Here is a 56515-nt window from a genome sequence, read left to right on the forward strand (position 1 = left end):
GTCCACGTAGAGCCAGACGATCGCCAGCAGCGACACCAGCGGCAGCGAGGCCAGCAGGCCGCCCCAGGCGGGCTGGCGCTTGGCCAGCTCCGATACGGCGACGATGATGGCGGCCGAGAGCGCCAGCTTGATCGAGTAGTACAGCATGGGGATATCCCCGCGGCCCATCCTGCCACCACTCTACCCGAAGCGGCCGGGCGGACGGCCGGAATGTGAACCGGGTCATGTAGCCGGGCGGGGCGGAGCCCTATAATGCCTGCGGGAACCGGGGATCAGCGCATGCATATCGAGAACCAGAAGTTCTTCCACATCCACAAGCACAACTCCCCCAAGTGGTTCGAGGGGGCGCGGATCTCGTTCGGGCTCGAGCCCAACAACTCCTGGCGCGCCTTCGAGGTGGCCCGCCGCGGCATCACCAACCCCAAGAGCAACGAGATCTACACCGTGGACATGGTGGCGCTCAGGGCCCTCGAGTTCTACCGCAAGCAGAAGCCCAAGGACCCGAAGCTCTCGTTCTACCATTTCGACCCGGTCGTCACCCTGGCCGAGACGCTGGACAGCCTGTTCCTGGCCACCCGCATGGTGCGCGAGATGATCTTCGAGGAGGTGCGCCGCCAGCTCTACGTGACGCTGCCCTCGCGCATGAGCTGCATCTGGCTGATCCCGGAGGACCCGCGCGCGGTGCGCTTCTGGCTCGACAACATGCGCGGTGACTTCAAGAAGGTGTACCGGGTGAACGCCACCGGCGAGCTGCACCGGGCCACCCAGCAGATCGTGATGGGCGACACCATCTCCATGAGCGAGTGGAAGCGCCGTGCCGTGGACTACTGGAACGGCGCCAAGGCCGAGTCCCACGACGACGAACTGCTGCTGAACGGCGACGTCGAGGTGCTGGAGGAAGTGCCCGCGAGCCAGTTCTGAGTCAGCGCCAGCGCTTGCCGCTGCGGCGCTCCGTGACCGCCTCGCGCTCCTGCTTCTTCGCTTCCAGCCGCCGGCGCGTCCGGCCGGCTTCCTTGTGCTCGTCGCTGTACACCGCGTGCTCCATGTTGGAGTGCCCGCGCTTGCCGCCGCTGCCGCCTTCCGTCGGGTATTTCAGGTTTCCCATAGCTCCCTCTATTCAATTCAGGAGAACTGCGAGCGGAACACATCCTTGATGTGCTTGAGGCGCGCCTCCAGACGCTGCACCTCGTCCTCGCGGCCCAGTTCACGGGCGAGCTGGATCGCCATGTAGAAGTTCTCCTTGGCCTCGCTGTAGTCGGTACTGGGGCGCCGGGAATCGTATATCCGATCGTAGGCCTCCTCGCCCCAGCGTTCCAGCTGCCCGAGCTGCTCACCTTGTGCCATCTCGCCGAACGGCTTGACCGGAGCCGCCCCGGGCGGGAGCGGTGGGGTGGGCTCCTTGGCGCGGAACATGCGCGGCAGGATGCGCAGGAACCGCCACAGCCCCGCGAGGCGCTCGCGCCCTCCCTGGCCGTACAGGGCCAGCATGACGCCCTTGAGGCCGTCGTAGACCGCCGTGTTGTAGGGATACCAGTAGACGTTGCGGCGGGCGAGCGTGAGCCAGTCCTCCACGATCACCTGGGGCTGGGTCACCTCGTCGAACGCGAACGCCCCGTGGCCGCGTCCCAGCCCGGAGTTGCGCATGCCGCCCCAGGGCGTCTCCGTGAGGCCGTGGGACATCAGGTGATCGTTGACCGTCACGGCGCCGGCAGACAGCCGCCGCGCCAGCCGCACGCCCTTGCCGAGGTCACGGGTCCAGACGGAGCCCGTCAGGCCGTAGCGCGAGTCGTTGGCGAGCCGCAAGGCTTCCTCGTCGTCCTTGACCGGCATCACGCCCAGCACCGGGCCGAAGGTCTCCTCGTGCATCACCTTCATGGTGTGGTCCACGCCGGTGAGGACCGTGGGAGCGATGAACCGGTCGTTCAGCCCCGGGGGCAGCTTCGCCTGGGCGAACACCGTGGCGCCCGCGGCGAGCGCCTCGCGGCAATGCTCCCGCACCGTCGCCGCCTGGCGCTCGGTGCAGAGCGCGCCGACGTCCTGGTACGGGCCCACCCGCAGGGCTTCCACCTTCTCCTTGAGCAGCGCCATGAACGGCGCGTACACATCCTGGTGCACGTAGATGCGCTCCACCCCCGCGCAGGATTGGCCCGCATTCGTGAGCCCGGCCCACACGGCGCCGCCCGCGGCGCGCTCCAGGGGCGCGTCGGCGCACACGATCATGGCGTCCTTGCCGCCGAGCTCCAGGGAGAGGGGCTTGAGGGTCTTGGCCGCCTTGCCCATGAGTTCCTTGCCGACCCGTACCGACCCCGTGAAGAACAGCTTGTCCACGCCGTCCTGTTCCAGGAATACGTCCCCGCACAGCGGCCCATCCGCGTTGAGGTGCTGGAACACGCCCTCCGGCAGGTCCGCATGGAGGAACAGCTGCACGATCTCCTCGCCCACCGGCAGCGTCTCCGGCGAGGTCTTGAACACCACCGTGTTGCCCGCCAGCAGCGCCGGCACGATCTCGTGCATGGGGATGCCGAAGGGGTAGTTCCAGGGCGAGATGATGCCCACCACGCCGTAGGGCAGGCGGTGCACGGTGCTGCGCTTGTTGAAGAACAGCGGCGAGCCCACGGGCAGGCGCTGCGGCTTCAGGTGCCTGCGCGCATGGCGCGCATACCAGCGGCTGCCCATGAGCGTCGGCATGATCTCGGTGGCGAGCGCATCCGTCTCCGGCTTGCCCACGCAGCGGCTGATGACCAGCGCCACGTAGTCCATGTTGCGCAGCAGTGCCTGCTGTGCCGCGAGGATATGGCGGCGCCGCCGCTCGAGCGGCAGGACAGCCCAGGCGGGCTGGGCGGCGCGGGCGCGGCGTATCGCGTCGCGCACCTCTTCGGCGGAAAGCTCCGGGAAGCGCCCCACCACCTCTCCCGTCGCCGGATTATGGACGAGGGTGTGGCCGGCTTCGGACTGGGCGCTCATGCGCTAGAACACGAATTGGGTGTTCTGGACGATCACGTCGAAGGCGACGATGCAGCGCTCGCCCTCGCCGCGGAACGGGTAGACGTAGTGGATGTAGTAGGGCGGGAATAGGACGAGGTCGCCGGCCTTGGGCATGATGCGCCGGGTCAGGCTCACGCCGTGGTGGTGCGCCACCGGGTGCGGGTTCAGGAACTCGATGCAGCCCTCGGGCTCGGGCTTCTCCGGCACCGCCGCGTAGTACACGCCGCTGATGAGGTTGCCGGTGCTGGGGTGCATGTGGGGCGCCTGCCAGTCGCCCTCGCAGAGGATGTTCGCCCAGGACACGAGGCGGGTGGGGATGGACTTGCCTTGCGCGCCGTAGACGCGCTCGAGGTAGGCCTTGACCCCCGGCAGCACCACTTGGTCGCGCAGCGCCTGCACCTCCGGCTCCGGACGGTTCAGGAACATCATCTTCTTGGAGGTCTGGTAGCCGCCGTAGGTGGTGATGGTCCCGGACAGCGCCTCGTTCTCGGCGCGGTCCTTGAGGTACTGCCCGCGCAATCCGTGCAGCAGCGCGGCCACCCCCGCGTTCATCTTCTCCACTCCCGTGTGGCGGCTCAGGAGCACCGTGAGCGGGAAATGTTCCTCGAACTGGTTCTGGGCGCCGATGCTCATCCCTTCTTGCCCGCTAGGAACAGCCAGGTCTCCACCACCGTATCCGGGTTCAGGGACACGCTCTCGATGCCCTGTTCCAGCAGCCACTTGGCGAGGTCCGGATGGTCCGAGGGGCCCTGGCCGCAGATGCCGATGTACTTGCCGTGCTTGCGGCAGGCCTGGATGGCCATGGAGAGGAGCTTCTTGACCGCGTCATTGCGTTCATCGAACAGATGGGCGATCACCCCCGAGTCCCGGTCCAGGCCCAGCGTGAGCTGGGTCAGGTCGTTGGAACCGATGGAGAAGCCGTCGAAGTGCTCCAGGAACTCATCGGCGAGCAGCGCGTTGGAGGGCAGCTCGCACATCATGATGACCTTGAGCCCGTGCTCGCCGCGCCTCAGGCCGTTGGCGGCAAGGATCTCCACCACCTTGCGCGCCTCGTCCACGGTGCGCACGAAGGGGATCATCACCTGCACGTTGGCGAGGCCCATCTCCTCGCGCACCTTCTTGAGGGCGCGGCATTCCAGCTCGAAGCAGTCCCGGAAGGAGGGGTCGATGTAGCGGGAGGCGCCGCGGAACCCCAGCATGGGGTTCTCCTCGTGGGGCTCGTACTGGCGGCCGCCCACCAGGTTCGCGTACTCGTTGGACTTGAAGTCCGAGGTGCGCACGATCACCGGCTCCGGCGCGAAGGCCGCGGCGATGGTGGCGATGCCTTCCGCCAGGCGCTCCACGTAGAAGCTCACCGGGTCCTTGTAGCCGGCCATGCGCGAGGTGATCTCGCGCTTCACGTCCGCCGGCTGCTTGTCGAAGTTGATGAGCGCCTTGGGGTGCACGCCGATCATGCGGTTGATGATGAACTCCAGGCGCGCCAGGCCCACGCCCTTGTGGGGCAGGCCGGCGAAGTCGAAGGCGCGCTCCGGCGTGCCCACGTTCATCATGATCTTGAGCGGCGCCTCCGGCATCTTGGCCAGGCTGATCTCGCGGCGCTCGAACTGCAGCTTGCCCTCGTAGATGAAGCCCGTGTCGCCCTCGGCGCAGGACACGGTGACGGCCTGGCCGTCCTTGATCTTCTTCGTGGCGTCGCCGCAGCCCACCACCGCGGGGATGCCGAGCTCGCGGGCGATGATGGCGGCATGGCAGGTGCGGCCGCCGCGGTTCGTGACGATGGCGGAGGCGCGCTTCATCACCGGCTCCCAGTCGGGATCGGTCATGTCCGTCACCAGCACGTCGCCGGGCTGGATGCGGCTCATCTCGTGCAGGTCCGCGACCACCTTGGCGGTGCCGGCGCCGATCTTCTGGCCGATGCTGCGGCCCTCCGCCAGCACCGGACCCTTCGCCTTCAGCTCGTAGCGCTCGATGTTCTGGTTGCGGCGGCTCTTCACCGTCTCAGGGCGCGCCTGCAGGATGTAGATCTTCCCGTCGTGCCCGTCCTTGGCCCACTCGATGTCCATGGGGCGCTTGTAGTGCTGCTCGATCACCAGCGCCTGCTTGGCGAGTTCCAGCACGTCCGCGTCGCTGATGCAGAACCGCGCGCGCGCCTCGGCGTGCACGTCGATGGTCTTCACGGCCTTCCCGCCGCCCTCGCCGTAGACCATCATGATGGCCTTGCTGCCGAGGTTGCGGCGCACGATCGGCGACTTGCCCTTGGCCAGCGCCGGCTTGTACACGTAGAACTCGTCCGGGTTCACCGCGCCCTGCACCACGGTCTCGCCGAGGCCGTAGGAGGCGGTGATGAACACCGCGTCGGCGAATCCGGACTCGGTGTCGAGGGTGAACATCACGCCGCTGGCGCCGAGGTCGCTGCGCGCCATGCGCTGGATGCCGGCGGAGAGCGCCACCTCGGCGTGCTCGAAGCCGTGGTGCACGCGGTAGGAGATCGCGCGGTCGTTGAACAGCGAGGCGAACACCAGCTTGACGGACTTGATCACCTCGTCCGCGCCGCGCACGTTGAGGAAGGTCTCCTGCTGGCCCGCGAAGGAGGCGTCCGGCAGGTCCTCGGCGGTGGCGGAGGAGCGCACCGCCACCGACACGTCCTTGCCGCCGGCGAGCGCCGCGTAGCCCTCGCGGATGGACTTCTCGAGGGTGGGCGGGAAGGGCGTCTCGCTCAGCCACTGGCGGATGCGCGCGCCGGTCTCGGCCAGGGCCACCACGTCGTCCACGTCCAGCTTGGCGAGCTCGCGGTTCACCCGCTCGGCCAGGCCCTCGTGGGCCAGGAACTCCCGGTAGGCGTCCGCGGTGGTGGCGAAACCGCCGGGCACCGAGACCCCGAGCTTGGAGAGATGGCTGATCATCTCCCCCAGGGAGGCGTTCTTGCCGCCCACCTTGTCCACGTCGCCCATGCCGAGTTTTTCGAAGCTGATGACGTAGCGCGGGTCCACGGTCTTCCCCAGGGTGAGATTCCATTATTATACCGGCAGCGGCGCCGGCCCCAAGTTGGCCCCGGGCCGGGCGGACCATCAGAAGGGAGATTCAAGTCCATGCAGAACCGGCGCACCGTGTTCTTCGTCTCGGACCGCACCGGCATCACCGCCGAGGCCCTGGGCCGCAGCCTCATGAGCCAGTTCGAGGGCGCCGGGGTCACCCAGGTCACCCTGCCGTTCATAGACAGCGCCGAGAAGGCCGCCGCCGCCGTGGCGCGCATCAACGCCACCGCCCGGGAGGATGGGGCGCGGCCGGTGGTGTTCAGCACCCTGGTGCAGGACGACCTGCGGGCCCAGTTCCACGCCAGCGAAGCCCTGTGCCTGGACTTCTTCGACGCCTTCATCGGCCCGCTGGAGCGGGAGTTCGGCGTGAAGTCGTCCCACGCTGCCGGCAAGGCCCACGCCAATGCCGACGACGCCGCCTACCTCACCCGCATCGAGGCGGTGAACTTCGCCCTCGCCAACGACGACGGCGTCACCACCCGCCATTATCCGGAGGCGGACGTGGTGCTGGTGGGCGTGTCCCGCTCAGGCAAGACGCCCACCTGCCTCTACCTCGCGCTGCAGTACGGCATCTCGGCGGCGAACTATCCGCTCACGGAGGAGGACATGGACCGGGGCCGCCTGCCGGAAGCGCTGATGCCGCACCGCACCAAGCTCTACGGCCTCACCATCGAGCCCCAGCGCCTGCAGCAGATCCGCCAGGAGCGCCGGCCCGACAGCCGCTACGCCTCCCAGGACCAAGTGAGCTACGAGGTGCAGAAGGCGGAGAACCTGTTCCGGAGCGCGGGGATACCTTTCATTAATACTACGCATCCCTCAATCGAGGAGATTGCCACGACTATTCTTCACCAGTCAGGGTTGAAGCGTCGCTATTGAGCCACGTACCGCTCACCGAACCGTCCCTGGTGCGATGACGGCCCCGCTCCCGGCGGGGCGTTCGCCGCATGCGGCGAACCGCTACTAGGTCGTCTGGCTGGGCTCCCTGAGTCCCGCGAGCTCTTCCAGCCGCGTGATCTTGCGTGCCGCCGCGGAGAGGGAGGCGAGGGCGGCCTTCGCGGCCGCGCCGTGCTTCGCGGCATCCGGCTCGTGCTTCTCCAGGTACACGCGCAGCGTCGCGCCGCGGGTGCCGGTGCCCGAGAGGCGGAACACCATGCGCGCGCCGTCCTGGGTGTGCACCTGGATGCCCTGGTTGCGGCTCGCGCTGCCGTCCACCGGATCCTTGTAGTTGAAACTGAGAGCCGAGGCGACCCGCAGGCCCTCCACGGAAGCGCCGGTCAGCTTGGGACAAGCCGCTTCCAGTTCCTTCATCACCTGCGCGGCCTTGCCCGCGTCCGGGATGTCGTAGTCCTCGCGGATGAAGAAGTCGCGGCCATGCTCAGCCCAGTGGGCCTTGAGGATCGCCGGCAGGGGCTCGCGCCGCGCCGCCAGCACATCCAGCCAGAACAGCACCGCCCACAGGCCGTCCTTCTCGCGGGCGTGGTTGCTGCTGGTGCCGAAGCTCTCCTCCCCGCACAGCGTGACCTTGCCCGCATCCAATAGGTTGCAGAAGAAGCGCCAGCCCGTCGGCGTCTCGTAGCAGGGGATGCCGAGCTTCGCCGCCACCCGGTCCGCGGCGCGGCTCGTGGGCATGGAGCGGGCGAGCCCCGCGAGCCCGTCGCGGTAGCCCGGCACGAGATGCGCGTTGGCGGCGAGCAGCGCCAGGCTGTCGCCCGGCGACACCACCACGCCGGGACCGAGGATCATGTTGCGGTCCCCGTCGCCGTCGGAGGCGGCGCCGAAGTCCGGCGCTGCGCCGCCTTCGAACATCTGCACGAAGTCGCGCGCATCGTGGGGATTGGGGTCGGGATGGCCGCCGCCGAAGTCCAAGAGCGGCTCGCCATGCAGCACCGTGCCCGCCGGCGCGCCAAGCTGGCGCTCCAGTATCTCCACGGCATAAGGGCCGGTGACCGCGCTCAGCGCGTCGAAGCGCATGCGGAAGCGGCCGTCGTTCAGCAGGTCGCGCATGCGCCCGAAGTCGAAGCAGCGCTGCATCGCCGCGGCGTAGTGGGCGACCGGGTCCACCACCTCCACGCGCATGCCGGCGAACTCCTGCGAGCCGGCGCGCGCGAGGTCCACGCGGCACTCCTCCGGCACGATGAAGTACCGCTCGATGGCACGGGTGCGGGCATAGACCGTCTCGGTCAGCGCCTCGGAGGCCTGGCCGCCGTTGCCCAGGTTGAACTTGATGCCGAAGTCGCCCTGCGGCCCGCCGGGGTTATGGCTCGCCGTCAGGATGAACCCGCCGGCGGCCTGCACCTCAGGGATGAGCAGCGAGGCAGCGGGCGTGGAGAGGAGGCCCAGGCGGCCCACCACGCAGCGCGTCACGCCGTTCGCCGCCGCCATGCGCAGCACCACGTCGATGGCTTCGCGGTTCCAGTAGCGGCCGTCGCCGCCGATCACCAGCGCGCCGCCCTTCAGCGTGGGGACGCAGTCGAACACCGACTGGATGAAGTTCTCGAGATAGCGCGGTTCGCGGAAGCGCGCCACGGGCTTGCGCAGGCCGGCGGTGCCGGGGCGCTGGTCGTCGAAGGGGGAGGTGGGGATCGCGGGAAAGGACATCATGCACCCTGCGCGCCGGTTTGCCAAGCTTAGGGCGCTTGACCCCTATGATATAGTCGAAGCATGTTCGTCGAAACCATCGAACAACATGTGCGCCTGGTGCGGCCCCGCAGCTTCGCGGGGCTCATGACCCTGTACGAGACCAACCACGTGCGCATGAAGCAGCTGCTCGGGAACCTGAGGCGCGTCCCTGAGCACGCCGTGTCCTCGAGCGCCACCGACCTCAGCCTGCACCTCGCCGTGCAGGAGCGCTCGCGTTACACCACCGTCATGCAGCTGACATACTGGTTCGACGGCGCCGACGGCAGCGTGGCGGACCCGGACCTGGCGGTGCGCGTGTACCACGACGCCCGCCTGGCAGAGGCGGTGAGCTGCGCCGGCAACCCGCGCCACGCCGCCCTGCAGGGCTTGTGGCGGCCTGCGCGCTCCGAGCTGGAGCACCGCTGGACCCTGAACATCCTGCTGCACAAGTGGCTGGAGTTCTGCCTCGACAACCGCCACCGCTTCCCCCACACCCTGCACCCCATCATCACCCGCTGAACGGCGCCGTCCCGCCGCGGTAAACCCGCACGGGTATCCGCCGTTATGGCAAGATTATCCTGCCCTGACGCGCCCATCCGGAGCGACCCAAGACCGTGGCCAAGCGAGACAACGAACCGGCGCCGGCCCCCGGCCACGCCGACCATTCCCTGGTGCAGATCTTCCAGGAACGCAACACCCTCAAGCGCAAGCTGGACGAGGCGGAGGCGGAGCGCGCGGTGCTGCGCACCGACGTCGTGGACCTGGGCAAGCGCGCCGAGGAGGCCACCCGCCAGCTCGCCGTCCTCGAGAAGATGCTCATGGACCCGGAGAAGGGTCAGAACGCCATCCTCTACTACCGCATGCGCGCGGTATGGGACCTGTGCCGCAACCAGATCCGCAACCTCGCGGAGGAGCTGTCCGGGCGCCAGGACCAGGTGGAGCGCAAGCGCTACATGGAGGCCTACGAGCAGCAGCGCGCCGCCCAGGTGAAGGACACCCAGCGCCTGATCGAGATCCTGGACCGCGACCGCCAGGCGATCGCCGCCGGCATCGCCCAGATGGAGCAGCAGATCAGCGGGCTCAAGCGCTTCTGGCACAAGAAGAAGCGCGAACGGTTGATGGAGGACGTCGAGACGGCCTACGCCAAGCTCGCGCCCATCGACAAGCGCCGCATGGAGCTCGTCGCCAAGCTGGACAAGATCAAGAAGGCGGCGGTGCCCAACTACCTCGGCATCGGGGTGCCGGCGCGCCGCGCCATCAACGTCGCGCTCATCGCCATGGCCCAGTACCTGTACCTGCACTTCACAGAGCACGAGATCGCCGCCATGGCGCGCAGCGCCGGCACCAAGCCCGTGATGGACGTGCACTTCGGCGGGGCCAACGAATGCCTGAAGATCGGCGCCCAGATCTGGGAAGTGGTGCAGAAGCTCAGGACCGACACCCAGAGGCCCGAGAAGCTCAAGCACCGGGCCGAGTACCTCAGGCAGAAGCTCACCTACGCCTCCGACCAGGACAGCGTGCCGGAGGTGTCCTCCCTGGACTACATGCTGCCGTTCGCGCAGAACGCCGCCACCCTGGACGATTCGCTCACCAAGACCCTCCCGGTGAACGTGCTGCGCCTTAACTACTGGGACCTGGAGACGCTGGTGCTCAAGACCCCCGGCAAGGCCGAGGAGCAGGCGCCCGCGGGGAACGACATCGGCTTCGGCAGCGGCCACGTGGACTGAAGCCCGCCGCCGCACCGATATGAAGAGGCCCGCTCGCGCGGGCCTCGTGCTTTTCAGCGCTTGGGATCCGGCCGGGGCGGCCTTGCCGGTATCGGCACCGGCGCCGGCCTCAGGCCTGCGGCAGCCGCGGGATCACGCTCCGCCATCCGCCTGAACACGCACTGCAGGCACCAGCATTCCTGGCCGTCCGCCGGCGGGTGGCGCGGCTCAGACATCGGAGGCGAGCGGCGCGCTCTTGCGCAGCTTCCATTCCCGGGCGAGCCGCAGCACCTTCGTGGACCACAGGCCCAGGTCGTCCAGCAGCACGTAGATGGTAGGCAGCACCAGCAGGCTGATCACGGTGGAGAACGCGAGGCCGCCGATGATGGCGCGGGCCATGGGGAAGTAGGGCGGGCCGTTGCCGCCGATGGTGGTGTCGCCCACCGCCAGGGGCACGAGTCCCAGGATGGTGGTGGACATGGTCATCAGGATCGGCCGCAGGCGGTGCGTGGCGCCCTGCACCACGGCGGAATAGCGCGACTGGCCGGCGCGCCTGAGCTGGTTGATGTGGTCCACCATCACGATGCCGTTGTTCACCACCACGCCCATCAGGATCAGGATGCCGATCATGGCCATGATGCCGAAGCTGGTGCCGGTGATGAGGAAGAACCAGAACACCCCGAAGATGGAGAACACGATGCCGGAGAGTATCGCGGCCGGGTGCAGCAGCGACTCGAACAGCGCCGCCATCACGATGTAGATCATGAGCGCCGCCAGCATCATGTTGGTGATCATGGTCTGGGTGTCGGCGTCGTCCTGCTGCACGCCCTGGCCGAAGGACCACTGGTAGCCCGGCGGCAGGTTGATGCTGTCCATGATCTTCTTGATGCGCGGCCGCACCTCGTCGAAGCTCACCTTGGGGCCGAGGCCGAGGGTGATGCCGAGGGAGGCGGCGCGGTTCACGTGGGCGATGCTGGTGGGGCCCTCGCTCACGCTGAAGTCCACCACCGAGTCCAGGCGCACCGGCTGTCCCTGCGCGTTGTAGAGCTGCAGGTTGCGCAGCTGCTCCAGGGTCTCGCGGTCGCTCTTCTGGTAGGCCAGGCGGATGTTGACCTCGCCGCTGGAGGCGCGGTACTGCGGCAGCTGCTCGCCGCGCAGCGCCACCATGATGGCGATGGCCACCCGCTGCACGTCCAGGCCCGCGCGCAGGGCCCGCTCGCGGTCCACGTGCACGTGCACCTCCTTGGTGCCGGCCAGGGTGTCGGCGCGCACGTCCACCACGCCGGGCACGCGCGCCAGGATGCGGGTCACCTCGTGGGCGCGCTCCTCCAGCACGGTGGTGGAGTCGCCGGTGAGCTGCATCTGCACCCCGCCGCCGGAGGACTGGTCGTCGAAGCTCGGCTTGCCGATGGGAAGGTTCGGCAGGCCCTGGCGGATCTCGTCCTCGAGCTCCTTCGCGCTCTTGCGGTCCTTGAGGTCGTCGCGCAGCAGGATGGTGGTCTGGGCCTGGCCGCTGTCGTAGTAGCTGTAGATGGAGCGGAACTGGAAGCGCTGCTGGTTCGCGAACAGGTAGGCCTCCACCTGGTTGACGCCGTTCTCCACCGTCTCCAGCGCGTAGTGCCCGCTCAGGTTGTACTGCAGGAACAGGCGCGTCGGGTTGCTGTCGCCCGAGTCCTTCTTCACCAGCGCGATCGGTATCGCGGCGGTGGCCATCACCAGGAAGATCACGCCGATCATGGTCCAGCGGCGCGTCAGTGACCAGCCGAGCAGGGTGGAGTAGCGCGCGCTCAGGCGCTCCACCAGGGTCTTCTTCTTCGCCGGCTTCGGCGCCTTTATGTGCGCCGAGAGCATCGGCATCATGGTCAGGGAGATGAACAGCGAGGCCACCAGCGACACCACGATGGCGATCGCCACGTGCTTCAGGAACGTGGTCACGTCGGTCTGCACGCCGAACACGTTGGGCAGGAACACGATGATGGTGGCGAGCGTGCCGGCGGTCACCGCCAGCGACACCTCGTGGGCGCCGCTCTTGGCCGCCTGCTCCGCCGAGTCGCCGGGGTTCATCTGGCGGTGGCGGAAGATGCTCTCGGTCACCACCACCGCGTTGTCCACCAGCATGCCGATGGCGAGCATCAGGCCCATCATCGAGAGGATGTTGAGCGAGAGCCCCATGAAGTACATGACCGCGAGCGCGATCAGGAGCGAGAACGGCACCGCCAGCGTCACCATGAAGGTGGTCGCGACCTGCCGCAGGAAGTAGTAGAGCACCACCAGGGAGAAGAGGGCGCCCAGCAGGCCCGCGTCCAGCACGCTGGTGAGCGACTGCTTCACGCCGTCCGCCTGGTTGTCCAGGAAGAACATGTTGATGCCCTGCATCTCGGGCAGCTTGCCGATCTCCTCCACCTCGGCGATCACGCGCCGGCCCACGTCCACCATGTTGGAGCCAGTCTCCTTGAACACGTCCAGGCCGATGGCGTACTTGCGGTCCAGGTGGCGGCCGTAGGTGAGCTCGGTGTTGCCGTACTGCACGTCGGCGATGTCACCGAGGCGCAGGTCGCCCTGGCCGATGCGCAGGCCGCGGATGTCGTCCAGCGACTTGTACTCGTCGTTCACCTGCACCAGCAGCCGCTCGCCGCCGTCGGAGATGGTGCCGCCGCTCAGGCTGAAGTTGCCGCGCTGCAGGGTGGCGTTCAACCGGTTCAGGTCCACGTGGTGGGCGGCGATGGCGTCCGCGTGCAGCTCGATGCGCACCTCCTGCGGCTCCAGGCCGTAGAGGTTCACGTGCGAGACGCCCGACACCCGCTGCACGCGGTCCTTGAGCACCCGGTTCAGGAGCTCGTAGGAGTGGGTGAGGTCGCGGTTGCTGGAGAGGCGCAGCTGCAGGATCGGCACGTCGGCGCCGGACTGCTTCAGCACGTTGATGTGGCGCACGTCCGCCGGCAGCTCGCCGCGGATCGCGTCCACCTTGTCCAGCACCTGCACCTCCTTGACCGCCACGTTCTCGCCCCAGTCGAACTGCAGGTCCACCTCGGCCTGGTTCGCGTCGGAGGTGGAGGTCATGCGCTTCACGCCCGAGAGCGTGCCGAGCGACTCCTCGATGGGCTTGGTGATGAGGCGCTCCACCTCCTCGGGGCTGGAGCCCTGGTAGTTCACCTGCACCGCGATGAACGGGAACTCGATGTCCGGGAAGTATTCCAGCGGCAGCAGCCGCGAGGCGATCACGCCGATGGCGGCGAAGCAGGTGAACACCACCATCACGGTGACGGGGCGCTTGAGGGCGAAGTCGGTGATGTTCACGGGCGGCTGCCCTCGTGCGCGGCGTCATCCGCGTGGACGCGGATGGGCTTGCGGTCCAGCAGCGAGTAGGCCACCGGCACCACCACCAGGGTCAGCAGGGTGGAGAACAGGATGCCGCCGATGACCGTGATCGCCATGGGGGCGCGGATCTCGGCGCCCTGTCCCAGGCCCAGCGCCATGGGCAGCAGTCCCAGGGTGGTGGTGAGCATGGTCATGACGATGGGGCGCAGCCGCGAGCGGCCGGCCTCCACCAGCGCCAGGTCGCGCTCCATGCCGCGCGCGCGCAGCTGGTTCACGAGGTCCACGAGCACGATGGCGTTGTTGACCACGATGCCCGCCAGCATGATGAGGCCGATGAACACCACCACGCTGATGGTGGTGTGGGTGATGAACAGCGCCAGCACCGCGCCCACCAGGGCCAGCGGCACGCTGAACATGATCACCAGCGGATGGATCAGCGACTCGAACTGCGCCGCCATCACCAGGTACACCAGGAAGATCGCCAGTACCAGCGCGAACTGCATGGAGCGGAACGAGCTCTGCATCTCCTCGCTCTGGCCGGTGACCCGCACGTACACGCCCGCCGGCAGCGAGATCTTCGCCACCAGGGCCGAGGCTTCCGCCGCCGCGCCGCCGAGGTCGCCCTGGGCGATGTTCGCGGACACCAGCGCCACCCGCTGCTGCGCGGTGCGGCGGATCTCGCCGGGGCCCTCGTCCAGGCTCACCTCGGCCACGGCCGCCAGCGGCACGGCCTGGGCCGCGCCCGGGTTGATGATGAGGCCGCGGATGTCGTCCAGGCTCGCGCGCTGGTCGTCGCGGTTGCGCACCAGCACGTCGATCTTGCGGTCGTGCAGCGTGTAGCGGGTGGCCACGTCGCCGCGCACCTTGGAGACCACCGTGTCCGCCACGTCGCTGGTCAGGAGCCCGAGCTGGGCGCTCTTGGCGGCGTCGATGTGGACCTGGATCTCCGGCTGGCCGGACTGCATGGTGCTCTTCACGTCGGCGAAGCGGGGCGAGGCCGAGAGCGCCTGCGCCACCTCGTTGCTGACGAGCTTCAGCGTGTCCAGGTTGTAGCCCACGATCTCCACCTCCAGCGGCGTCGCCAGGGTGAACAGCGAGGGCTCCTCGAACTTGTAGTTGACGCCGGGCATGCGCGAGAGCGTCTCGCGCAGCGCGTTCATCACGCCGGTCTCGGCGCGCTTGCCGCTGCCGGGCTTCAGCACCACGTTGAGGCTGGCGGTGTTCTCGCCGGCGTCCACCGGGTTCGCATCCAGGCGGTTGCCGGTGCCGGCCACGGAGTAGGTGGTCAGCACCTCCGGCAGCTTGGCGGCGGCCTCCTGCAGGCTCGCGATGGCCTGGTCGCTCCCCGCGAGCGGCGTGCCCGGCGGCAGCGTGAGCTTCACCTGGAACTCGCCCTGGGAGAGCTGCGGGATCAGCTCGACGCCGAGGGTGGGCAGCAAGGCCAGCGCCACCACCAGCGAGCCGGCGGCGACGCCCAGCACCTGCAGCTTGTGGCCGAGCGCCCAGCGGATGAGGCGCGGGTAGCCTTCCTCGAGCCGGCCGTAGCCGCGGGTGAAGGCGTTGAACACCGGGCGCAGCGGGCGCCCCACCGCGAACGCCAGCAGCTTCGACAGGCCGCCGAAGCCCAGCACGACCCACTTGGCGGCGAAGGTGATGCCCCTCGAGAGGCCGCGCGGGATGTGATAGAGGAACCGCGTGACGCGTCCCTGGGGCAAGGCGCGCGGGCGGTCATCGCCCGTGCCTTCGACCTTCAGCTTGCCGGCGCTGGTGACACCCAGGCACGCCAGCATGGGGATGAGCGTGAGCGCGGCGAACAGCGAGAACACCACCGAGTAGGTGACGGTCAGGGACTGGTCGCGGAACAGCTGCCCGGCGATGCCGGTCACGAACACCAGCGGGAAGAACACGCCGATGGTGGTCAGGGTGGCGGCGGTGATGGCGCCGCCCACCTCGCTGGTGCCGTGCTGCACCGCCTCGACCGTGTCCTTGCCCATGGCGCGGTGGCGGGAGATGTTCTCCAGCACCACGATGGAGCTGTCCACCAGCATGCCGATGGCGAGCGAGATGCCGCCCAGCGACATCATGTTGAGGGTGATGTGGCCGGCGTACATGGCGATGAACGTCGCGATCACCGATACCGGGATCGCGATGCTCACGATCACCGTGGACCACACGTTGCGCAGGAAGAAGAAGATCACCAGTGCCGCCAGGAAGCCGCCGATGATGGCGGCGTTGATCACGTCGCTGATGGCATCCGAGATGAACACCGCCTGGTCGTATTCCTTGGTGAGCTTGAGGCCGCCCGGCAGATGCTGGTTCAGCTCCTCGATCTTGGCGTCCACCTGCTTGGCCACCGCCACGGTGTTGGCGTCGCCGGTCTTGTAGAGCGCGAGCTCCACCGACTCGGAGCCGTTGATGCGGGTGATGGCCTGGCGTTCCTTGTAGGAGCGCTCGACCCGGGCCACGTCCCTGAGGTAGATGGGGCGGCCGTCGCGGGTGGCGACGATGGCATTGGCGATGTCGCCCACGCTCTGGAACTCGTTGACGGTGCGCACCAGGAGCTTCTGGTTGCCCTGCTGCAGCAGGCCGCCGGAGAGGTTCACGTTCTCGGCCTTGAGGCGCTCGCCCACCTCGGCGTTGCTGAGGTGCAGCTCCGCGAGCTTGCCCTGGTCGGCCAGCACGTGGATCTCGTCCTCCAGGCCGCCGCTGACCTTCACCGCGCCCACGCCGTCCACCGCCTCCAGGGCCTTGGTCAGGTCCTGGTCCGCGTAGGTGCGCAGGTAGCGCAGCTGCTGCACCGCCGCGTCGGCGCCGACGGCCTGCATGTCCTTGCGCGTGCCGGTGAGGCCGAAGCGCATCACGGGCTCGGTGGAGGGGTCGAAGCGCAGCAGTACCGGGCGCTTGGACTCGGTGGGCAGCTCCAGCGCGTCGATCTTCTCGCGCACGTCCACGCCCGAGTAGTCCATGTCAGTGCCCCAGGTGAACTCCAGGGTCACGTCCGATTCGCCGGGGCGGGAGACCGAGCGCACCTGGCGCACGTTCTTGATGACGCTCACCGCCTCCTCGATGGGCTTGGTGACGAGGTTCTCCACCTCCTCGGGGGCGGCGCCCGGCAGTTCGGTGCGCACCGTGAGGGAAGGGTAGGAGAGTTCCGGCAGCAGGTTGAGCTTGAGGCGCGCGAGCGAGACGAAGCCGAACACGATCACCGCGAGGGTGAGCATGCCGATGGTGACGCGGCGTCCGGTGGCGAGCCTGACGATACCGAGGACTTTGGGGTTCTGCACGGCTTATACCTCGTCGTCGTCGATGTTGCAGTCGTCGTCGGAATCGTCGTCCATCACCGTGTAGGGGCGGAACGCGGGCAGCTGCTCGGCGATCTCTTCCTGCAGGCGGTACTCGGCCTTCGCCACCTTGCACAGCTCGCGGCCCTGCTGCTTGAGGGGTTCCGCGCTGGCGCGGGCGCGCGCCTCGATCTCGTCGTCGTCCTCGCCGGCCAGGGCCGCGGTCACCAGGGGGCCGATGATGCCGCCCACGAGGGTGATGGCGCTCCTGCCGATCTCCAGGCCCCGGTGCTCGATGTCGTGTATGCCGGCGTTGTACTGCACCAGCAGCTTGCGCTGCGGGGCGGTGACGCCGACCTGCCGGTCGCCTATGTACAGGTCGCCGGCGGGCGTGACGCGGGCCTCGCTGCGGTCCTGGGCGCGGATCAGCACGTCGTCGCCGTCCAGGCGCACGCCGGTGCGGTGGTGCCGCCCGGAATCGAGGCGCACGTCGGCCTGGGCCGCCGGGGCGGCGAGGCAGGCGAGGGCGAGCAGCGCGGCCAGGGTCAGCGGTTGCGTCTTCATGTGGGAACCCCTGAGCTTATTTATATATAGGTGTATGTCAGACCGAGGGTGCCGGCTTCGGCGCCTGGGCCGCGACGGCCTTCTGCGGCGTGTTGTTCACGATCGCCACCTTGGTGCCGTCCTTGAGGCTGTTCTGGCCCAGCGTCACCACCATGTCGCCGTTGGCCAGGCCGCGGGTGATCTCGACCTTGTCCCCGTCGGCATAGCCCAGCGCCACCGCCACGCGGTGCGCGACGCCGTCCTTCACGGTGTACACCGCCGACTCGCCGTCCTCGGTGAGGATGGCCGTGCGCGGCACCGTGAGCGCGTTCTTGTGCACGTCGTAGGTCACGCTCACGCGGCTGAACATGCCGGGCGCCAGCGCGCGGTCGCTGCGATGGACCTCCACCGTCACCTTGAAGGTGCCGGTCTGCGGGTCCACCACCGGCGAGAGGCGCGCCACGCGGCCGGTGAAGCTCTTGCCGGCGAGCGCGTCGGCGGAGAGCGTCGCGGGCTGGCCGGGCCTCAAGCGTGCCAGCGCGTTCTCCGGCACGTACAGCACCGCCAGCAGCGGGTCGAAATCGGTGACCACGTACACCTGCTGGTTCGGGGTGAGGGTGTTGCCGACCTTGATCAGGCGGCGGGCCACCACGCCGTCGATGGGCGAGCGGATGGTGGTGCGGTCCAGGTTGAGCTTGGCGATGTCGTAACCGGCCTTCAGCACCGCGAGGTCGTACTTCACGGTGTCGAAGGCGTCGGCGCTGATGAGCTTGCGGTCGAACAGCGTCTGGCTGCGGGCGAACTCCTGCTGCTTCTTCTCGTAGTTGGCCTGGGCCTGCTCGGCGGCGTAGCGCTGCTCGGCGTCGTCGAGCTTGGCGAGCGCGTCGCCGGCGCGCACCGCGCGGCCTTCCTCGGCGTAGATCTCGGCGACGGTGCCGCCGACCTTGGCCACCACCGCGGCTTCCTGGTCCGCCTCCAGGGTGGTGGTGCCGGAGTAGGTGGCTGCCACCTCGCCGCGCTGGGCCACCGCCGCCTCCACCGGGATCGCCGGGGTGGCGTCGGCCTTGGGGGCTTCCTGGGCCTGGGCGGCGCTGCCGCCGCAGGCGGACAGGCTCAGGGAGCCGGCCAGGACGAGGAGGAGGGACAAGGGAGCGAGGGTTTGGCGGTTCATGGTGTGCCCCGGAGTCATAGGTTCGGTTGGTATGGCCAGGAGTAAGGTACTGTTATAGCCAAGTATAACAGTGATTTTGAGACATGCAAGACCGACCCCCCTGAAAGATCAGGGGGGTCCTTAGGAAATTAGGCGTCTTGGAAGGGAGTCAGAAGCCCCGGTTGGCCAGCGCCGGATCCGGCTTCTGGAACAGGCCGCGGGCATCCATGTCCGCCACGATGGCGGCGGACTCGTCCAGCAGCACGTCGGCGGTGAGGCCGCCGTCGCCATCGCCGCCCGCATCCGCCTTGTCGGCCTTGAGGGCTTCCTCGAGGGTGGCCACAGCCGGCATGCCCTTGAGCTTGCGCCAGGCGTTGAGGCTCGTGAGGCGCTTGGCGTCATCCTCGGCACGCTGCTTCTGGCGGTCCGCCAGCACCAGCGAGATGGAGGTCTGGGCGCGGGCGGTCTCGATGTCGTGCACCCCGTCCATGAACAGCTTCCAGGCCGGGTCCTTCGCGATGCGCGCCTCATGGTCGCTGGCGAGCAGGGGCAGGGCCTTGCCCAGGCCGGAGTCGAGCGGCTTGTAGTCGCTGGGCTTGATCTCGTCCCAGGGCAGGGCGCTCGGGTTCGCCGACTCGCCGAAGTCCGTGGGGTCCACCAGCGCCGGCAGCACGATGTCCGGCGTCACGCCCTTGTTCTGGGTGCTGGAGCCGCTCACCCGGTAGAACTTGTCCACCGTGAGCTTGAGCTGGCCGGCGTCGAAGTCGCCGGGCAGGAAGCGGCTCAGGTCCCGGAGCTGCTGTACCGTGCCCTTGCCGTAGGTGACCGAGCCCACCACCACGCCGCGGTGGTAGTCCTGGATCGCGGCGGCGAAGATCTCCGAGGCGGAGGCGGTGAAGCGGTTCACCAGCACCGTGAGCGGGCCGTGGTAGGCCACGCCGCTGTCGTCCTCGCTGTCGTCCACCTGGACGGCGCCGTTCTGGTGGCGGATCTGCACCACCGGGCCTTCCGGGATGAAGAGTCCCGTGAGGTCCTCGGCCTCCTGGAGCGAGCCGCCGCCGTTGTTGCGCAGGTCGATGACCACGCCGTCCACGTTCTGCGCCTTGAGCTCGCCCAGCAGGCGGCGCACGTCGCGGGTGGTGCTGGTGTAATCCTTGTCGCCGCGGTAGCGCGCCACCGAGTCCTCGTAGAAGCCGGGGATGGTGATGACGCCCACCTTGTAGCGCTTGCCGCCGCGCTCCACGTCCATGACCTTCTGGTGGGCGGCCTGGGCCTCGAGCTTAACGGTGTCGCGGACGAAGCTGATGGTCTTCTCCGGCGTGCCCGGAGCGGCGCCGGCCGGCAGGATCTGCAGCCGCACCGGCGTGCCGGGCGTGCCGCGGATCAGCGCCACCACGTCCGTGATGCGCCAGCCCACCACGTCCACCATCTCGCCGTCGCCCTGGGCGACGCCGGTGATGCGGTCGTCGGCCTTGAGCTGCTTCTGCGGGTCACGGTCGGCGGGCCCGCCGGGGAGCAGGTGGTCCACCTTGGTGTACTCGCCGTCGGTGACCAGGGAGGCGCCGATGCCCTGCAGTTTCAGGCTCATCTGGATCTGGAACTCCTCGGCCGCCACCGGCGGGAAGTAATCGCTGTGCGGGTCGAGTGAGTGGGCATAGGAGTTCATGAACACCGAGAACACGTCCTCGGCGGTCACCTGGTGCGAGCGGTAGGCGAAGTTCTGGTAGCGCTTGCGCAGCGCCTCCTGCACCTGGGGCCAGGTCTTGCCCGCCAGCAAGAGGCCGATCACGTCGTTCTTCACGCGCTTGGCCCACACGTCGTCGAGCTCGGCGCCGTCCTTCGCCCAGGGGCCCTTGCTGCGGTCGAAGACGTAGCTCTCCTTGGCCGTCAGGTCCGGCTCCTTGTCGAGGAGCTTCAAGGCGTACTGGATGCGCTGGTCCACGCGCTTCTGGAACAGGTTGTAGATGTCGAAGGCCGGCTGCACGTTGCCGGCGCGGATGTCGTCGTCGAGCTTGAGGCGCTCACCGGAGAAGGCGGCGATGTCGGCCTGCACGAAGTAGCTCTTGTTCGGGTCCAGGTCCTCGAGGTACTGGTCGAACACCAGCGCCGACTGCCTGTCGTCGAGCGGGCGTTTCTCGTAGTGCAGCTTGGTGAGGAGTCCCGCCACGATCTGGTCCACCAGCCTTTCGTTCGGCAGCGGCGCCAGGTCCTTGACCGCGACGGCGGCGGTCGTGGGCGCCGGCGGCGGCGTCACCGAGGAGAACGCGGTGGAGGCGAGGACGGCGAGGCCGCCCGCCAGGATCAGCAGCAAGGAAGGCTTGTGACGCATCGGGGACATACCTGGAGGAGACGCCGGAGGCGGGGAGTGGGCTGACCTATATATGAGCACAAGCGGCGGGCCGGCGCGAGTCCCTTGCCCGGCCTACAATAGCGGCCCATCGCGGCGTTTGTGTCGTGAGCAACCGAGGCTCCCCGATGCGTCCCCTGACCTTCATCAACGGCGTGCTGCTCGGCAGCGCCGGTGCGCTCGGCGCGGTGCTGGGCGTGATCCTGTTCTTCCGCTGGGTGCTCACGGGCGACGCGAGCCTGGACCAGACGGTGGTCCAGAGCGGCTTGCCGCTCGGCGAGATCGCCCGTGACATGTGCATATTCATCGGCCTCGCGGCCCTGGCCCTCGCCGCGTTCTGGGGCGAGCTCAAGCGGCGGCCCTGGCGGCTCGTCGCCGACTACCTGCACTTCGTCGCCCTCGGCGGGGTCCTCGTCTTCTTCTTCGCCCAGCCCGGCGCGCTGATCCGCGACTTCGCGCTTTTGGCCGCGGCGGCGCTGACGGGTGCGTTTATCTACGGTATATTTAGTAGGACGGGGTGGGCGGCGCGGTGGGCGCGCTGGCTCGGGGATTGAGGGGATGCGGTTGGCGCCGGTCCTTAAAGTTCTGAATCAGGTTTTTATAAGGTTTTTATAAGGATTTCCGCTGGTATTGCCCGGCGCGCTTGGCTAACTTTCGGAGTGTGACAGCGCGAGATCCTTGCCGCCGTCAAGGCCTGGATTGAGGCATAATTGGCGCCCCGGGGAGCCATAAAATGCCCTCGGATTATTGACTTAGGAAGCCCGATTGGAGTAAAAATCGTGGCCCACTGACGGCGTGACAGGGAGGTCCGCGGGGCCACAAGGCCTGGCGGACGACTTTTCGCGTTTTTATTAAAGAGCGACTACTACTTTCCGGTATCTCTAGGAGACATCCAACGTGACTTTCCAAGAATTACTGCACATCGCAGCGGTCTCGGGCGGCATCCTGTACGTCCTCGTCTTCATCCTGTTGGTGGGCCTCACCATCATCGTCGACCGCACCTGGTATCTCGCCAAGGTCGTGCGCCAGGGCGAGCTCATCGCCGGCACCGTGCTCGAGATGGAAGATGTGGATCGTGACGCGCTCATGGACCTCGCGGTGCGCACCGCCAAGTTCCCGCAGGGCGCGATCCTGGAAGTGGCGCTCAAGTATCCCGACGTCAAGGACCCGGTGCGTCTCGCCGAGCTGATCGAGGAGACCATCCTCCTGCAGGCGCCGCGCATCGACCGCAGCCTGTGGCTGCTCGACACCATCGTGACCCTGGGACCGCTGCTGGGCCTGCTCGGCACCATCGTCGGCATCTTCGAGGCCTTCAAGGTGCTGGGTGCCGCCGACACGGCTCCGACCAAGGTGACCGGCGGCGTGGCCGAGGCGCTCATCGCGACCGCGGCGGGCCTCTTCGTCGCGATCCTGGGCCTGGTGTTCTTCAACGGCCTGAACAACCGCGTCCGCCTGATCATGCATCAGATGGAAGCGATCAAGGTGATGCTGGTCAACCGTCTCACCTGATACAGGACTGCGGCGCGGTGCCCCGTATTCCGGGGCGCCGCCCCCGTATCTCCGGGGCGCCGTAACTCAACCTTATCGCCGCCACACGCTGGCGGCAGAGGCAGGCAAAAGTGTCTAACAAGTTTTTCGTAGAGAAGAAGGGTCGCATCGAGATCATCCCGATGATCGACATCATGTTCTTCTTGCTGGTGTTCTTCGTGATGATCACGCTGCGCATGATCCCGGCCACGGGCATCGCCTCCAAGCTGCCCCGCAGCTCCACGGCGGTGAACATCGAGCGTCCGAAGATCATCATCAGCCTGCTGGCTGACGGCGAGATCGTGGTGGACGACCAGAAGATGACGGCCGACCAGCTCACCACCTACCTCCTGGGCCAGGACCCGGCGCACGCCAACGTGACCATCGCCGGCGCCAAGGAGACCACCCTCCAGTACCTCGTGATCGTCATGGATGCCATCCGCACCGCCGGTGTGACGGAGATCGGCATCGCGGCGAAGAACACGGACTGAGGGCCATAACGTGGCAGACCAGAAGTACGTCTTTTCCGAACGCCTCTTCACGCTGCAGAAGCTGCGCTCGCTGGGCACGGCTGCGATCCTCGAGGTCCTGCTGGCCCTGGGCGTGGCGGGCATCCTGATCTGGCAGCAGCTGCATCCGGCTCCTCCGCCGCCGCCGATCCAGTCGGCCGCGCTGGAGATCCCGCCGAACCCGCCGCCGCCGCCGCCCCCGCCGCCGCGCAGCGTGCCGACTCCGCAGCCGCCGCAGCCGCAGCCGCTGTCCGAGGTGCCGCCGATCCCGACGCCGATCCCGACGCCGAACGCGGTGCCCGTGCAGCCGCCGTCGCCGCCGCCGATCCCGACGTCGCGCCCGGCCAACCCGGACACGCTGATGGCGCAGTTCCAGGCCAGCATGAAGGCGGCCATCGACGCGCAGAAGGTGTACCCGAAGGAATCCATCATGGCCGGTGAGACCGGCGTGGTGACGGTGTCCTTCGATTACGTCAACGGCGTGGTGAGCAACATCCACATCGACAAGGGCAGCGGTTCCCGCAAGCTCGACCGGTCGGCGATGGATGCGGTGCAGCGCGCGACCCTGCCGCCCAAGCCGGCGGAGCTCGCGGGCATCAACCACTTCGTGGTGCTGATCAACTACAGCCTCGGCGGCTGACGCGCCGGACTGCAGTGACAAAAAAGCCCGCCAATAGGCGGGCTTTTCTTTTTTGGGCTGGCATCCGCCGCCTATTTCCTGAAGTTTATCACGGCTATTGCCGGCTAAACCGGTGCGTTTGGGGTGGTGCTTTTCGTCGCGTGGCCTATGCTTTAGGTAAGCGCGGCATCAGCCGCGCAGGGCTGGTGAGGAGCAGCCAAGGGATCCGCTGTCACGTATGGGCAACCCAAGGGGAGGCTACCGTGGTACAGAAATCCGTCTTCGTCGAAGGGCTATTCACGCTCCGCAACCTGCGTTCCATCGGCACCGCTGCGATCCTCGAGGTCCTGATCGCGGCCGGCGTCGCCGGCATCCTGATCTGGCAGCACGTGCGCCCTGGCGACACCGCGGGACCGCGTACGCCTCCGATCGTCATCCCTGATGATCCGCCGCCGCTGCCGCGCACCATACCGACGCCGCAGCAGCCGGAGCCCGAGCAGCTGCATCCGGTGCCGGCCGTCCCGGTGCCGTTCCCGACACCGGACGCGGTGCGGCCGCTGCCGGAACTGCCGCCGCTGGTGCCGGAACACCGGGCCCACCCGCCGGCGGATCTGGCCATCGGGTTCAGTGCGGGCATGCTGGAGGCCATCAATGCCCAGAAGGTGTATCCGAGGACATCGCTGCTCAAGGCCGAGACCGGCGAGACCGTGGTCTCGTTCGATTACGTGGACGGCGTGGTGAGCAATATCCACGTGGACAGGTCAAGCGGTTCCCGTGAACTCGACCAGGCGGCGGTGGAAGCCGTGCGGAAGGCGACGCTGCCATCCAAGCCGGCGGAGCTCGCGGGCCTCAGGCACTTCGTGTTCACCCTGGTGTTCAACCTCGATTAGCGATCTCCGCGGCCGATGCGGGAAGCCGCCAGTCATGCGACTGGCGGCTTTTTTGCCGTGACGAGGGTTATACCCGACGCCGTGCAGGGACGTCCCCGATTCCGCGCGTCGGGGATGACGGCATATATTCCTTGCTTTGGCCGTGCCCCACATGCGGCACGATACGTCGAAGGAGTGACATCATGCGCAGCTTCATGGGTTCCCTGTTATTGGGTTTCGTGTTCGCCTTTCAGGCGCCCGCCCAGGCGGCGGGCGATTTCACCCTCACCAGCCAGACTTTCAAGGATGGCGAGACCGTCCCCATGTCCGTGGTGTACGACAAGATGGGCTGCAAGGGGAAGAACACGTCCCCGGAACTCTCCTGGTCAGGCGCGCCCGCGGACACCAAGAGCTTCGCGGTCACCGTCTATGACCCGGATGCCAAGACCGGCAGCGGCTTCTGGCACTGGACGGTGTTCGACATCCCGGCCGACGTCACCCACCTGGCGGCTGGCGCAGGTGGCAAAGGCTCCAGGAAGCTGCCGAAGGGCGCCAAGATGGGCCGCAACGACTTCAGCGATCCCCATTTCGACGGTCCCTGTCCGCCGCCGGCCGATGCCCCGCACGCCTACCAGTACACCGTATATGCCCTGAAGGTGGCCAAGCTGCCGGTGGACTCCAAGGCTTCCGGCGCCATGGTCGGCAACTACATCCAGAAGAACTCGCTCGGCAAGGCCACGCTCATCGGCAAGTCGGACGGCAAGCAAGACCACCAGTAGCAGGAAAGAAAAAGCCGCTGGCGTCCCGCCAGCGGCTCCTTCGTCAGCGGTCCAGGGATCAGAACTCGGCGGTCTCGCCGGGCTTCATCACCTTCAGCTTGCTGGAGACGTGGCGCGCCTTGAGCGCCGCCTCGAAGGCGTCCGGCGTGCCCGTCAGCACCGGGAAGGTGCCGAAGTGCATGGGGATCACCGTGTCCGGGTGCACCATCTGCACCGCCAGCGCCGCGCCCTGGGGGCCCATGGTGAAGTGGTCGCCGATGCAGGCCAGCATCACGTTCACGTGGTCCGCGTCGCCGATCAGCTTCATGTCGCCGAAGGCGGCGGTGTCGCCGGTGTGATAGAAGACCGGGCCGTCCTTGATGCGGATCACGAAGCCGCCGGGGTCGCCCGCGCCCTTCACCTCGGGCGCCGCGCCCTGGACCGTGTAGGTCGAACCATGCACCGCCGGCTCGAAGGTGATGCTCACCTCGCCGTCCAGCAGCGTGAGGGTGCCGCCGGCGTTGCCCTGGGTGTCCATGCCGGCCTGCTTGGCCGGGAACCCGCCCGCCGCCATCAGCGCCGAGCCCAGGTCGAAGTTGCTGACGAGCTTGGCGCCGGTGCGCTTGGCGATGTCCACCGCGTCGCCCACGTGGTCGCCGTGGCCGTGGGACACCAGGATCAGGTCCACCTTGGTGAGCGCGGCCAGGTCTTCCTTGCCCTTGGGATTGGCGGGGTTGGTGATCCAGGGGTCGATGACGAGCACGTGACCCTGGGGCGTCACGATCTTGAACGCGGCATGGCCGTACCAGGTGAGCTGGGTCTTGCCTGCGGCTGAAGCGGCGGCGCTGAACGCCAGTGCGGCGAGGGCGAGGAGGGGGATCAATGACCTGCGCAACATGCTTGTTCTCCTTGTCATGGCGGGTTCGTCGAGGGGAACCTAAGTCTAGGCCAATTTATTCCGGCGGTTGACACTCATCCGGTCCACATGTTCAGCTACGTCCGACATCCCGCCCCTGGGTGTCGGGCGATGGAGTTCGCCTTAACCGCCACCGGCAGCGCCGGGGCTGATGACTCCTACTGGATACCTCAATCGGCGTTCAGCAGGAGGAGTCCTTCCATGTGGAATTACGTCGCGGTCGCCTTCGGCGGCGCCCTGGGCTGCTGTGCCCGCCTGGGCATCAACCAGCTCGTGCACGAGCGCTACGGCCAGGCCTTCCCGTACGCCACCTTGCTCATCAACGTCTTGGGCTGCCTGGCCATGGGCTTCCTGTTCTTCTTCACCCTGGAGAAGGTCAGCCTGAACCCCACATGGCGCCTCGCCCTCATCACCGGTGGCCTCGGCGGCTTCACCACCTTCTCGGCCTTCGGTATCGAGACGCTGCTGCTGGTGGAGGACGGCAAGGCGGGCTACGCCGCGCTCTACGTGACCTCGTCGGTGGCGCTCGGCCTCGCCGCCGTGTTCACTGGCGCATGGCTGGCACGCAGCCTATAGAAGGAAACCCGATGGACACTTCGGCCCGCCAGAAGGCGCTGCGCTTCGTGGTGAGTCTGGGTATCGTGAGCCTGTTCGCGGACCTCACCTACGAGGGCGGCCGCAGCATCATCGGTCCCTACCTCGCGTCCCTCGGCGCAGGCGCGCTCTTCGCCGGCACCGTCGCGGGCTTCGGCGAGTTCCTGGGCTATGCCATCCGCCTGGGCTCGGGCCGCTTCGTTGACCGCACTCACCGCCACTGGGCGGTGATGATCGCGGGCTACACCGTCAACATGATCTCGGTGCCGGCCCTCGCGCTGGCCTCCACGCCCTGGCTCGCAGGCCTGCTGGTTTTCACCGAACGGCTCGGCAAGGGCGCGCGGGTGCCGGCGCGGGACGCGCTGCTCTCCCACGCCGGCCATGAGCTCGGCCACGGCAAGGCCTTCGGCCTGCACGAGTTCCTGGACCAGCTCGGCGCGATCCTGGGACCCCTGCTGGTGTCCGCGGCGGTGGCGTACTCGGGCTACCGGCTGGGCTTCGGCGTGCTGGCGGTGCCGGCGCTGCTCGCGCTGGTGTTCCTGTGGCGCGCCCGCGGCATCGAAGGCGGCGGGCGAGAGGACGCGCGGGATGTGCGCAGCCGCTTCGACAAGCGCTACTTCCTCTATCTCGCGTTCTCGGTGGTCTCGGTGCTGGGCTTCGCCCACTTCATCCTGGTGGGCTACCACCTGGGGATCACGCATCGCCTGTCGCCGGCGCAGATCCCCCTGGTGTTCGGCCTCGCCATGGGCGTGGACGCACTGGCGGCCCTCGCCAGCGGCTGGCTCTACGACCGCTTGGGCCTCAAGGTGCTCACGGCCTTGCCGCTGCTCACGCTGCCCGCCATCCCGCTCCTGTTCCTCGCCCGGAGCCCGTCGTACATCTGGCTCGGCGCGGCGTTCTGGGGCGCGGCGCTCGGCGTGCAGGAGAGCACCATGCGCGCCGGGGTCGCCACGCTCACGCCGCGCGCCGTGCGCGGCACTGCCTTCGGTATCTTCGATGCTTCGTTCGGCCTGGCCTGGCTCATCGGCAGCCTGCTCCTGAGCGCGCTCTACCGCGTGAGCCCCGCGGCGCTGGTCACCGGCGCGGTGATCTTCCAGGTAGCGGCGTTGCCGTTGCTATGGCTGACGGTGCGAGGCGCGAAGCACGCTGCTTAAGGACAGGGCCTGTTGGGCGCCGGCTTGCAGGGCACCGGACGCGGATGCCGCGGTTGCCTGGGCGGCGGAGGCGGGGGCGGCCGGGGCCGTGGCGGCGGTGTCGCCGGCACCGGGACCGGCACGGGGTAGGGATAAGGCACCAGCACCACGCCGGTGCCCGGATACCAGGGTCCGACGTAGGTGGGATAATACGGCTGCGGCACGATGAGCGGCGAGGGCTCGCAGGGCGGGTACTCCGGCATCTCCACCACGCAGCCGTGCATCGTCGAGGCGGGCACGCGCGGATCCGGTGGATTCGAGGCGCAGCCGGCCGCGAGGCCTAAGCCCAGCAGACAGAGCGTGGTGAGTATGAGGATGCGGCGCATCGGGAACCTCGATCCACTATAACGCGCCGCGGTCCCCGGGGCTGACCCGCTTGAAGACGACACATCGCGTCCCCACCTCGGGGGCTTGGCCATCTTTCCGGAGGCTGCATGACCCGTCCCGACCCTTCCCAGCCGCTGCGCAGCGTGGCGCGCATCGTCACCAGCATCCGCACCCGCGAGGGCGGCGGCTTCATCGTGCACCGCCCGTTCCCGACCCAGATGCTCATGGACTTCGATCCCTTCCTGCTCTTGGACGAGATGGGCCCCGTGGACTACGCGCCGGGCGAGGCGGTGGGCGCGCCGGACCACCCGCACCGCGGTTTCGAGACCGTCACCTACGTGCTGGAGGGCCGCATGCAGCACAAGGATTCCCACGGCCACGCGGGCTCGCTCGGGCCCGGCGACGTGCAGTGGATGACCGCCGGCGCCGGCGTGGTGCACTCGGAGATGCCGGAGGAGAAGTTCCGCGCCGCCGGCGGGCGCATGCACGGCTTCCAGATCTGGGTGAACCTGCCGCGCAAGGACAAGCTCATGAAGCCCCGCTACCAGGAGCTGCCGGACTCCGGCATCCCGGTAGCCACCAGCGCGGACGGCAAGGTGAAAGTGAAGATCATCGCCGGCGAGTCGCTGGGCAAGAGCGCCGCCATCGACACCCGCACGCCGATAGCCTTCCTGCACATGACCCTGCAGCCCGGCGGCGGCATCGAGCAGCCTTTACCCAAGAACTACAACGGCTTCGCGTTCCTGATCGCGGGTGATGGGGAATTCGGCGCCGGGGACGTGAAGGCCTCAGCGCACCAGATGGTCATCTTCGGCAATGACGGGTTGAACGTGAGGATCAAGAACCGGGAAGATTCGAAAGAAGCATTGGAATTGCTGCTGCTGGCGGGCGTGCCGCTGAACGAACCGGTCGTGAGGTACGGGCCGTTCGTGATGAACACGGAAGAGGAGATCCACCAGGCGGTGAGGGATTATCAGCAGGGGAGGATGGGGGAGATTACGTTCTAGAGATTTGGGAAACTAAGGCCGCGGAAGCGGCCTTAGTTTTTTGGGAATTTAGTACGGCATATGACATAAACGGAGTTTAGTGGTAAATTTCTTATGTCTCTTCTCTGGGGAGAGCCCTGCTACTTTGCTGGATCACTTGTGATCTGAGGAGGTAAAACCTCTGCCGTTATCCCCTGCACACAGTCAGTGACAACATTGACATGCGCATTGGGTAATCCGCCCCATACATGTATGGGTGCGCTTTAAATGGCAGTCTGTAAAACCATCTGTCTAGCTCCCCGCTCTGAAGGTTACACAGCAGGGGGGTGCCATCCCGGCATCCCGTAACCAAGAGAGGTAAAGCGTATGACTACGCAGAGAAGAGGCAGACGATGGGCGAGACTGAAGTCGGTGTGTGTTGAAATCGCCCTATGGACGATTAAACACCCAGAGCTTGTACTCAAGCTTTGGCACCTGATTCGCAGTAGCGACATTCTGCCGTTTTATCTTCGGTCTTCGGAGAAATCGTACAAAACGGATTCGCACTTGGGAGTTTCAGTCTATGCCTGCCAGGAAAGGAAGGTCCAGGCACCCCAAGAGCTATGCACTCAATCAGTGCGCACTATATAAGCTTAAGAACAAGCGAAAGTTCGCAAGCTTATTCGGTCTTACTCTCGCCGATTTAGACGGTCTTTTAGAAAAAGATAATTACCGTATCTTCCACATTGCTAGTAGTAAGCCGCGGCTTGTTGAGTGGCCTAAGCCTCATCTTGAACGATTGCATCGGCGAATGCTCTCGTTGCTCCAGCGGATCGAGACTCCAATATATTTGCATTCAGGTGTTAAAGGCCGTTCGTATATAACGAATGCTAGGCAGCATATTGGCTTGTTGGAGGTGGTAAAGATCGATATCAAGAAGTTCTATCCATCGACGACTTCATTGCATATCTACAAATATTTTCATGAAGAAATGCTTTGCTCTAGTGATGTAGCTGGGCTGATCACAAAATTACTTACATACGATAATCACATACCCACTGGTAGTTGCGTTAGTCAGCAGATCGCGTTCTTAGTGCATAAGGGTATGTTTGATGAAATGCAGGCTCTATCTATACATCACGGCATAACGATGACTTGCTATGTAGATGACATCACGTTCTCTGCATCAGATATTCCAGCTGCATTCTTAAATGACATTAAGAAAATTATTAGAAAGACTGGTCTTAAACATCATAAGGAACGAAGGTATACAAAGATTCGTCCAAAATTAATAACTGGTGTCATTGTTACTGATACTGGGATTAGAGTTAGAAATAAGCTTTTAATGAAAATCCATGATGGTTTTGAAAGCCTTAGAGCAGCTGTCAAAAGCGGAGAGGAAGTTAAGCTAGATAGCTTACTTGGTCGAATTAATGCGGCCAATGAGATTAGTGGTGATTTTACTGGTATGAAGAGACGGGCCAAAAGATATGAAGAATTGAAAGTGGATTAATGAGGAGGGACCATGTCTAGCGATTATGAAATTGCGAGACAGGAAACTGTAAATAATCAAAGTTCCAATGCCGAAGCTCATGATAGAGCGATTCTTACTTTGTCGAGTGCATTTTTGGCGCTGTCTGTTTCCTTTCTTCATGATGGATTCAAAGACTATGAGCCTAGGTGTTCAATTTTCCTTTACCTCTCATGGTTTCTTTTTACTGGCGCAATTGTAATTACTGTTTTTAGTTACTCTTATTCTCAACGTACTGCTGACTACAAGCTAAGTACACTTCAAACGTTTTTTAGAGAGGCTGATAAACAGGAAAAAATTAATAATGAAATCATCAGAATGGGGAAGAACGAACGGAAAATGAATGATTGGGCTAGTGCGCTCTTTATTGCTGCTGTTTTGTTCACAGTCATATTTGTAACTATTAACGCAGAGGGAGAAAGAAAGATGGGTCAACATGATATAGGCAGATCGGTGCCTTCAGTCCCTATGCCTACGCAACCAACACCAGCAACGTCTATGCCTGGAAAATCAATTCCTTCTACTCCAGTTCAACCTGCACCGCAGCCAGCACCTCAACCGGTGAAGAAATGAAGGAGGGGCTAGACCTGGAGAAGGCGTACCGATAGGGTTCGTGGATTCGGTTCGGGTTAAGGCTGTCACAAAAGAGTCATATAGGGTGGGGGGTCAAAGAGTTAAATCGGATGGAGAGGGGAGGGGCTAGACAAGCTGGGAAGGATTGGGAAGTTAGGGAGAACTTATGGTCGAGGAAGCTTCGGAATTCTTCAAAGAGATAAGGCTCGCGGTTACTGAGAGACTAACCAGTCCTCTCGTCGGTACTTATTGGATTTCGTGGCTAATTTGGAATTTTAAGTTTGTGCTCATTGTGTTCAGCGGACTGGAAATAATCCAGAAACTGCAATTGATACACGATGAGATGTTTTGGAATGGATGGGGATATTTATGGACCTACGGCGGCCCTACTGCAATGACCTTCCTTTTTATTTTTGTTTATCCCTTCCCGGCCCAAGTTGTTTATGAATTTCGCCTTAAATTTCAACGGCGACTTAGGTTAGTAAGGCAAAGAGTAGAAGACGAGACATTGTTGAGCGCAGAAGATGCAAGGGCTTTGCGCTTAAAAATGCGCGAACATGAACGAAATTTTTCAAATCAACTCGCTGCTGCTGAACAAGAGATTGAGGATTTAAGGAAGGAAAATCTTTCTATCAAGGAACTTAACAATGCTTCCGGAAAGCAATCTTCATCGGTCTATGAGGCTTTAGCAAATGAAGATATATATGGCCAAGTTGCTGTGGATCCATTGTCTGCCCTTGAAACACTGATAATTAATAAGATTGCATCTTCAAACCCTCGGACAGTTAGTGAAGCTCGAATTATTGGGGCAGTTCAGGGTATAGCTAAAAAAATTGGAAAAACTCAGACTAGACTCGAAACACTTGACGCGCTTGATTCTCTTGTTATGCAACGAAAATTTCTAAAGACGGCTGCCGGATTTGATGGAGATAAATATTATTCACTTACGCCATCTGGTGAGAAATTTGCATTGGATAATAATTTCTTTTGAATGCCGCATGAAGAGTGCGTCAGGCGCAATTTCGAAGCTCTAAACTAAGACGCCAATATATTCTGTGGAGGCGGCGCGTCGCTCACGGCCATCCCTGGCCTACCGCGACATTAGTGCATCCCTGCACGTCAATCGAACCCGCGCTTCGCGCTTGTTCGATTCCAACGTCTCAAACCGGCAGGTAATAAAAAGGCCACCCCGAAAGCGGGCGGCCTTTTTATTACCTGTTGGTGGAGGCGGCGGGAATCGAACCCGCGTCCGTAAGTGATCCGCCCTTAGACCTACATGCTTAGCACACGTCTTTGATTTAACTGCCAGCTACCCGACGGGCAGGGAAAACTGTCAGCGATTCCGGTATTTTTAACCGTCCGGCGCCGGATGCACCGTACAGCGGTCTTGTGAGCACGACCTCTGAAGCGCCACCGAAGTGACTCTGGACGCACAAGCACGGCTCCAGTCAGAGGCTAGCCGGGATTAGGCGGCTAGGGCGTAGTTGCTATCGTTCGCAGCTAAGCGTTGTTGCAAGACAGTTTTACGAGGAATCCTGCACCTCGGCATGCACTTCGGGTTTCACGACCCACGTCGAAACCAGGTCGCCCCCAATGCGCTTCTATTCTATCAGTTATGTATATGGGGCCGAATCGGCCCGGATAAAGGGCTAGTGCCGGGTTAAACGGCCTTTTTGGCGTTCCCAATCCCGTTCCTTGATGGCGGCCCGCTTGTCGTGGGCCTGCTTGCCTTTGGCGAGGCCGACTTCGAGCTTGGCGCGGCCCTTGCTCCAGTACATGGCGGTGGGCACGAGGGTGTAGCCCTTGCGTTCGACGGCGCCGATGAGGCGGGCCAGTTCTTCCCGGTGCATGAGCAGCTTGCGGGTGCGGGTCGGGTCCGGATGGATGTGGGTGGAGGCGGTCATGAGCGGGGTGATGAGGGCGCCCAGCAGGTAGGCTTCCCGGTCCTTGATGATCACGTAGCTCTCGGCGATCTGCACCTTGCCGGCCCGCAGGCTCTTCACTTCCCAGCCTTCCAGGGCGATGCCGGCCTCGAAGCGGTCCTCGATGAAGTAGTCGAAGCGCGCGCGCTTGTTGAGCGCGATGGTGGACTGCCCCTTCTTCTTGTCGTCTTCGTCTTTCTTCGCCATGGCGACATTATATAGGGGAGTGACGGGAAGCTGGTCCCGCTGCCACAATATCCGTATGCGGAAAGTCCATAAAAACGCATTGGTCCCTTACAGCGCTGCAGACATGTACGCGCTGGTGAACGACGTGCCGAGCTATCCCGAGTTCCTGCCCTGGTGCCGCGGTGCCGAGGTGCTGGAGCAGTCCCCGACGCTGATGCGCGCGCGGCTGGATCTCGCGCGGGGCCGCTTCAGCAAGAGCTTCACCACCCGCAACCTCTTGGTGCCCAGCCAGGGCATCACCATGACCCTGGAGGACGGCCCCTTCAAGCACCTGGAGGGCCGCTGGCGTTTCTCGGACCTGGGGCCGGAGGGCTCGAAGGTGGAGCTGGACATGGAGTTCCAGTTCGACAGCACGCTCCTGGACCTGGTGGCGGGACCGGTGTTCGAGGACATCTGCAACTCGCTGGTGGATGCCTTCATCCGCCGCGCCACCGAGCTGCATGGCGGCTGAAGCCTCGATCCGGGTGGAGGTCTGCTACGCCCGGGCGGACGTGCAAGCCATGGTGGCGCTGACCTTGCCCACAGGTACCACGGCAGGACAGGCTGCTGAGCGCTCCGGCCTCGCGGCGCGTTTCCCTGAGATCGACCTCGCACGGGATGCATTGGGCCTGCGCGGCAAGCGCGTGGCGCCGGATCAGGTTCTGGAAGAAGGGGACCGGCTTGAGATCCTGCGGCCGCTTACGGCGGATCCCAAGGAGACGCGGCGTCGCCTGGCGGCGCGCGGAAAGACGATGTCGAGTAAAGGCTGACTCAGTTCGAGGGCGGCGCGGGTGAATTGTAGTTATCGCTGTCCGGCAGCTGCGAGGCGTCCTTGATGGTGGGCAGCTGGAGCTGCTCTTCCTTGTTCTTGACCGGCGGCTGGTCGACGCGGGTGACCTTACCGCCATCGAAGTACACGATCACGTGCCAGTCCTGTTCCGGGCGCCCGTCGTTCGGGTTCACGTAGCGCACGTAGTCCCAGCGGTTCGGGTGGAACGGGTCCTGCACCATGGCGCGGCCCAGCACGAACTGCACCTGCGCCATGGTCATGCCCGGCTTCACCTTGGCGATGCTCTCGTCGTCGAGGAAGTTGCCCTGGCGGATCTCCGGCTTGAAGCAGCCGGCGAGGCAGAGGGCGGTGGCGGCGATCAGCAGCAGGGGGCGGGCGCGCATGCGTCTTGGGTTGCGTTGCTTGAAGAGGGGAGCATAATACCTGACCAGCCCCCTCCCAAGCCAGAAAAGCCGTGACCCAAGCCTCCGCCGAGAACCAGGAACTGCGCAACGCCGGCCTCAAGGTCACGCTGCCGCGGGTCAAGATCCTGGAGATCCTGGAGCGCAGCAATCCGCGCCACATCAGCGCGGAGGACATGTACAAGGCGCTCCTGGAGTCGGGGGAGGACATCGGCCTCGCCACCGTGTACCGGGTGCTGACCCAGTTCGAGACCGCCGGCCTCGTGACCCGCCACCATTTCGAGGGCGGCCACTCGGTGTTCGAGCTGAACCAGGGCGCGCACCACGACCACATCCTGTGCGTGAAGTGCGGCCGGGTGGACGAGTTCGTGGACCCTGAGATCGAGTCGCGTCAGAAGAAGATCGCGAGCGCCAAGGGCTACGAGATGACGGACCACTCTCTCTACATCTACGGCATTTGCTCCAACTGCCGTAAGTCCATGAAGTGACCCCCAAAGCTACTGCGCTTGCCATAGCTTCGTTGCGCTTCGGACTCGCAGTAGGTCATGCACATAAGAGTGCACTCCCTCCTGCTCGCCTCGCTCTGGCTGCGCTCGCTACGCTTTGGGGTCGGGTGTGGTTCTTAGCTAGTTTGTAACCCGAGAAATCATTTCCCTGGCGTGTTTGCGGGTCGTTTCCGTGATCTCCACGCCGCCCAGCATCCGCGCCAGTTCTTCCACCTGCGATTTCTTGTCCAAGGGCTCGATCTGGGTGACGGTGCCCTGGCCCTTGGCCTGCTTCGCCACCCGGAAATGCTGGTGGGTCTGGGAGGCCACCTGGGGCAGGTGGGTGACGCAGAGCACCTGGCGCTTGCCGGCCAGGGCCCGCAGCTGCCTCCCTACGATCTCCGCCACGCCGCCGCCGATGCCCGCGTCCACCTCGTCGAAGATCATGGACGGGATCGCCGCCGCCTGGGCCGCCATCACCTGGATGGCGAGGGAGATGCGCGAGAGCTCGCCGCCGGAGGCCACCTTGGCCAGCGGCTTCTCCGGCTGGCCCTTGTTGGCGCTCACCAGGAACTCCACCTGGTCCACGCCCTTGGCGGTGAAGCGTTCCACGTCGGCCGTCACCGCCACGCTGAACTTGCCGCCGGCCATGCCCAGTTCTTGCATGGCGGCCGTGACTTTCTTGCCGAGGTCGGCCGCGGTCTTCACGCGTTTGGCGTGGAGCTCCTCGGCAGCCTTCTTGTAGGAAGCCTCCAGGCGCTTGAGTTCCGCCTCCAGGTCCTGCAGCGCGATGTCGGAGTTCTCCAGGGTCCTGAGTTCCACCTGCAACGCATCGAAGCGTCCCAGGAGGTGCTCCGGTTCGATGCGGTGCTTGCGGGCGAGGTCGTGGATGGAGCCGAGGCGGCTCTCCAGCCACTCCAGGCGCTTGGGATCCATGTCCAGGTCCGCGAGATAGCCGCGTAGCGCGTCGGCTGCCTCGGAGATCTGCACCTCCGCATCCGCCAAGGTGCGGCGGATGGCCTCGAACCTGGGTTCCAGCTCGCTCGTGGCGTCGAGGGCGGCGAGGGCGCGGCTCACCAGCTGGTGCGCGGTGCCTTCCTCGGCTTCGTACAGTGAATCCAGCGTGGCCTGGGCCGTCTCCAGCAGCTTGCCGCCGTGGGCGAGGCGCTTGTGCTCGGCGTCGATGGCCTGCACCTCGCCGGGCTTCAGGGCCAGGGCGGAGAGCTCCGCGACCTGGTGGCGCAGCATCTCGATGCGGGAATCCCGGTCGCCGGCCGCGGCCTTGAGGGTGGCGAGCCGGTCATGGGTGATCTTCCACTCGCCATGCAGCTTGGCGACCGCCTGCAGCAGGTTGGCGTGGTCGCCGTAGCCGTCAAGCAGCGCCATCTGCGCGGCCGGGCGCATCAGGGACTGATGCTCGTGCTGGCCGTGGATGTCCAGCAAGAGCTCGCCGAGTTCCTTGAGGGAGGCGAGGGGCACGCTGCGGCCGTTGATCTGGGCGCGGGAACGGCCGTCCTTGCCCACCACCCGGCGCAGGATGCACTGGCCGTCGTCGGCGAGGTCGTTGTCCTCGAGCCAGGCGGCGGCGTCCTTCGCGTCCCTGAGGTCGAACTCGGCGCTCATCTCGGCTTTCTCGCTGCCGTGGCGCACCACGTCCGCGTCGGCCCGGTCACCCAGCACCAGGCCCAGGGCATCCACCAGGATGGACTTGCCCGCGCCGGTCTCGCCGGTGAGCACGGTCATGCCCGGTTTGAATTCCAGTTCCAGGGTGTCGATGATCGCGAAGTCGCGGATCAGGATGTGCGTCAGCATCGCTTCAGTGCTTGTCGCCGTGATGGTTGGCGCGTCCGCCCCAGTGGAGCTTGGTGCGCAGGATCGTATAGTAATCGTAACCGCGCGGATGGATGAAGGAGAGGCGCTGGCCGGCGCACTTCACCTGCACGCGCGCACCGGTGTCCATGAGTTCCGCATGCTGGCCGTCCCAGGTCACCTGGGCGCGGCCGCCGTGGGTGTCGCCGACGCGGATCTCCACCACGCTCTTGCCCGACACCACGATGGGGCGGTCGCCTAGGGTGTGGGGGCAGATGGGGACGAGCGCGATGGCGTCCATGGCGGGGTGCACGATCGGCCCGCCGCCGGAGAGCGCATAGGCGGTGGAACCGGTGGGCGTCGCCACCACGATGCCGTCCGCCCGGTAAGCGCAGACGAAGTGGCCGTCCACCCAGGTCTCGAACTCGATGAGACGGCCGCCGTCGGACTTGTGCACCACCACGTCGTTGAGCGCCGGGTGCGTGCCGCCGGGTCCGGTGCCCTCCAGCATCAGCCGGTCCTCGCGGCTGTACTCGCCCTTCAGCATGGCGGCGATGTCGTCCTGCACCTGGTCCGGGGTGATGTCCGCGAGGAAGCCGAGCCTGCCGAGGTTCACGCCCAAGAGCGGGATGGGCCGCACCGCCACCGCATGGGCGGCCTTCAGCAGCGTCCCGTCGCCGCCGACCACGATGAGCAGGTCCGCCTTGGCGGCGAGCAGGGCGATGGGCAGGAGCTGGACGCCGCTGCTGACCGGGAGCGCCAGCGCCTCATCCCCATAGACCGTGACCTGGGCTTCGGTGAGTTGCCGGGCGAGCCGGACGGTCATCTCCGTCACCTGCGGGTCGTTGACGCGGCCCATGAGGCCGATGGTGGCAAAGCGGGAAGCCATATGGGGCGGCACGTTAGCATGGGACCCCTTGCAGGCCAACGCCTGGCGGGAGCTTCTGCGGCTAAGTCCTTGACAGGAAAGGGTACAACTGGATAATCCCGCTTTAGCACTCGCCTTAAATGAGTGCCAAGCCACCCTGTAGGCGACATGATCAACGAGAGCCACGACAAGACCCTCAGCGACCGCGCCCAGTACCTGCTCAAGGTGCTGGTGGAGCGCTACATCCGCGACGGCGAACCGGTCGGCTCCCGTACCCTCTCCAAGGATTCCGGCCTCGACCTCAGCCCCGCCAGCATCCGCAACATCATGGCGGACCTGGAGGAGCTGGGGCTCATCGTCTCCCCCCATACCTCCGCCGGGCGCGTCCCCACGGTGAAGGGCTACCGGCTTTTCGTGGATACGCTGCTCAAGGTGAAGCCCCTGGACGAGCAGGAGGTGCGGCTCATGCGCAGCCACCTGGACCCGGCGGAGACCAGCCCGCAGCAGCTGCTCGCTTCCGCCTCGGGGCTCCTCTCCGCCATCACCCGCATGACCGGCGTGGTGACGCTGCCCAAGCGCGAGCAGGCTTCCTGGCGGCACATCGAGTTCATGCCGCTCGCCGACAACCGGGTGCTGGTGATCCTGGTGCTGGTGGATGGCGAGGTGCAGAACCGGGTGCTGCACCTGGAGCGCGGCTACGACGCCGCCGCCCTGCAGCAGATAAGCAACTACCTGAACAGCCACTTCGCCGGGCGCGACCTCTCGGAGCTGCGCCGCGGCCTCCTGAACGAGCTCAACCGCACCCGCGAGTCCATGAACGAGCTGATGCACGCCGCCATCACCATGGCGGACAAGGTGTTCCAGGTCCGCGGCGGCGAGCCCACCTACATGATGGCGGGCGAGACCAACCTCATGGAATTCGCCGAGCTCTCGGACGTGGAGAAGCTCAGGCGCCTGTTCGACGCGTTCAACCACAAGCGCGACATCCTCACGCTGCTGGACAAGTGCATCGCCGCCGAGGGCGTGCAGATCTTCATCGGCGAGGAATCCGGCTACAAGGTGCTGGATGAGGTGAGCGTGGTGAGCGCGCCCTACAGCATGGGCGAAGGCGTGGTGGGGGTGCTGGGCGTGATCGGCCCCACCCGCATGGCCTACGAGCGGGTCATCCCCATCGTGGACGTGACGGCGCGGCTGCTCAGTGCCGCCTTGAACCCCCGGAAATAAGCCCAAGATTCTGGACAGGGGCGGGCAGCATGAGGCTGCCCGCTGCATTTACATGAAATAGGAAGGATGATGGAGCACATGAACGACGAGCAGACCAAGCCTGCCGCAGCACCCGAAGTGGACCCCAACGCGGCCACCTTGGATCCCGTGCAGGCCCTGCAGGCGGCGCTCGCTGTCGCCGAGGCCAAGGCTGTGCAGAACTACGACAGCTACCTGCGCGCCGTGGCGGAGCAGGACAATATCCGCAAGCGCGGCCAGCGCGACCTGGAGCAGGCCCACAAGTTCGGCCAGGACCGCATCCTGGGCGACCTCCTGCCCGTGAAGGACAGCCTGGAGATGGCGTTGCAGTCCCTGGCCGGCAAGCCCGATGCGGCCCCGCTCCTGACCGGTGTGGACATGACCCTGAAGCTCCTGGCCACGGCCCTGGAGAGGCAGGGGGTGAAGGAGGTGAGCCCCGCCAAGGGCGAGGCCTTCAACCCGGAGTTCCATGAGGCCATGGCCACCCAGGAGAGCGCCGAGGTCCCGGCGGACGCGGTCGTCACTACCGTCCAGAAGGGATATGTATTGAACGGCCGGCTGCTCAGGCCGGCGCGGGTATTGGTGGCGCGGACGCCGAAAAGCGCTTGAAAACCCGCGACATACCCCCAGATAGTCAATAACAAATTTCACACCTTTCCGGAGCCAAGACATGAGCAAGATCATCGGCATCGACCTCGGGACCACCAACTCCTGCGTGGCCATCATGGAAGGCGGCAAGCCCCGCGTCATCGAGAACAGCGAGGGTGACCGCACCACGCCGTCCATCGTCGCCTTCACCAAGGAGAACGAGGTGGTGGTGGGCCAGTCGGCCAAGCGCCAGGCGGTCACCAACCCCAAGAACACCCTGTACGCGATCAAGCGCCTCATCGGCCGCAAGTTCAAGGACGACGTGGTGCAGAAGGACGTGGGCATGGTGCCCTACAAGATCGTGGGCGCCGACAACGGCGACGCCTGGGTGGACGTGAACGACAAGAAGATGGCGCCGCCGGAGATCTCCGCGCGCGTGCTCATGAAGATGAAGAAGACCGCCGAGGACTACCTGGGCGAGCCCGTCACCGAGGCGGTCGTGACCGTGCCTGCCTACTTCAACGACTCCCAGCGCCAGGCCACCAAGGACGCCGGCAAGATCGCCGGGCTGGAAGTGAAGCGCATCATCAACGAGCCGACCGCGGCCGCACTCGCCTACGGCATGGACAAGGTCAAGGGCGACCGCAAGATCGCTGTGTATGACCTGGGTGGCGGCACCTTCGACGTGTCCATCATCGAGATCGCGGAAGTGGACGGCGAGCACCAGTTCGAGGTGCTGGCCACCAACGGCGACACCTTCCTGGGCGGCGAGGACTTCGACAAGCGCATCATCGACTTCATCGCCGACGAGTTCCGCAAGGAGCAGGGCATCGACGTGCGCAGCGATCCGCTGGCCATGCAGCGTCTCAAGGAGGCTGCCGAGAAGGCCAAGATCGAGCTCAGCTCTAACCAGCAGACCGAGGTGAACCTGCCGTACATCACGGCCGACGCCTCCGGTCCCAAGCACCTCAACGTGAAGCTGACCCGCGCCAAGCTCGAGTCGCTGGTGGGCGATCTCATCAGCAAGACCGTCGAGCCCTGCCGCATCGCGCTCAAGGACGCCGGCCTTTCGGCCTCCGACCTGCAGGACGTGATCCTGGTGGGCGGCCAGACCCGCATGCCCAAGGTGCAGGAGACGGTGAAGGAGTTCTTCGGCCGCGAGCCGCGCAAGGACGTGAACCCGGACGAGGCGGTGGCCGTGGGCGCCGCGATCCAGGCCGGCGTGCTCAAGGGCGACGTCAAGGACGTGCTGCTGCTGGACGTGACCCCGCTGTCGCTGGGCATCGAGACCCTGGGCGGCGTCATGACCAAGCTGATCGAGAAGAACACCACCATCCCCACCAAGGCCTCGCAGACCTTCTCCACCGCCGAGGACAACCAGACCGCGGTGACCGTGCACGTGCTGCAGGGTGAGCGCGAGATGGCGCGCGACAACAAGTCGCTGGGCCGCTTCGACCTCGCGGACCTGCCGACCGCCCCGCGCGGCGTGCCGCAGATCGAGGTGAGCTTCGACATCGACGCGAACGGCATCCTCAACGTGTCCGCCAAGGACAAGGCCACCGGCAAGGCGCAGTCCATCGTCATCAAGGCCTCCTCGGGCCTCAGCGACGACGAGGTCAAGCGCATGATCAAGGACGCCGAGGCCCACGCCGAGGAGGACCGCAAGCAGCGCGAGATCGTGGATGCCCGCAACCAGGCGGACGCCCTGATCCATGCCGCCGAGAAAGGCATGTCAGAGTTGGGTGACAAGGTCTCCGGCGAGGAGCGCGCGGCCATCGAGTCCGCGGTGCAGGACCTCAAGGCCGTGCTCAAGAACGACGACAAGGCGGTGATCGAAGCCAAGGCCAAGGCCCTGGCGGACGCTTCCGGCAAGATGGCCGAGCGCCTCTACGCCGCCAAGAACGAGGCGGGTGCCGCACAGCCGGGTCAGCAGGGCCCTGGCGCAGGCCAGAGCGGCGGCAAGGACGACGTGGTGGACGCGGAGTTCGAAGAGGTCAAGAAGGACAAGTAAGTCCCGGCCGCGTCCGGACGAGAACTGAAACATCGCGCCGGGACCCGTCATGCACGGGCCCCGGCGCGGCACTGTTGGAGGAGCAGCAACTTGCAACCGATGGGCACAGGCAGGATGGAAGCCTTCAGCGACGGGGTGCTCGCCGTCATCATCACCATCATGGTGCTGGAGATGAAGGTGCCCGAGGGCGGCACTCTCGCCGCGCTCGAGTCGGTGCTGCCCGTGTTCCTGGTGTACGTGCTGAGTTTCATCAACATCGGCCTCTACTGGAACAACCACCATCACCTGCTGCACGCCGCGCAGCGCATCAACGGGCGCGCCATGTGGGCGAACCTGCACCTCCTGTTCTGGCTCTCGCTGGTGCCCTTCGTCACCGGCTGGATGGGCGAGAACCACTTCTCGGCGGTGCCGACGGCGCTCTACGGCGCTGTATTGCTGATGGCGGCCGTCGCCTACACGCTGTTGCAGAACTCCCTCATGGCGACCGAGGGGCAGCGCGGCGCCTTGAAGCGCGCCGTGGGTGACGACTTCAAGGGCAAGCTCTCCCTCGTCTGCTACGTGCTGGCGATCCCGCTGGCGTTCGTGCACCAGGCCATCTCCGACCTCCTGTATGTGGCGGTGGCGGTGATGTGGCTGATGCCGGACCGGCGCATCGAACGGGTGACACCGGCATGAGCAAGCGCGACTACTACGAGGTGCTGGGCGTGAAGCGCGGCGCGGACGAGGCCGAGATCAAGAAGGCCTACCGCCGCCTCGCCATGAAGCACCATCCGGACCGTAACCCCGGCGACAAGCAGTCGGAGGAGCACTTCAAGGAGGCCAAGGAGGCCTATGAGGTCCTCACCGACGCCAAGAAGAAGGCGGCCTACGACCAGTTCGGCCACGCCGGCGTGGATGCCCACGCGGCCGGCGCGCGCGGTCCCGGCGGCGCGGGTTTCGACCCCAACGACATCTTCGGTGACATCTTCGGCGAGGCCTTCGGCGACATCTTCTCCGGCGGCCGCCGCGGCGGCGGTCAGCGGGTATACCGCGGCGCCGACCTGCGCTACGGGCTGGAACTGACCCTGGAGCAAGCGGTGTCCGGCGACACCGTCACCGTGCAGGTGCCGACCCTCGCGAGCTGCGAGGTCTGCCACGGCAGCGGCGCCAAGCCCGGCAGCCAGCCCACCACCTGCAGCACCTGCGGCGGGCGTGGGCAGGTGCGCATGCAGCAGGGCTTCTTCACGGTGCAGCAGACCTGCCCGCGCTGCCGCGGCACCGGCAAGATGATCTCGGATCCCTGCGGCAACTGCCACGGCCAGGGACGCGTCGAGAAGGAGAAGACCCTGTCGGTGAAGATCCCGGCGGGCGTGGATAACGGCGACCGCATCCGCCTCTCCGGCGAGGGCGAGGCGGGGCCCAACGGCGGGCCGGCGGGCGACCTCTACGTGGAGATCAGCGTCGAGCCCCACGAGATCTTCAGCCGCGACGGCGCCGACCTCGCCTGCGAGGTGCCGGTGTCCTTCGTGACCGCGTCACTGGGCGGCGAGATCGAGGTGCCGACCCTGGGCGGCAGCGTCTCCCTCAAGATCCCGGCCGAGACCCAGACCGGCAAGGTGTTCCGCCTGCGGGGCAAGGGCGTGAAGCCCGTGCGCGGCGGCGGCACCGGCGACCTCCTGTGCCGCGTCGAGGTGGAGACGCCGGTGAACCTGAACAAGGAGCAGAAGGAACTGCTCAAGAAGTTCGACGCCGCCCTGAAGGCGGATGGCGGCAAGCATTCTCCCAAGGAGCAGGGCTGGCTGGAGAGCGTCAAAAAGTTCTTCAGGGAGAAGGCGTGAGCGCGCCGGTCCGCATCGCGCTCCTGGGTGCCGCCGGCCGCATGGGCCAGGCGGTACTGGAGGCAGGCGGAGGGCGCCCGGATATCAAGTTCACCGCCGCGCTGGTGAAAGCCGGAAGCTCCGCGCATGGCAAGACCTCCCACGGGCTGAGCTATGGCAGCGATCTGGCTGAAGCCTTATCTGATGCCGATGTGCTGCTGGATTTCTCCCTGCCCGAGTCCACCGGCGAGGCCCTGGAAGCCTGTCTCGCGGCGGGCAAGCCCCTCGTCACCGGCGTCACCGGCATGGACGAGGCGCTCAAGCTGCGGCTCAAGGCGGCGGGAGAGCGCATCCCGGTGCTGGCGGCGCCCAACATGAGCCTGGGGGTGGCGCTGCTCACCCGCATGGCGGAGCAGGCGGCGCGGGTGCTGGGCCCGGACTTCGACATCGAGGTGGCTGAAGCTCACCACAAGCATAAGAAGGATGCCCCCTCGGGCACGGCCCTGGCCTTGGCGGACGTCATGGCCCGGGCGCGGGGCACGGGTCCCGTGGACAAGCGCCTGGAACGGCAGGGCGCGCGTGCGCCGGGCAGCATCGGTTTCTCGGTGGTCCGGGCCGGGGACATCGTCGGCGAACACACGGTGCTCTTCGCCGGTGCCGGCGAAAGGCTGGAGCTCAGCCACCGGGCCCAGAGCCGCGCCACCTTCGCCCAGGGCGCCCTGCGCGCCGCCGTCTGGATCGCCGGCCGTCCCGCCGGTTCCTATACGCTCACCGACACGCTCGCCTGACAGAAAATCGCGCCAGGGCGTAGACGCTCGCCGCGCGCATCCGTTAAAATTAACAAGTTTTGTTGTACGGGGGTGTCCTTGGAACATCCAGCCATCCTGGCCCTTGCGGACGGTACGATATTCCGGGGCATTTCCATTGGTGCGGCGGGTTCCACGACCGGCGAGGTGGTGTTCAACACCGCCATGACCGGGTACCAGGAGATCCTCACCGACCCCTCGTACTCCCGTCAGCTCGTCACGCTCACCTATCCCCACATCGGCAACACCGGCGTCAACGATGCCGACCGCGAGTCCGCGCGCGTGATGGCCGCCGGCCTCATCATCCGCGACCTGCCGCTGGCCATGAGCAGCTGGCGCGCGAAGGACACCCTGGACGGGCACCTGAAGCGCGAGAACATCGTCGCCATCTCCGGCATCGACACCCGCAAGCTCACGCGCCTGCTGCGCACCCAGGGTGCCCAGAACGGCTGCATCCTGGCCGGCGCCAAGGTGGACGAGGCGGAGGCGCTGAAGCAGGCGCGGGCGTTCCCGGGCCTGAAGGGCATGGACCTTGCCAAGGTGGTGAGCACCACCAAGCCCTACGAGTTCAAGCAGGGTACCTGGCGGCTCGAGACCGACAGTTGCCCCACCGTGGACGGCGGCCGCTTCCACGTGGTGGCCTACGACTACGGCGTGAAGCACAACATACTGCGCATCCTCGTGGACCACGGCTGCCGCGTGACGGTGGTGCCGGCCCAGATGCCCGCGCAGGAGGCCCTGGCCCTGAAGCCGGACGGCATCTTCCTCGCCAACGGCCCCGGCGACCCGGAGCCCTGCGATTACGCCATCGCCGCCATCCGCGAGCTCCTCACCACCGGCATCCCGGTGTTCGGCATCTGCCTCGGCCACCAGCTGCTCGGCCTCGCCAGCGGCGCCAAGACCGTGAAGATGAAGTTCGGCCACCACGGCGGCAACCATCCGGTCATCGACCTCGATACCGGCCGGGTCATGATCTCCAGCCAGAACCACGGCTTCGCGGTGGACGAGGCCACGCTGCCTTCCAACCTGCGCGCCACCCACCGCTCGCTGTTCGACGGCACGCTGCAGGGTGTGGAACGGACCGACTGCGAGGCCTTCAGTTTCCAGGGGCACCCCGAGGCGAGCCCCGGACCCCACGACGTGAAGCCGCTGTTCGAGCGCTTCGTGCGCGCCATGTCCGCGCGCGCCGGGCGCAAGGACAAGGCCGTCGCGACGGGCTGACATCTATCGGTGATGGGACGGGCAGGGCGGTGATCATCAGGCTGCCCCGGCCGTCACGCGCCTGAACCAGGAGTCGAGAGCAGACATGCCGAAGCGCACAGACATCAAGAGCGTGCTCATCATCGGCGCGGGGCCCATCGTCATCGGCCAGGCCTGCGAATTCGATTATTCCGGCGCCCAGGCCTGCAAGGCCCTGCGCCAGGAGGGCTACCGGGTCATCCTGGTGAACTCCAACCCCGCGACCATCATGACCGACCCGGAGATGGCCGACGCCATATATATAGAGCCGATCCACTGGACCACCCTGGCCCGCATCATCGAGAAGGAGCGCCCGGACGCGCTGCTTCCCACCATGGGCGGGCAGACCGCGCTCAACTGCGCCCTGGACCTGGTGAGGGAAGGGGTGCTGGCGAAGCACAAGGTGGAGATGATCGGCGCCTCCCGCGAGGCCATCGACATGGCCGAGGACCGCGACCAGTTCCGCCGCGCCATGCGCGAGATCGGGCTGGAGACGCCGCGTGCCGGCCTCGCCCACAACATGGAGGAGGCGCTCGCCGTGCAGGCGGAGATCGGCTTCCCCACCATCATCCGTCCCTCGTTCACGCTCGGCGGCTCCGGCGGCGGCATCGCCTACAACCGCGACGAGTTCGTGGAGATCTGCGAGCTCGGCCTCGACCTCTCGCCCACCAACGAGCTACTCATCGAGGAATCGGTGCTGGGCTGGAAGGAGTTCGAGACCGAGGTGGTGCGGGACAAGAACGACAACTGCATCATCGTCTGCACCATCGAGAACCTGGACCCGATGGGCGTCCACACCGGCGACTCCATCACCGTGGCGCCGGCCCAGACCCTCACCGACAAGGAATACCAGATCCTGCGCGACGCGTCCCTCGCGGTGCTGCGCAAGATCGGCGTGGAGACGGGCGGTTCCAACGTCCAGTTCGGGATCAACCCGAAGGACGGGCGCATGGTGGTGATCGAGATGAACCCGCGCGTGTCGCGCTCATCCGCGCTCGCCTCCAAGGCTACCGGTTTCCCGATCGCCAAGGTGGCGGCGAAACTGGCGATCGGCTACACGCTAGACGAACTCAAGAACGAGATCACCGGCGGCGCCACGCCGGCCTCCTTCGAGCCCAGCATCGATTACGTGGTCACCAAGGTGCCGCGCTTCACCTTCGAGAAGTTCCCCCAGGCGGAGCCGCGCCTCTCCACCCAGATGAAGTCGGTGGGCGAGGTGATGGCCATGGGGCGCACCTTCCAGGAGTCGCTGCACAAGGCGCTGCGCGGCCTCGAGACCGGTGCCGACGGCTTCAACGAGAAGATCGCCGACTTCAAGGCGCCGGGCGCCATGGACATGCTGCGCCACGAGCTGCGCGCCGCGGGGCCCGACCGGCTCTGGTACGTGGCGGACGCGTTCCGCGCGGGACTCACGCTAGAGGGCATCCACGCGCTCTCGCACATCGATCCCTGGTTCCTGGCCCAGATCGAGGACCTGCTGAAGGAAGAGCAGGCGATCAAGTCGGGCGGCCTCAAGGCCCTGGATGCCGCGCGCCTGCGCGCGCTCAAGCGCAAGGGTTTCGCCGACAGCCGCATCGCCAGGCTCACGGGTTCCAGGGAATCCGAGGTGCGTGCGCTGCGTCTCAAGCACGGCATCCGCCCGGTCTACAAGCGCGTGGACTCCTGCGCCGCCGAGTTCGCCTCCGCCACCGCCTACATGTACTCCACCTACGACGAGGAGTGCGAGGCGGAGCCCTCACAGCGCCAGAAGATCATGGTGCTGGGCGGCGGGCCAAACCGCATCGGCCAAGGCATCGAGTTCGACTACTGCTGCGTGCACGCGGCGCTGGCCCTGAAGCAGGACGGCTTCGAGACCATCATGGTCAACTGCAACCCGGAGACGGTCTCGACCGACTACGACACCTCCGACCGCCTGTATTTCGAGCCGCTCACCTTCGAGGACGTGATGGAGATCATCGACCTCGAAAGACCTAAGGGCGTGATCGTGCAATTCGGCGGCCAGACGCCGTTGAAACTCGCCCGCGCCCTCGAGGCCGCCGGGGCACCCATCATCGGCACCACGCCGGATTCCATCGACCTCGCCGAAGACCGGGAGCGGTTCTCGAAGCTCGTGGACGAGCTCAAGCTGCGCCAGCCGCCGGCCCGCACCGCCCGCAACGAGGAGGAGGCCGTCAGGCTCTCCAAGGACGTGGGCTTCCCGCTGATGGTGCGCCCCAGCTACGTGCTGGGCGGCCGCGCCATGGAGGTGGTGTTCAACGAGGACGACCTGCGCGGCTACATCCGCAACGCGGTGAAGGTCTCCAACGATTCGCCGGTGCTGATGGACAGGTTCCTCGAAGCTGCCACCGAGGTCGACGTGGACGCCCTCTCGGACGGGGAGCAGGTGCTCATCGCCGGCATCATGGAGCACGTGGAGCAGGCCGGCGTGCACTCGGGCGACTCCAGTTGCTCGCTGCCCCCCAACAGCCTGAGCGAGGCGCTGCAGGCGGAGATCCGCAAGCAGGTGGTGGAGCTGGCGAAGGCCCTCAAGGTCGTCGGCCTCATGAACATCCAGTTCGCCATCCAGCAGGACAAGGTCTACATCCTGGAGGTGAACCCGCGCGCCTCCCGCACCGCGCCCTTCGTCTCCAAGGCCGTCGGTGTGCCGCTCGCCAAGGTGGCGGCCCGCTGCATGGCCGGCAAGAGCCTCAAGGCCCAGGGCATCCAGGCCATCCCGGTGCCGCGCTACTTCGCGGTCAAGGCGCCGGTGTTCCCGTTCATCAAGTTCCGCGGCGCCGACCCCATCCTGGGCCCCGAGATGAAATCCACCGGCGAGGTCATGGGGGCGGGGCTCACCTTCGGCGAGGCCTATGCCAAAGCCCAGTTCGCTGCGGGTATCATCATCCCCAGGGGCGGCAAGGCGCTGATCTCGGTGCGCGAGCAGGACAAGCCGGCGGCGGTGAACCTGGCGCGCGACCTCAAGAGCCGCGGTTTCACCCTGGTGGCGACCCACGGCACCGCGGCGGCGATCCGCGCGGCGGGCGTGGCCTGCGAGGGCGTGAACAAGGTGCGCGAGGGGCGGCCGCACGTGGTGGACATGATCAAGAACGACGAGCTCTCGCTCATCGTCAACACCACCGAGGGCAAGCAGGCGATCCTGGAGTCCTTCTCCATCCGCCGCGAGGCGGTGGGGCACAAGGTGACTTACTACACGACCATCAAGGCCGCCCAGGCCACGGTGGTCGCCCTGGATCATCTGGACGAGGCGGGCGTGAACAAGCTGCAGGACCTGCACAGGGAGTGGGTGACATGAGCAAGGTTCCCTTGACCGTGCGCGGCGCGGAGCGCCTGCGCGAGGAACTGAAGCGGCTGAAGGGCGTGGACCGGCCGAAGGTCATCCAGGCCATCGCCGAGGCGCGCGCCCACGGCGACCTCAAGGAGAACGCCGAGTACCACGCGGCGCGCGAGCAGCAGGGCTTCATCGAGGGCCGCATCCAGGACATCGAGGGCAAGCTCGGCAACGCCGAGATCATCGACGTCAGCCAGATCAACGCGAACGGCAAGGTGATCTTCGGCGCGACGGTGCAGCTCGCCGACGAGGACAGCGGCAACGAGGTGACCTACCAGATCGTGGGCGAGGACGAGGCCGACATCAAGGCGGGGCGCATCTCCATCGGCTCGCCGATCGCGCGCGGACTGATCGGCAAGGAGGAGGGCGACGTGGTCACCATCCGCACGCCGGCCGGCGAGAAGCAGTTCGAGATCGTCGAGGTGAAGTACGAGTAGCGGCCGACGCTGCGCTCTTGATCTATCGCAAACCGGTCATCCTGACCGGCTGCTCATCGAAAACCGAAAGCGCAGCTTCCGGTTTTCTCCGCGTCGCGCCGGTACATCCCTGTACCGGGACAGCGGCGGTTACTTAGGCAGTTCTATCTTGGGTTTCTTCGTGTTCTTTTTATACAGCAGCGCCATGTTTCCGACCCTCTGCACCAAGGTAGCCTTGGTAGCCGCGCACAGGCGCTCGATGAGGCGGTCGCGCTCCTCGCGGTCTTCGGCCGCCACCTTCACCTTGATGAGCTCGTGGAAGAGCAGCTGCGCTTCCACTTCCTTGATGAGGTTCTGGGTGAGGCCCGGGTTGCCGCTGCGCGCCTTGGGCTCCAGCTTGTGGGCCAGGCCGCGCAGGTATTTCTTCTGCTTCTCGCTGAGTTCCATGGCGCGCATTGTAACAGCGGTGACCTATGCCTAAGCGGAGCAAGAGCAGCTCCCGCTGGCTGCAGGAGCACTTCAAGGACACCTACGTGAAGAAGGCGCACCAGACCGGTGCGCGTTCCCGCGCGGTGTTCAAGCTGGAGGAGATCCAGAAGCGCGACCGACTGTTGAAGCCGGGCATGACGGTCGTGGACCTGGGCGCGGCGCCCGGCGGCTGGAGCCAGTTCGCCGCCAAGACCCTCGCCGGCAAGGGCCGGGTGGTGGCGCTGGACATCCTCCCCATGCCCGGGCTCGAGGGGGTGGACTTCATCCAGGGGGATTTCACCCAGGACGAAGTGTTACAGGCCCTCCGGGACCGCCTCCAGGGCGGCCAAGTTGACCTTGTGCTCTCGGATATCGCCCCCAACATGAGTGGTGTGGGCGACGTGGACCAGGCCCGCGCCATGCACTTGGCGGAGCTGGCCCTGGAGTTCGCCCGCGAGGCCCTGAAGCCGGGAGGCAGCTTCCTGGTGAAGGTGTTCCAGGGGCAGGGTTTCCAGGAGTACATGAAGGCCCTGAGGGCCGATTTCGCCGAGGTGGCCGCGCGCAAGCCCAGCGCCTCCCGGGCCCGTAGCCCGGAGGTGTATTTGCTGGCGAGAAACTACCGGCGCTAGACTGTGTCTCATGTGGTGTCAGGCCTTAGGGGGCCCGGCAGCACCCAAAGAGGTAACCGCTTTGAACGATTTCGCGCGCAATCTGCTGATCTGGGTCGTGATCGCCTTGGTGGTGCTCGCCGTGCTGAACAGCTTCGGCCCGAGCTCCGCCAAGACCAAGGCAGTGACCTATTCCGATTTCCTGACCTCGGTGCAGCAGGGCAACATCAAGAGCGTGAGCTTCGACGGTGAAGTCATCACCGGCGCCTACAACAACGGCGGCAACTTCAGCACCTACAGCCCGGTGAGCGACTTCGCGCCGCTCATCGAGGAGCTGCGCAAGGACGACAACGGCGTGCAGATCGAGGCCAAGCCGCCCGAGCAGTCCTGGTTCCTGCCGGCGCTGCTCTCGTTCGGTCCCATCATCGGGCTCATCATCTTCTGGTTCTACATGATGCGGCAGATGCAGGGCGGCGGCGGACGCGGCGCCATGTCCTTCGGCAAGAGCCGCGCGCGCATGCTGGGCGAGGACCAGGTCAAGATCACCTTCAACGACGTGGCCGGCGTCGAGGAGGCCAAGGAGGAGGTCGCGGAGCTCGTGGAGTTCCTGCGCGACCCCGGCAAGTTCCAGAAGCTGGGCGGGCGCATCCCGCGCGGCGTGCTGATGGTGGGCTCACCCGGCACCGGCAAGACCCTGCTCGCCAAGGCCATCGCCGGCGAGGCCAAGGTGCCGTTCTTCAGCATCTCGGGCTCCGACTTCGTCGAGATGTTCGTCGGCGTCGGCGCCTCGCGCGTGCGCGACATGTTCGAGCAGGCCAAGAAGCACGCGCCCTGCATCATCTTCATCGACGAGATCGACGCGGTCGGGCGCCACCGCGGCGCCGGCCTCGGCGGCGGCCACGACGAGCGCGAGCAGACCCTCAACCAGCTGCTGGTGGAGATGGATGGCTTCGAGGGCAGCGAGGGCGTGATCGTCATCGCCGCCACCAACCGCCCGGACGTGCTCGACCCGGCGCTGCTGCGCCCGGGCCGCTTCGACCGCCAGGTGGTGGTGCCGCTGCCGGACGTGCGCGGCCGCGAGCAAATCCTCAAGGTGCACATGCGCAAGGTGCCGGTGGGCGACGACGTGAAGCCCGCCATCATCGCGCGCGGCACTCCCGGCTTCTCCGGCGCGGACCTCGCCAACCTGGTGAACGAGGCGGCGCTGTTCGCCGCGCGCGCCAACCGCCGCACCGTGAGCATGGATGAGTTCGAGAAGGCCAAGGACAAGCTCATGATGGGCGCCGAGCGGCGCTCCATGGTGATGGGCGAAGACGAGAAGAAGCTCACCGCCTACCATGAGTCCGGGCATGCCATCGTCGGCCGGCTGGTACCGGACCACGATCCCGTATACAAGGTGAGCATCATCCCGCGCGGCCGCGCCCTGGGCGTGACCATGTTCCTGCCGGAGGACGACAGATACAGCTACAGCAAGCGCCGCCTGGAGAGCCAGCTGTCCAGCCTGTTCGGCGGACGCGTGGCCGAGGAGCTGATCTTCGGCGCCGAGTCCGTGACAACCGGCGCCTCCAACGACATTGAGCGCGCCACCGCCATCGCGCGCAACATGGTCACCAAGTGGGGCCTGTCCGACAAGCTCGGGCCGCTGTCCTACGACGAGGAGGATGGCGAGGTGTTCCTCGGCCATTCCGTCACGCGCCACAAGAACATCTCCGGCGATACCCAGCGGGCGATCGACGTGGAGGTGCGCGACATCATCGAGCGCAACTACCAGCGCACCCGCGGCCTGCTGCAGGAGAACACCGCGAAGCTGCACACCATGGCGCAGGCGCTCATGAAGTACGAGACCATCGACGCCGAGCAGATCGACGACATCATGGCCGGACGCGAGCCGCGCCCGCCGGACGGCTGGAGCGACGCAGACCATGGCGGCGGCACGGCCACCGCGCCCGTCAAGGGCAAGGTCATCGCGCCGCCGGAGCCGGGCCCCGACGAGGGCGGCCTGACGCCGGCCAGCCAGCACTGACAGATACGCTTCGCTTCACATGACACGGGCCGGTATCCTTGGGGATACCGGCCTTTTTTCAGCCTGGAGACCTGCTTGAAGCTCAAGCTGGGCAACGCCGAACTCGACCTCTCCCAGCCGCGCATCATGGGCGTGCTGAACCGCACGCCTGATTCCTTCTCCGACGGCGGCCGCTACGTGGATTTCGACGCGGCGCTGGAGCAGGCCGAGCGCATGGTGAAGGAGGGCGCCGACCTCATCGACGTGGGTGGGGAGTCCACCCGCCCCGGCGCGGAAGAGGTGACGCTCGCCGAAGAACTGGACCGGGTGATCCCGCTCATCGAGAAGCTGTGGAGCCGACTCGGGGTGCTCGTCTCGGTGGACACGTCCAAGCCGGAGGTGATGCGCTCCGCCATCGGCGAAGGCGCGGCGATGGTCAACGACGTGTGCGCGCTGCGCCGTGCCGGCGCGGTGGAGATCGTGGCCGGCTCCGGCGCGGCGGCGTGCCTCATGCACATGCAGGGCGAGCCGCGCACCATGCAGAAAGACCCGCAGTACAAGGATGTCACCGCCGAGGTGAAGGCGTTCCTGAAGGAGCGGGCCGGGACGCTGGAGGCGGCGGGCGTTCCGCCCGAGCGCATCGTGCTGGACCCGGGATTCGGCTTCGGCAAGAACCTTGAACATAATCTCACGCTGCTCAAGCGCCTTCCTGACATCGCGGCCCTGGGCTACCCGGTGCTGGTGGGCCTGTCGCGCAAGTCCATGATCGGCGCGCTCACGGGCGGCAAGGCCACCGACGACCGGCTGCACGGCAGCGTCTCGGCGGCGGTGATCGCCGTGCAGAACGGCGCACACATCGTGCGCTGCCACGATGTCGCACCGACGGTGGAAGCTCTCAAAGTCGCGCATGCTGCGCGGCGCTAGATGTTAGAATCGTGACATGAACCGCAGATACTTCGGTACCGACGGCGTGCGCGGCCGCGTGGGCAGCGCGCACATGAACGCGGAGTTCGTGCTGCGCCTCGGCAGGGCCGCCGGCAAGGTGCTGGCCAAGCGCGCGCCGGGCGGAGAGAGCACGGTGCTCGTCGGCAAGGACACGCGCATCTCCGGCTACATGTTCGAGTCGGCGCTGGAGGCGGGGCTCTCCGCCGCCGGCGTGCACACGCGCCTCTTGGGCCCGCTGCCGACGCCGGCCATCGCTTACCTCACCCGTAGCCTCGGGGCCCACGCCGGCATCGTCATCAGCGCCTCCCACAACCCGTATTACGACAATGGCATCAAGTTCTTCTCCGCCGACGGACGCAAGCTGCCGGACGAAGTGGAGATGCAGATCGAGGCCGAGCTTGACAGGCCCTTCGAGACGGTGGAATCGGTGGAGCTCGGCAACGCCAAGCGCATCGCCGACGCGCCGTCCCGCTACGTGGAGTTCTGCAAGTCCACCGTGCCCTACGGCCTCAAGCTCGCCGGGCTGAAGGTCGTGCTGGACTGCGCCCACGGCGCCACCTACAAGGCCGCGCCCGGCGTGTTCGAGGACCTGGGCGCCAGGCTCACCTGCATCGGCGTGAACCCGGATGGGCTCAACATCAACCAGGACTGCGGCTCCACCTATCCCGAGACGCTGCGGGCCAAGGTGCGGGAGCTGAACGCGGACTTCGGCATCGCCTTCGACGGCGACGGCGACCGGGTGATGATGGTGGACCACAAGGGCGGGATCGTGGACGGCGACGAACTGCTCTACATCATCGCCATGGCCCGCAAGGCCGAGGGCACGCTGAAGGGCCCCGTGGTGGGCACGCTCATGAGCAACCTCGGCCTGGAGCAGGCGCTCCAGCGCGAGGGCGTGTCCTTCTGCCGCGCCGCGGTGGGCGACCGCTATGTGCTGGCCATGATGGAAGAGCGGGGCGGCGTGCTGGGCGGGGAGAACTCCGGCCACATCGTGTGCCTGGACCGCGCCACCACCGGCGACGGCATCGTGGCGGCGCTGCAAGTGCTGCAGGCACTGCACGTCTCCGGCAAGACCCTGGCGGACGCTCGCGCGCCGGTGCAGAAGTACCCGCAAGTGCTGGTGAACGTGAAGACCCCGGCGCGGGTGGACCTCAAGGTCCCGGGCATCCAGGCCGCGGTCTCATCGGTGGAGAAGAAGCTGGATGGCCGGGGCCGGGTGCTGTTGCGCGCTTCGGGCACCGAGCCCGTGGTGCGGGTCATGGTGGAGGGGGAGGAGTCCGGGACCGTGACCGCCCTGGCCGAGGACATCGCCGCCGCGGTGCGCAGCGCCGCCGGCGTCTAGGGACCGCCTCCTTCTATATAGGAGGGCCGGTCATTTGATTTCTTGGGCCCCCGCCAGTAAAGTGCGCGCCGCGTGACCGGCCGGGGAGGCCGGCGGACCCCCTAAGGATCAAGCACATGCGCCAGCCCCTGGTCGCCGGCAACTGGAAGATGAACGGCAGCCGCGACAGCGCGGTGAAGCTCGCCGACGCCATCCTGCAGGGTCCCGACCGCGCCTCTGCCGAGGTGCTGCTCTGCCCCCCGTTCGTGTACCTCGCCGACGTGGCCCGCGTGCTCAAGGGCAGCGGTGTCGCGCTCGGCGCGCAGGACCTCTGCGCCGAGGACAACGGCGCCTTCACCGGCGAAGTCTCGGGTGTCATGCTCAAGGACTTCGACTGCGGCTACGCCATCGTCGGTCACTCCGAGCGGCGCGCGCTGTTCGGCGAGAACGATGAGCTCACGGCCCGCAAGTTCATGGCTGCCCAGAAGGCCGGCCTCACCCCCATCCTCTGCGTGGGCGAGACCCTGGCCGAGCGCGAGGCCGGCACCACCCCGGCGGTAGTGAGCCGCCAGCTCAAGGCCGTGCTGGACGCCGCCGGCATCGCTGCCTTCGCCCGGGCCGTGGTGGCCTATGAGCCGGTCTGGGCCATCGGCACCGGCCGCACCGCCAAGTCCGACCAGGCGCAGGAGGTGCATGCCCTGATCCGCGGCCTGCTCGCGGCCGAGGATGCTAAGATAGCCGCCGCGACGCGCCTCCTCTATGGCGGCAGCGTCAAGGCCGCCAACGCCGCGGAACTGTTCGGCATGCCGGACATCGACGGCGGACTGGTGGGCGGCGCCTCGCTGGATGCCAGGGAATTCCTCGCCATCTGCGCCGCCGCGGCCTGAACCGAACAACCTGATCGAGTCATCCCATGCTGTACAACCTGCTCACCATCGCCCTGGTCTTCGTGGCCGTGTTCCTGATCCTGTTGATCCTGCTGCAGCAGGGCAAGGGCGCCGATGCCGGCGCCGCCTTCGGCAGCGGCTCTTCCGGCACGGTATTCGGCGCCGCCGGTTCCGGCGGCTTCCTGAGCCGGCTCACTTGGGGCCTCGCGTTCGTGTTCTTCGTGCTGGCGCTCGGCATGGCGTATATGGCGCGACACACCAGCACCGCGCCGCAGAGCATCGTGGAGCAGGCACAGCAGACGCAGTCGCCCGCGCCCGGCACCGCCGCTCCGGCGACGCCGAGCCCGGCTCCCGCCGCCGGAACGCACTGAACACGACTTCCCGGCATCGCTTTTAGGGTCCCCGATACGTTAAAATTGCCCGGCTTTGCGCAGGCCGGCCGACTGCCTGCGCGGGTTTTTGGATTCGCCGACGTGGTGGAATTGGTAGACACGCTACTTTGAGGTGGTAGTGGAGAAATCCGTGGAGGTTCGAGTCCTCTCGTCGGCACCAGGATCCCTTTAGTTTTCATCGATGCGGCGCGGCCCGCCCCAAGGGGCCCGCAGCGGCTTTCACCCCAGGATGGAGAGCATGCTCGCGAACTACGTCCCGATCCTGATCTTCCTCGTCGGCGGCCTGCTCTTCGGCTGCGTGCTGCTCGGTGCCGGGTTCGTGGCCAGCAGCCTGCTCGGCAACCGCAAGCCCAACGCCGAGAAGGAGTCGCCCTACGAGTGCGGCTTCGATCCCTTCGAGGACACGCGCAAGCAGTTCGACGTGCGCTACTACCTCGTCGCCATCCTGTTCATCATCTTCGATCTCGAGATCGCCTTCCTGTTCCCCTGGGCCGTGTCGTTGCACGGCATCGGCCTGTTCGGCTTCCTCGCCATGATGCTGTTCCTCGCCATCCTGGTGGTGGGCTTCATCTACGAATGGAAGAAGGGAGCGCTGGAGTGG

54 protein-coding genes, 1 tRNA gene, 1 other RNA gene and 1 riboswitch (3 of these 57 only partly in view) are annotated in these 56515 nt (G+C 66.1%); of the genes, 37 read left to right on the top strand and 19 right to left on the bottom strand.

Annotation, left to right across the window (positions count from 1 at the left end; genetic code table 11):
- Positions 1–147, bottom strand: the 5' end (the start) of a protein-coding gene (locus VF651_10785) for a DUF3147 family protein (GenBank protein HEX7966187.1). The gene continues 207 nt to the left of window position 1, outside the view; only the first 147 of its 354 coding nucleotides appear in the window; its start codon is at positions 145–147; the stop codon falls past the left edge of the window.
- Positions 148–279: 132 nt separating this feature from the next.
- On the opposite strand from VF651_10785, the gene VF651_10790 reads away from it, so the two are divergent.
- The gene (locus tag VF651_10790; GenBank protein ID HEX7966188.1) at positions 280–921 is read left to right on the top strand and encodes a DUF2441 domain-containing protein; all 642 of its coding nucleotides are present in this window, start codon (positions 280–282) and stop codon (positions 919–921) included.
- Position 922: 1 nt separating this feature from the next.
- Here VF651_10790 and VF651_10795 read toward each other — a convergent pair whose 3' ends face one another.
- Genes VF651_10795 through ppsA form a run of 4 tightly spaced genes read right to left on the bottom strand, consistent with a single transcriptional unit; the run spans position 923 to position 5936 of the window.
- On the bottom strand, positions 923–1105 hold the full coding sequence (locus VF651_10795; protein HEX7966189.1) for a hypothetical protein: 183 nt from the start codon (positions 1103–1105) through the stop codon (positions 923–925).
- A gap of 17 nt (positions 1106–1122) precedes the next feature.
- Positions 1123–2964, bottom strand: a complete 1842-nt coding sequence (locus VF651_10800) for an aldehyde dehydrogenase family protein (GenBank protein ID HEX7966190.1) — start codon at positions 2962–2964, stop codon at positions 1123–1125.
- 3 nt (positions 2965–2967) lie between these two features.
- Positions 2968–3618 carry a putative 2OG-Fe(II) oxygenase gene (locus tag VF651_10805; protein HEX7966191.1) on the bottom strand — a complete coding sequence of 217 codons (651 nt, stop codon included), beginning with the start codon at positions 3616–3618 and terminating at the stop codon, positions 2968–2970.
- Positions 3615–5936 carry a phosphoenolpyruvate synthase gene (ppsA, locus tag VF651_10810; protein HEX7966192.1) on the bottom strand — a complete coding sequence of 774 codons (2322 nt, stop codon included), beginning with the start codon at positions 5934–5936 and terminating at the stop codon, positions 3615–3617. Before ppsA ends, VF651_10805 begins: the two co-directional genes overlap by 4 nt.
- A 138-nt stretch (positions 5937–6074) precedes the next feature.
- Here ppsA and VF651_10815 point away from each other — a divergent pair, with 138 nt between their 5' ends.
- Positions 6075–6896, top strand: coding sequence for a pyruvate, water dikinase regulatory protein (locus tag VF651_10815; protein HEX7966193.1), 822 nt, complete (start codon positions 6075–6077; stop codon positions 6894–6896).
- A gap of 84 nt (positions 6897–6980) precedes the next feature.
- Here VF651_10815 and VF651_10820 read toward each other — a convergent pair whose 3' ends face one another.
- A complete protein-coding gene (locus VF651_10820) occupies positions 6981–8618 on the bottom strand; it encodes an alpha-D-glucose phosphate-specific phosphoglucomutase (GenBank protein ID HEX7966194.1) in 1638 nt (545 codons plus the stop codon).
- Between the two features lie 63 nt (positions 8619–8681).
- On the opposite strand from VF651_10820, the gene VF651_10825 reads away from it, so the two are divergent.
- Positions 8682–9158 carry a DUF1249 domain-containing protein gene (locus tag VF651_10825; protein ID HEX7966195.1) on the top strand — a complete coding sequence of 159 codons (477 nt, stop codon included), beginning with the start codon at positions 8682–8684 and terminating at the stop codon, positions 9156–9158.
- 95 nt (positions 9159–9253) lie between these two features.
- On the top strand, positions 9254–10366 hold the full coding sequence (locus VF651_10830) for a hypothetical protein (GenBank protein ID HEX7966196.1): 1113 nt from the start codon (positions 9254–9256) through the stop codon (positions 10364–10366).
- A 207-nt stretch (positions 10367–10573) separates the two neighbouring features.
- Here VF651_10830 and VF651_10835 read toward each other — a convergent pair whose 3' ends face one another.
- The 5 genes from VF651_10835 to VF651_10855 all read right to left on the bottom strand — a co-directional run bounded on the left by VF651_10835 (position 10574) and on the right by VF651_10855 (position 20966).
- A complete protein-coding gene (locus tag VF651_10835) occupies positions 10574–13642 on the bottom strand; it encodes an efflux RND transporter permease subunit (protein HEX7966197.1) in 3069 nt (1022 codons plus the stop codon).
- Positions 13639–16947, bottom strand: a complete 3309-nt coding sequence (locus VF651_10840; GenBank protein HEX7966198.1) for an efflux RND transporter permease subunit — start codon at positions 16945–16947, stop codon at positions 13639–13641. Before VF651_10840 ends, VF651_10835 begins: the two co-directional genes overlap by 4 nt.
- A gap of 3 nt (positions 16948–16950) precedes the next feature.
- Positions 16951–17508 (bottom strand): hypothetical protein, encoded by a 558-nt coding sequence (locus VF651_10845; GenBank protein ID HEX7966199.1) that lies wholly within the window; start codon positions 17506–17508, stop codon positions 16951–16953.
- Positions 17509–17545: 37 nt separating this feature from the next.
- Positions 17546–18658 carry an efflux RND transporter periplasmic adaptor subunit gene (locus VF651_10850; GenBank protein ID HEX7966200.1) on the bottom strand — a complete coding sequence of 371 codons (1113 nt, stop codon included), beginning with the start codon at positions 18656–18658 and terminating at the stop codon, positions 17546–17548.
- 148 nt (positions 18659–18806) lie between these two features.
- Positions 18807–20966 (bottom strand): carboxy terminal-processing peptidase, encoded by a 2160-nt coding sequence (locus tag VF651_10855; protein ID HEX7966201.1) that lies wholly within the window; start codon positions 20964–20966, stop codon positions 18807–18809.
- 146 nt (positions 20967–21112) lie between these two features.
- Between VF651_10855 and VF651_10860 the strand changes: the two genes are divergently transcribed.
- From VF651_10860 to VF651_10885, 6 genes are all read left to right on the top strand, one after another.
- Positions 21113–21538, top strand: a complete 426-nt coding sequence (locus VF651_10860; GenBank protein ID HEX7966202.1) for a hypothetical protein — start codon at positions 21113–21115, stop codon at positions 21536–21538.
- Between the two features lie 343 nt (positions 21539–21881).
- A complete protein-coding gene (locus VF651_10865; protein HEX7966203.1) occupies positions 21882–22493 on the top strand; it encodes a MotA/TolQ/ExbB proton channel family protein in 612 nt (203 codons plus the stop codon).
- Between the two features lie 110 nt (positions 22494–22603).
- Positions 22604–23002: a biopolymer transporter ExbD gene (locus VF651_10870; protein HEX7966204.1), complete on the top strand. Its 399-nt coding sequence runs from the start codon at positions 22604–22606 to the stop codon at positions 23000–23002.
- A gap of 10 nt (positions 23003–23012) precedes the next feature.
- Positions 23013–23660, top strand: coding sequence for an energy transducer TonB (locus VF651_10875; GenBank protein ID HEX7966205.1), 648 nt, complete (start codon positions 23013–23015; stop codon positions 23658–23660).
- 242 nt (positions 23661–23902) lie between these two features.
- Entirely contained in the window at positions 23903–24529 is a 627-nt protein-coding gene (locus VF651_10880; GenBank protein ID HEX7966206.1) for a TonB family protein, read from the top strand.
- A gap of 182 nt (positions 24530–24711) precedes the next feature.
- Positions 24712–25287 carry a YbhB/YbcL family Raf kinase inhibitor-like protein gene (locus tag VF651_10885; GenBank protein HEX7966207.1) on the top strand — a complete coding sequence of 192 codons (576 nt, stop codon included), beginning with the start codon at positions 24712–24714 and terminating at the stop codon, positions 25285–25287.
- A gap of 58 nt (positions 25288–25345) precedes the next feature.
- Here the strand turns inward: VF651_10885 and VF651_10890 are convergent, their stop codons facing one another.
- Entirely contained in the window at positions 25346–26164 is an 819-nt protein-coding gene (locus VF651_10890) for a metal-dependent hydrolase (GenBank protein HEX7966208.1), read from the bottom strand.
- 116 nt (positions 26165–26280) lie between these two features.
- Positions 26281–26350: riboswitch (Fluoride riboswitch) on the top strand.
- A gap of 33 nt (positions 26351–26383) precedes the next feature.
- Here VF651_10890 and crcB point away from each other — a divergent pair.
- Together crcB and VF651_10900 are read left to right on the top strand one after the other, a co-directional pair.
- A complete protein-coding gene (gene crcB / locus VF651_10895) occupies positions 26384–26758 on the top strand; it encodes a fluoride efflux transporter CrcB (GenBank protein HEX7966209.1) in 375 nt (124 codons plus the stop codon).
- An 11-nt stretch (positions 26759–26769) separates the two neighbouring features.
- Positions 26770–27930, top strand: a complete 1161-nt coding sequence (locus tag VF651_10900; GenBank protein HEX7966210.1) for an MFS transporter — start codon at positions 26770–26772, stop codon at positions 27928–27930.
- On the opposite strand, the gene VF651_10905 is transcribed toward VF651_10900, so the two are convergent.
- On the bottom strand, positions 27927–28295 hold the full coding sequence (locus VF651_10905; GenBank protein ID HEX7966211.1) for a hypothetical protein: 369 nt from the start codon (positions 28293–28295) through the stop codon (positions 27927–27929). The genes VF651_10900 and VF651_10905 overlap by 4 nt on opposite strands.
- A 108-nt stretch (positions 28296–28403) precedes the next feature.
- Between VF651_10905 and VF651_10910 the strand changes: the two genes are divergently transcribed.
- The 4 genes from VF651_10910 to VF651_10925 all read left to right on the top strand — a co-directional run bounded on the left by VF651_10910 (position 28404) and on the right by VF651_10925 (position 32356).
- A complete protein-coding gene (locus VF651_10910; GenBank protein ID HEX7966212.1) occupies positions 28404–29303 on the top strand; it encodes a pirin family protein in 900 nt (299 codons plus the stop codon).
- Positions 29304–30168: 865 nt separating this feature from the next.
- A complete protein-coding gene (locus VF651_10915; protein HEX7966213.1) occupies positions 30169–30774 on the top strand; it encodes a reverse transcriptase family protein in 606 nt (201 codons plus the stop codon).
- Between the two features lie 12 nt (positions 30775–30786).
- Positions 30787–31365 (top strand): hypothetical protein, encoded by a 579-nt coding sequence (locus VF651_10920; GenBank protein HEX7966214.1) that lies wholly within the window; start codon positions 30787–30789, stop codon positions 31363–31365.
- A gap of 166 nt (positions 31366–31531) precedes the next feature.
- On the top strand, positions 31532–32356 hold the full coding sequence (locus VF651_10925) for a hypothetical protein (GenBank protein ID HEX7966215.1): 825 nt from the start codon (positions 31532–31534) through the stop codon (positions 32354–32356).
- A gap of 228 nt (positions 32357–32584) precedes the next feature.
- Here the strand turns inward: VF651_10925 and ssrA are convergent.
- Positions 32585–32957: a transfer-messenger RNA gene (gene ssrA, locus VF651_10930) on the bottom strand.
- 57 nt (positions 32958–33014) lie between these two features.
- On the bottom strand, positions 33015–33494 hold the full coding sequence (gene smpB / locus VF651_10935) for an SsrA-binding protein SmpB (GenBank protein ID HEX7966216.1): 480 nt from the start codon (positions 33492–33494) through the stop codon (positions 33015–33017).
- A gap of 55 nt (positions 33495–33549) precedes the next feature.
- Here smpB and VF651_10940 point away from each other — a divergent pair, with 55 nt between their 5' ends.
- Both VF651_10940 and VF651_10945 read left to right on the top strand, forming a co-directional pair.
- Positions 33550–33984 carry a type II toxin-antitoxin system RatA family toxin gene (locus VF651_10940; protein HEX7966217.1) on the top strand — a complete coding sequence of 145 codons (435 nt, stop codon included), beginning with the start codon at positions 33550–33552 and terminating at the stop codon, positions 33982–33984.
- Positions 33974–34282, top strand: coding sequence for an RnfH family protein (locus tag VF651_10945; protein HEX7966218.1), 309 nt, complete (start codon positions 33974–33976; stop codon positions 34280–34282). Before VF651_10940 ends, VF651_10945 begins: the two co-directional genes overlap by 11 nt.
- A gap of 1 nt (position 34283) precedes the next feature.
- Here the strand turns inward: VF651_10945 and bamE are convergent, their stop codons facing one another.
- Positions 34284–34685: an outer membrane protein assembly factor BamE gene (bamE, locus tag VF651_10950; GenBank protein HEX7966219.1), complete on the bottom strand. Its 402-nt coding sequence runs from the start codon at positions 34683–34685 to the stop codon at positions 34284–34286.
- Positions 34686–34756: 71 nt separating this feature from the next.
- Between bamE and fur the strand changes: the two genes are divergently transcribed.
- Positions 34757–35191 carry a ferric iron uptake transcriptional regulator gene (gene fur / locus VF651_10955; protein ID HEX7966220.1) on the top strand — a complete coding sequence of 145 codons (435 nt, stop codon included), beginning with the start codon at positions 34757–34759 and terminating at the stop codon, positions 35189–35191.
- 138 nt (positions 35192–35329) lie between these two features.
- Here the strand turns inward: fur and recN are convergent, their stop codons facing one another.
- On the bottom strand, positions 35330–37000 hold the full coding sequence (recN, locus tag VF651_10960) for a DNA repair protein RecN (protein ID HEX7966221.1): 1671 nt from the start codon (positions 36998–37000) through the stop codon (positions 35330–35332).
- 4 nt (positions 37001–37004) lie between these two features.
- Positions 37005–37886: an NAD(+) kinase gene (locus tag VF651_10965; GenBank protein HEX7966222.1), complete on the bottom strand. Its 882-nt coding sequence runs from the start codon at positions 37884–37886 to the stop codon at positions 37005–37007.
- Between the two features lie 147 nt (positions 37887–38033).
- Between VF651_10965 and hrcA the strand changes: the two genes are divergently transcribed.
- From hrcA to greA, 9 genes are all read left to right on the top strand, one after another.
- The gene (gene hrcA, locus VF651_10970) at positions 38034–39089 is read left to right on the top strand and encodes a heat-inducible transcriptional repressor HrcA (GenBank protein HEX7966223.1); all 1056 of its coding nucleotides are present in this window, start codon (positions 38034–38036) and stop codon (positions 39087–39089) included.
- A 78-nt stretch (positions 39090–39167) separates the two neighbouring features.
- Positions 39168–39716: a nucleotide exchange factor GrpE gene (gene grpE / locus VF651_10975; GenBank protein ID HEX7966224.1), complete on the top strand. Its 549-nt coding sequence runs from the start codon at positions 39168–39170 to the stop codon at positions 39714–39716.
- A 61-nt stretch (positions 39717–39777) separates the two neighbouring features.
- Positions 39778–41706, top strand: coding sequence for a molecular chaperone DnaK (dnaK, locus tag VF651_10980; protein ID HEX7966225.1), 1929 nt, complete (start codon positions 39778–39780; stop codon positions 41704–41706).
- A 99-nt stretch (positions 41707–41805) separates the two neighbouring features.
- Entirely contained in the window at positions 41806–42381 is a 576-nt protein-coding gene (locus tag VF651_10985) for a TMEM175 family protein (GenBank protein ID HEX7966226.1), read from the top strand.
- Positions 42378–43523: a molecular chaperone DnaJ gene (dnaJ, locus tag VF651_10990; protein HEX7966227.1), complete on the top strand. Its 1146-nt coding sequence runs from the start codon at positions 42378–42380 to the stop codon at positions 43521–43523. The genes VF651_10985 and dnaJ overlap by 4 nt, the downstream gene beginning before the upstream one ends.
- Positions 43520–44290, top strand: a complete 771-nt coding sequence (gene dapB / locus VF651_10995) for a 4-hydroxy-tetrahydrodipicolinate reductase (GenBank protein HEX7966228.1) — start codon at positions 43520–43522, stop codon at positions 44288–44290. The genes dnaJ and dapB overlap by 4 nt, the downstream gene beginning before the upstream one ends.
- A 78-nt stretch (positions 44291–44368) precedes the next feature.
- On the top strand, positions 44369–45529 hold the full coding sequence (gene carA / locus VF651_11000) for a glutamine-hydrolyzing carbamoyl-phosphate synthase small subunit (protein ID HEX7966229.1): 1161 nt from the start codon (positions 44369–44371) through the stop codon (positions 45527–45529).
- An 85-nt stretch (positions 45530–45614) separates the two neighbouring features.
- Entirely contained in the window at positions 45615–48839 is a 3225-nt protein-coding gene (gene carB, locus VF651_11005; GenBank protein ID HEX7966230.1) for a carbamoyl-phosphate synthase large subunit, read from the top strand.
- Positions 48836–49312, top strand: a complete 477-nt coding sequence (greA, locus tag VF651_11010; protein HEX7966231.1) for a transcription elongation factor GreA — start codon at positions 48836–48838, stop codon at positions 49310–49312. The genes carB and greA overlap by 4 nt, the downstream gene beginning before the upstream one ends.
- Before the next feature lie 129 nt (positions 49313–49441).
- Here greA and yhbY read toward each other — a convergent pair whose 3' ends face one another.
- Entirely contained in the window at positions 49442–49738 is a 297-nt protein-coding gene (yhbY, locus tag VF651_11015; protein HEX7966232.1) for a ribosome assembly RNA-binding protein YhbY, read from the bottom strand.
- A gap of 26 nt (positions 49739–49764) precedes the next feature.
- On the opposite strand from yhbY, the gene rlmE reads away from it, so the two are divergent.
- Positions 49765–50388 (top strand): 23S rRNA (uridine(2552)-2'-O)-methyltransferase RlmE, encoded by a 624-nt coding sequence (gene rlmE, locus VF651_11020; protein HEX7966233.1) that lies wholly within the window; start codon positions 49765–49767, stop codon positions 50386–50388.
- 61 nt (positions 50389–50449) lie between these two features.
- Positions 50450–52390: an ATP-dependent zinc metalloprotease FtsH gene (gene ftsH / locus VF651_11025; GenBank protein HEX7966234.1), complete on the top strand. Its 1941-nt coding sequence runs from the start codon at positions 50450–50452 to the stop codon at positions 52388–52390.
- A gap of 75 nt (positions 52391–52465) precedes the next feature.
- Positions 52466–53293: a dihydropteroate synthase gene (gene folP / locus VF651_11030; protein HEX7966235.1), complete on the top strand. Its 828-nt coding sequence runs from the start codon at positions 52466–52468 to the stop codon at positions 53291–53293.
- Between the two features lie 16 nt (positions 53294–53309).
- The gene (gene glmM, locus VF651_11035; protein HEX7966236.1) at positions 53310–54656 is read left to right on the top strand and encodes a phosphoglucosamine mutase; all 1347 of its coding nucleotides are present in this window, start codon (positions 53310–53312) and stop codon (positions 54654–54656) included.
- A gap of 116 nt (positions 54657–54772) precedes the next feature.
- The gene (gene tpiA, locus VF651_11040; protein ID HEX7966237.1) at positions 54773–55522 is read left to right on the top strand and encodes a triose-phosphate isomerase; all 750 of its coding nucleotides are present in this window, start codon (positions 54773–54775) and stop codon (positions 55520–55522) included.
- Between the two features lie 26 nt (positions 55523–55548).
- Positions 55549–55893 (top strand): preprotein translocase subunit SecG, encoded by a 345-nt coding sequence (secG, locus tag VF651_11045; protein ID HEX7966238.1) that lies wholly within the window; start codon positions 55549–55551, stop codon positions 55891–55893.
- 96 nt (positions 55894–55989) lie between these two features.
- A tRNA-Leu gene (locus VF651_11050) sits at positions 55990–56074 on the top strand.
- Positions 56075–56152: 78 nt separating this feature from the next.
- On the top strand, positions 56153–56515 hold the 5' portion of the coding sequence (locus VF651_11055) for an NADH-quinone oxidoreductase subunit A (protein ID HEX7966239.1). The gene runs 6 nt beyond the window's last position; 363 of the gene's 369 nt are visible here — the first part of the coding sequence; its start codon is at positions 56153–56155; its stop codon lies beyond the right edge, outside the window.
- Positions 56512–56515: the beginning of an NADH-quinone oxidoreductase subunit B family protein gene (locus VF651_11060; GenBank protein HEX7966240.1), read on the top strand. Its footprint extends 473 nt past the window's final position; only the first 4 of its 477 coding nucleotides appear in the window; it begins with the start codon at positions 56512–56514; the stop codon falls past the right edge of the window. Before VF651_11055 ends, VF651_11060 begins: the two co-directional genes overlap by 10 nt.

The organism is Gammaproteobacteria bacterium (assembly GCA_036383255.1).
Lineage (GTDB): Bacteria > Pseudomonadota > Gammaproteobacteria > Natronospirales > REEB76 > DASUBN01.

What these genes read in the sequence shown, in the direction of transcription:
- greA (HEX7966231.1), top strand. Translation starts at nt 48,836, where the DNA reads ATGAGCAAGGTTCCCTTGACCGTGCGCGGCGCGGAGCGCCTGCGCGAG.
- ppsA (HEX7966192.1), bottom strand. Translation starts at nt 5,936, where the DNA reads ATGGGCGACGTGGACAAGGTGGGCGGCAAGAACGCCTCCCTGGGGGAG.
- recN (HEX7966221.1), bottom strand. Translation starts at nt 37,000, where the DNA reads ATGCTGACGCACATCCTGATCCGCGACTTCGCGATCATCGACACCCTG.
- hrcA (HEX7966223.1), top strand. Translation starts at nt 38,034, where the DNA reads ATGATCAACGAGAGCCACGACAAGACCCTCAGCGACCGCGCCCAGTAC.
- VF651_10910 (HEX7966212.1), top strand. Translation starts at nt 28,404, where the DNA reads ATGACCCGTCCCGACCCTTCCCAGCCGCTGCGCAGCGTGGCGCGCATC.
- bamE (HEX7966219.1), bottom strand. Translation starts at nt 34,685, where the DNA reads ATGCGCGCCCGCCCCCTGCTGCTGATCGCCGCCACCGCCCTCTGCCTC.
- VF651_10850 (HEX7966200.1), bottom strand. Translation starts at nt 18,658, where the DNA reads ATGAACCGCCAAACCCTCGCTCCCTTGTCCCTCCTCCTCGTCCTGGCC.
- VF651_10940 (HEX7966217.1), top strand. Translation starts at nt 33,550, where the DNA reads ATGCGGAAAGTCCATAAAAACGCATTGGTCCCTTACAGCGCTGCAGAC.
- VF651_10905 (HEX7966211.1), bottom strand. Translation starts at nt 28,295, where the DNA reads ATGCGCCGCATCCTCATACTCACCACGCTCTGTCTGCTGGGCTTAGGC.
- VF651_10855 (HEX7966201.1), bottom strand. Translation starts at nt 20,966, where the DNA reads ATGCGTCACAAGCCTTCCTTGCTGCTGATCCTGGCGGGCGGCCTCGCC.
- dnaJ (HEX7966227.1), top strand. Translation starts at nt 42,378, where the DNA reads ATGAGCAAGCGCGACTACTACGAGGTGCTGGGCGTGAAGCGCGGCGCG.
- VF651_10825 (HEX7966195.1), top strand. Translation starts at nt 8,682, where the DNA reads ATGTTCGTCGAAACCATCGAACAACATGTGCGCCTGGTGCGGCCCCGC.
- smpB (HEX7966216.1), bottom strand. Translation starts at nt 33,494, where the DNA reads ATGGCGAAGAAAGACGAAGACGACAAGAAGAAGGGGCAGTCCACCATC.
- crcB (HEX7966209.1), top strand. Translation starts at nt 26,384, where the DNA reads ATGTGGAATTACGTCGCGGTCGCCTTCGGCGGCGCCCTGGGCTGCTGT.
- VF651_10820 (HEX7966194.1), bottom strand. Translation starts at nt 8,618, where the DNA reads ATGTCCTTTCCCGCGATCCCCACCTCCCCCTTCGACGACCAGCGCCCC.
- VF651_10860 (HEX7966202.1), top strand. Translation starts at nt 21,113, where the DNA reads ATGCGTCCCCTGACCTTCATCAACGGCGTGCTGCTCGGCAGCGCCGGT.
- glmM (HEX7966236.1), top strand. Translation starts at nt 53,310, where the DNA reads ATGAACCGCAGATACTTCGGTACCGACGGCGTGCGCGGCCGCGTGGGC.
- dnaK (HEX7966225.1), top strand. Translation starts at nt 39,778, where the DNA reads ATGAGCAAGATCATCGGCATCGACCTCGGGACCACCAACTCCTGCGTG.
- VF651_10965 (HEX7966222.1), bottom strand. Translation starts at nt 37,886, where the DNA reads ATGGCTTCCCGCTTTGCCACCATCGGCCTCATGGGCCGCGTCAACGAC.
- VF651_10845 (HEX7966199.1), bottom strand. Translation starts at nt 17,508, where the DNA reads ATGAAGACGCAACCGCTGACCCTGGCCGCGCTGCTCGCCCTCGCCTGC.
- VF651_10805 (HEX7966191.1), bottom strand. Translation starts at nt 3,618, where the DNA reads ATGAGCATCGGCGCCCAGAACCAGTTCGAGGAACATTTCCCGCTCACG.
- VF651_10890 (HEX7966208.1), bottom strand. Translation starts at nt 26,164, where the DNA reads ATGTTGCGCAGGTCATTGATCCCCCTCCTCGCCCTCGCCGCACTGGCG.
- VF651_10795 (HEX7966189.1), bottom strand. Translation starts at nt 1,105, where the DNA reads ATGGGAAACCTGAAATACCCGACGGAAGGCGGCAGCGGCGGCAAGCGC.
- VF651_10900 (HEX7966210.1), top strand. Translation starts at nt 26,770, where the DNA reads ATGGACACTTCGGCCCGCCAGAAGGCGCTGCGCTTCGTGGTGAGTCTG.
- rlmE (HEX7966233.1), top strand. Translation starts at nt 49,765, where the DNA reads ATGCCTAAGCGGAGCAAGAGCAGCTCCCGCTGGCTGCAGGAGCACTTC.
- secG (HEX7966238.1), top strand. Translation starts at nt 55,549, where the DNA reads ATGCTGTACAACCTGCTCACCATCGCCCTGGTCTTCGTGGCCGTGTTC.
- VF651_10800 (HEX7966190.1), bottom strand. Translation starts at nt 2,964, where the DNA reads ATGAGCGCCCAGTCCGAAGCCGGCCACACCCTCGTCCATAATCCGGCG.
- tpiA (HEX7966237.1), top strand. Translation starts at nt 54,773, where the DNA reads ATGCGCCAGCCCCTGGTCGCCGGCAACTGGAAGATGAACGGCAGCCGC.
- VF651_10920 (HEX7966214.1), top strand. Translation starts at nt 30,787, where the DNA reads ATGTCTAGCGATTATGAAATTGCGAGACAGGAAACTGTAAATAATCAA.
- VF651_10790 (HEX7966188.1), top strand. Translation starts at nt 280, where the DNA reads ATGCATATCGAGAACCAGAAGTTCTTCCACATCCACAAGCACAACTCC.
- carB (HEX7966230.1), top strand. Translation starts at nt 45,615, where the DNA reads ATGCCGAAGCGCACAGACATCAAGAGCGTGCTCATCATCGGCGCGGGG.
- yhbY (HEX7966232.1), bottom strand. Translation starts at nt 49,738, where the DNA reads ATGGAACTCAGCGAGAAGCAGAAGAAATACCTGCGCGGCCTGGCCCAC.
- VF651_10945 (HEX7966218.1), top strand. Translation starts at nt 33,974, where the DNA reads ATGGCGGCTGAAGCCTCGATCCGGGTGGAGGTCTGCTACGCCCGGGCG.
- VF651_10885 (HEX7966207.1), top strand. Translation starts at nt 24,712, where the DNA reads ATGCGCAGCTTCATGGGTTCCCTGTTATTGGGTTTCGTGTTCGCCTTT.
- VF651_10925 (HEX7966215.1), top strand. Translation starts at nt 31,532, where the DNA reads ATGGTCGAGGAAGCTTCGGAATTCTTCAAAGAGATAAGGCTCGCGGTT.
- grpE (HEX7966224.1), top strand. Translation starts at nt 39,168, where the DNA reads ATGAACGACGAGCAGACCAAGCCTGCCGCAGCACCCGAAGTGGACCCC.
- VF651_10985 (HEX7966226.1), top strand. Translation starts at nt 41,806, where the DNA reads ATGGGCACAGGCAGGATGGAAGCCTTCAGCGACGGGGTGCTCGCCGTC.
- VF651_10815 (HEX7966193.1), top strand. Translation starts at nt 6,075, where the DNA reads ATGCAGAACCGGCGCACCGTGTTCTTCGTCTCGGACCGCACCGGCATC.